This window comes from Stenotrophomonas maltophilia group sp. msm4, from assembly GCF_032025605.1.
In the GTDB taxonomy this organism is placed as follows: domain Bacteria; phylum Pseudomonadota; class Gammaproteobacteria; order Xanthomonadales; family Xanthomonadaceae; genus Stenotrophomonas; species Stenotrophomonas sepilia.
In genome coordinates this window covers 1,305,179-1,360,237 of the sequence record NZ_JAVSKK010000001.1, presented here as the reverse complement: position 1 = coordinate 1,360,237, position 55,059 = coordinate 1,305,179, and the positions used below count along the sequence as shown (strand labels likewise).

Annotated in this window: 51 protein-coding genes and 1 pseudogene (1 of these 52 running past the window's edge); 27 read left to right on the top strand and 25 right to left on the bottom strand. The window is 67.1% G+C overall.

What is annotated here, in order from left to right; genetic code table 11:
* Nucleotides 1–144 precede the first annotated feature (144 nt).
* Both ROV93_RS06485 and ROV93_RS06480 read right to left on the bottom strand, forming a co-directional pair.
* Complete coding sequence (locus ROV93_RS06485; RefSeq protein ID WP_072168820.1) at nt 145–2,562, bottom strand: autotransporter outer membrane beta-barrel domain-containing protein; 2,418 nt, start codon at nt 2,560–2,562, stop codon at nt 145–147.
* Between the two features lie 95 nt (nt 2,563–2,657).
* Nucleotides 2,658–4,322, bottom strand: coding sequence for an autotransporter outer membrane beta-barrel domain-containing protein (locus tag ROV93_RS06480; RefSeq protein ID WP_312538883.1), 1,665 nt, complete (start codon nt 4,320–4,322; stop codon nt 2,658–2,660).
* 3 nt (nt 4,323–4,325) lie between these two features.
* On the opposite strand from ROV93_RS06480, the gene ROV93_RS06475 reads away from it, so the two are divergent.
* Both ROV93_RS06475 and ROV93_RS06470 read left to right on the top strand, forming a co-directional pair.
* Nucleotides 4,326–4,715 (top strand): hypothetical protein, encoded by a 390-nt coding sequence (locus ROV93_RS06475; protein ID WP_146260233.1) that lies wholly within the window; start codon nt 4,326–4,328, stop codon nt 4,713–4,715.
* A gap of 614 nt (nt 4,716–5,329) precedes the next feature.
* Nucleotides 5,330–7,681 (top strand): annotated as a pseudogene (locus ROV93_RS06470) (GH92 family glycosyl hydrolase).
* 139 nt (nt 7,682–7,820) lie between these two features.
* Here the strand turns inward: ROV93_RS06470 and ROV93_RS06465 are convergent.
* Nucleotides 7,821–9,194 carry a sensor histidine kinase gene (locus ROV93_RS06465; protein ID WP_072168816.1) on the bottom strand — a complete coding sequence of 458 codons (1,374 nt, stop codon included), beginning with the start codon at nt 9,192–9,194 and terminating at the stop codon, nt 7,821–7,823.
* Nucleotides 9,187–9,861, bottom strand: a complete 675-nt coding sequence (locus ROV93_RS06460) for a response regulator transcription factor (protein ID WP_072168815.1) — start codon at nt 9,859–9,861, stop codon at nt 9,187–9,189. Before ROV93_RS06460 ends, ROV93_RS06465 begins: the two co-directional genes overlap by 8 nt.
* Nucleotides 9,862–9,923: 62 nt before the next feature.
* Here ROV93_RS06460 and ROV93_RS06455 point away from each other — a divergent pair, with 62 nt between their 5' ends.
* Genes ROV93_RS06455 through ROV93_RS06445 form a run of 3 tightly spaced genes read left to right on the top strand, consistent with a single transcriptional unit; the run spans nt 9,924 to nt 15,414 of the window.
* Nucleotides 9,924–11,171, top strand: coding sequence for a TolC family protein (locus tag ROV93_RS06455; protein ID WP_072168814.1), 1,248 nt, complete (start codon nt 9,924–9,926; stop codon nt 11,169–11,171).
* Nucleotides 11,168–12,340, top strand: coding sequence for an efflux RND transporter periplasmic adaptor subunit (locus ROV93_RS06450; protein WP_072168813.1), 1,173 nt, complete (start codon nt 11,168–11,170; stop codon nt 12,338–12,340). The genes ROV93_RS06455 and ROV93_RS06450 overlap by 4 nt, the downstream gene beginning before the upstream one ends.
* On the top strand, nt 12,337–15,414 hold the full coding sequence (locus ROV93_RS06445; protein WP_072168812.1) for a CusA/CzcA family heavy metal efflux RND transporter: 3,078 nt from the start codon (nt 12,337–12,339) through the stop codon (nt 15,412–15,414). The genes ROV93_RS06450 and ROV93_RS06445 overlap by 4 nt, the downstream gene beginning before the upstream one ends.
* A 117-nt stretch (nt 15,415–15,531) precedes the next feature.
* On the opposite strand, the gene ROV93_RS06440 is transcribed toward ROV93_RS06445, so the two are convergent.
* Nucleotides 15,532–16,275, bottom strand: coding sequence for an SDR family oxidoreductase (locus tag ROV93_RS06440; RefSeq protein WP_072168811.1), 744 nt, complete (start codon nt 16,273–16,275; stop codon nt 15,532–15,534).
* Between the two features lie 105 nt (nt 16,276–16,380).
* Between ROV93_RS06440 and ROV93_RS06435 the strand changes: the two genes are divergently transcribed.
* The gene (locus tag ROV93_RS06435) at nt 16,381–17,334 is read left to right on the top strand and encodes a LysR family transcriptional regulator (protein WP_312538869.1); all 954 of its coding nucleotides are present in this window, start codon (nt 16,381–16,383) and stop codon (nt 17,332–17,334) included.
* 19 nt (nt 17,335–17,353) lie between these two features.
* On the opposite strand, the gene ROV93_RS06430 is transcribed toward ROV93_RS06435, so the two are convergent.
* Genes ROV93_RS06430 through dkgB form a run of 4 tightly spaced genes read right to left on the bottom strand, consistent with a single transcriptional unit; the run spans nt 17,354 to nt 20,394 of the window.
* Nucleotides 17,354–17,677: an adenylate cyclase gene (locus tag ROV93_RS06430; RefSeq protein ID WP_072168809.1), complete on the bottom strand. Its 324-nt coding sequence runs from the start codon at nt 17,675–17,677 to the stop codon at nt 17,354–17,356.
* Nucleotides 17,674–18,612: a cyclase family protein gene (locus ROV93_RS06425; protein ID WP_080376957.1), complete on the bottom strand. Its 939-nt coding sequence runs from the start codon at nt 18,610–18,612 to the stop codon at nt 17,674–17,676. The genes ROV93_RS06430 and ROV93_RS06425 overlap by 4 nt, the downstream gene beginning before the upstream one ends.
* A 19-nt stretch (nt 18,613–18,631) precedes the next feature.
* The gene (locus ROV93_RS06420) at nt 18,632–19,579 is read right to left on the bottom strand and encodes a TIGR03571 family LLM class oxidoreductase (RefSeq protein ID WP_072168808.1); all 948 of its coding nucleotides are present in this window, start codon (nt 19,577–19,579) and stop codon (nt 18,632–18,634) included.
* A gap of 11 nt (nt 19,580–19,590) precedes the next feature.
* Nucleotides 19,591–20,394, bottom strand: a complete 804-nt coding sequence (gene dkgB, locus ROV93_RS06415; RefSeq protein ID WP_072168807.1) for a 2,5-didehydrogluconate reductase DkgB — start codon at nt 20,392–20,394, stop codon at nt 19,591–19,593.
* Nucleotides 20,395–20,512: 118 nt separating this feature from the next.
* On the opposite strand from dkgB, the gene ROV93_RS06410 reads away from it, so the two are divergent.
* Nucleotides 20,513–21,415, top strand: coding sequence for a LysR family transcriptional regulator (locus ROV93_RS06410; RefSeq protein WP_072168806.1), 903 nt, complete (start codon nt 20,513–20,515; stop codon nt 21,413–21,415).
* Between the two features lie 74 nt (nt 21,416–21,489).
* Here the strand turns inward: ROV93_RS06410 and ROV93_RS06405 are convergent, their stop codons facing one another.
* Entirely contained in the window at nt 21,490–21,966 is a 477-nt protein-coding gene (locus ROV93_RS06405) for a MerC domain-containing protein (RefSeq protein WP_072168805.1), read from the bottom strand.
* 31 nt (nt 21,967–21,997) lie between these two features.
* Between ROV93_RS06405 and ROV93_RS06400 the strand changes: the two genes are divergently transcribed.
* The 8 genes from ROV93_RS06400 to ROV93_RS06365 all read left to right on the top strand — a co-directional run bounded on the left by ROV93_RS06400 (nt 21,998) and on the right by ROV93_RS06365 (nt 28,622).
* Entirely contained in the window at nt 21,998–22,531 is a 534-nt protein-coding gene (locus tag ROV93_RS06400; RefSeq protein ID WP_072168804.1) for a DUF2796 domain-containing protein, read from the top strand.
* Nucleotides 22,528–23,223 carry an ATP-binding cassette domain-containing protein gene (locus tag ROV93_RS06395; RefSeq protein ID WP_061479410.1) on the top strand — a complete coding sequence of 232 codons (696 nt, stop codon included), beginning with the start codon at nt 22,528–22,530 and terminating at the stop codon, nt 23,221–23,223. Before ROV93_RS06400 ends, ROV93_RS06395 begins: the two co-directional genes overlap by 4 nt.
* Nucleotides 23,216–24,469: an ABC transporter permease gene (locus ROV93_RS06390; protein ID WP_072168803.1), complete on the top strand. Its 1,254-nt coding sequence runs from the start codon at nt 23,216–23,218 to the stop codon at nt 24,467–24,469. Before ROV93_RS06395 ends, ROV93_RS06390 begins: the two co-directional genes overlap by 8 nt.
* A 2-nt stretch (nt 24,470–24,471) precedes the next feature.
* Nucleotides 24,472–25,023: a DUF3299 domain-containing protein gene (locus tag ROV93_RS06385; protein WP_072168802.1), complete on the top strand. Its 552-nt coding sequence runs from the start codon at nt 24,472–24,474 to the stop codon at nt 25,021–25,023.
* The gene (locus ROV93_RS06380; protein WP_072168801.1) at nt 25,013–25,633 is read left to right on the top strand and encodes a DUF3299 domain-containing protein; all 621 of its coding nucleotides are present in this window, start codon (nt 25,013–25,015) and stop codon (nt 25,631–25,633) included. Before ROV93_RS06385 ends, ROV93_RS06380 begins: the two co-directional genes overlap by 11 nt.
* The gene (locus ROV93_RS06375) at nt 25,633–26,379 is read left to right on the top strand and encodes a hypothetical protein (RefSeq protein WP_312538860.1); all 747 of its coding nucleotides are present in this window, start codon (nt 25,633–25,635) and stop codon (nt 26,377–26,379) included. Before ROV93_RS06380 ends, ROV93_RS06375 begins: the two co-directional genes overlap by 1 nt.
* 148 nt (nt 26,380–26,527) lie before the next feature.
* Nucleotides 26,528–28,060, top strand: coding sequence for an MFS transporter (locus ROV93_RS06370; protein WP_088497545.1), 1,533 nt, complete (start codon nt 26,528–26,530; stop codon nt 28,058–28,060).
* A 4-nt stretch (nt 28,061–28,064) separates the two neighbouring features.
* Nucleotides 28,065–28,622 (top strand): TetR/AcrR family transcriptional regulator, encoded by a 558-nt coding sequence (locus ROV93_RS06365; protein WP_072168799.1) that lies wholly within the window; start codon nt 28,065–28,067, stop codon nt 28,620–28,622.
* Nucleotides 28,623–28,817: 195 nt separating this feature from the next.
* Here the strand turns inward: ROV93_RS06365 and ROV93_RS06360 are convergent, their stop codons facing one another.
* Nucleotides 28,818–29,699, bottom strand: coding sequence for an AraC family transcriptional regulator (locus tag ROV93_RS06360; RefSeq protein WP_072168798.1), 882 nt, complete (start codon nt 29,697–29,699; stop codon nt 28,818–28,820).
* 106 nt (nt 29,700–29,805) lie between these two features.
* On the opposite strand from ROV93_RS06360, the gene ROV93_RS06355 reads away from it, so the two are divergent.
* On the top strand, nt 29,806–30,342 hold the full coding sequence (locus ROV93_RS06355; protein WP_072168797.1) for a peroxidase-related enzyme: 537 nt from the start codon (nt 29,806–29,808) through the stop codon (nt 30,340–30,342).
* A gap of 56 nt (nt 30,343–30,398) precedes the next feature.
* Here ROV93_RS06355 and ROV93_RS06350 read toward each other — a convergent pair whose 3' ends face one another.
* Nucleotides 30,399–31,397: a TraB/GumN family protein gene (locus ROV93_RS06350; protein ID WP_111007771.1), complete on the bottom strand. Its 999-nt coding sequence runs from the start codon at nt 31,395–31,397 to the stop codon at nt 30,399–30,401.
* 205 nt (nt 31,398–31,602) lie between these two features.
* Entirely contained in the window at nt 31,603–32,442 is an 840-nt protein-coding gene (fdhD, locus tag ROV93_RS06345) for a formate dehydrogenase accessory sulfurtransferase FdhD (protein ID WP_072168795.1), read from the bottom strand.
* Nucleotides 32,443–32,686: 244 nt separating this feature from the next.
* Between fdhD and ROV93_RS06340 the strand changes: the two genes are divergently transcribed.
* The 3 genes from ROV93_RS06340 (at nt 32,687) to ROV93_RS06330 (ending at nt 35,993) form a co-directional block, all read left to right on the top strand.
* Complete coding sequence (locus ROV93_RS06340) at nt 32,687–34,972, top strand: FdhF/YdeP family oxidoreductase (RefSeq protein ID WP_312538850.1); 2,286 nt, start codon at nt 32,687–32,689, stop codon at nt 34,970–34,972.
* Between the two features lie 23 nt (nt 34,973–34,995).
* A complete protein-coding gene (locus tag ROV93_RS06335; protein WP_072168849.1) occupies nt 34,996–35,337 on the top strand; it encodes a hypothetical protein in 342 nt (113 codons plus the stop codon).
* Nucleotides 35,338–35,453: 116 nt separating this feature from the next.
* Nucleotides 35,454–35,993, top strand: a complete 540-nt coding sequence (locus ROV93_RS06330; protein ID WP_080376956.1) for a DUF411 domain-containing protein — start codon at nt 35,454–35,456, stop codon at nt 35,991–35,993.
* 116 nt (nt 35,994–36,109) lie between these two features.
* Here ROV93_RS06330 and blaL1 read toward each other — a convergent pair whose 3' ends face one another.
* Nucleotides 36,110–36,979, bottom strand: coding sequence for a L1 family subclass B3 metallo-beta-lactamase (gene blaL1 / locus ROV93_RS06325; RefSeq protein WP_072168793.1), 870 nt, complete (start codon nt 36,977–36,979; stop codon nt 36,110–36,112).
* A gap of 203 nt (nt 36,980–37,182) precedes the next feature.
* On the opposite strand from blaL1, the gene ROV93_RS06320 reads away from it, so the two are divergent.
* Both ROV93_RS06320 and ROV93_RS06315 read left to right on the top strand, forming a co-directional pair.
* Nucleotides 37,183–37,449 (top strand): hypothetical protein, encoded by a 267-nt coding sequence (locus ROV93_RS06320; RefSeq protein WP_072168792.1) that lies wholly within the window; start codon nt 37,183–37,185, stop codon nt 37,447–37,449.
* A 9-nt stretch (nt 37,450–37,458) separates the two neighbouring features.
* Nucleotides 37,459–38,631, top strand: a complete 1,173-nt coding sequence (locus ROV93_RS06315) for a low temperature requirement protein A (RefSeq protein WP_180890310.1) — start codon at nt 37,459–37,461, stop codon at nt 38,629–38,631.
* Nucleotides 38,632–38,700: 69 nt separating this feature from the next.
* Here the strand turns inward: ROV93_RS06315 and ROV93_RS06310 are convergent, their stop codons facing one another.
* The 8 genes from ROV93_RS06310 to pip form a co-directional block, all read right to left on the bottom strand.
* Complete coding sequence (locus ROV93_RS06310) at nt 38,701–39,252, bottom strand: DUF1697 domain-containing protein (protein WP_072168790.1); 552 nt, start codon at nt 39,250–39,252, stop codon at nt 38,701–38,703.
* A complete protein-coding gene (locus ROV93_RS06305; protein ID WP_072168789.1) occupies nt 39,249–39,890 on the bottom strand; it encodes a response regulator transcription factor in 642 nt (213 codons plus the stop codon). Before ROV93_RS06305 ends, ROV93_RS06310 begins: the two co-directional genes overlap by 4 nt.
* On the bottom strand, nt 39,883–40,938 hold the full coding sequence (locus ROV93_RS06300) for an ATP-binding protein (protein WP_072168788.1): 1,056 nt from the start codon (nt 40,936–40,938) through the stop codon (nt 39,883–39,885). The genes ROV93_RS06305 and ROV93_RS06300 overlap by 8 nt, the downstream gene beginning before the upstream one ends.
* A gap of 238 nt (nt 40,939–41,176) precedes the next feature.
* Nucleotides 41,177–41,914: an MgtC/SapB family protein gene (locus ROV93_RS06295; protein WP_049448085.1), complete on the bottom strand. Its 738-nt coding sequence runs from the start codon at nt 41,912–41,914 to the stop codon at nt 41,177–41,179.
* 31 nt (nt 41,915–41,945) lie between these two features.
* Nucleotides 41,946–44,705 carry a magnesium-translocating P-type ATPase gene (gene mgtA, locus ROV93_RS06290; RefSeq protein ID WP_312538833.1) on the bottom strand — a complete coding sequence of 920 codons (2,760 nt, stop codon included), beginning with the start codon at nt 44,703–44,705 and terminating at the stop codon, nt 41,946–41,948.
* A gap of 63 nt (nt 44,706–44,768) precedes the next feature.
* Nucleotides 44,769–45,068: a hypothetical protein gene (locus ROV93_RS06285; protein WP_072167132.1), complete on the bottom strand. Its 300-nt coding sequence runs from the start codon at nt 45,066–45,068 to the stop codon at nt 44,769–44,771.
* Between the two features lie 293 nt (nt 45,069–45,361).
* Nucleotides 45,362–45,661, bottom strand: a complete 300-nt coding sequence (locus ROV93_RS06280) for a hypothetical protein (protein WP_072167131.1) — start codon at nt 45,659–45,661, stop codon at nt 45,362–45,364.
* A gap of 308 nt (nt 45,662–45,969) precedes the next feature.
* A complete protein-coding gene (gene pip / locus ROV93_RS06275) occupies nt 45,970–46,917 on the bottom strand; it encodes a prolyl aminopeptidase (RefSeq protein WP_072167130.1) in 948 nt (315 codons plus the stop codon).
* Between the two features lie 114 nt (nt 46,918–47,031).
* Here pip and ROV93_RS06270 point away from each other — a divergent pair, with 114 nt between their 5' ends.
* Nucleotides 47,032–47,697, top strand: coding sequence for a TraX family protein (locus ROV93_RS06270; protein ID WP_072167129.1), 666 nt, complete (start codon nt 47,032–47,034; stop codon nt 47,695–47,697).
* A 458-nt stretch (nt 47,698–48,155) separates the two neighbouring features.
* Nucleotides 48,156–48,530, top strand: coding sequence for a hypothetical protein (locus tag ROV93_RS06265; RefSeq protein ID WP_180890313.1), 375 nt, complete (start codon nt 48,156–48,158; stop codon nt 48,528–48,530).
* A gap of 185 nt (nt 48,531–48,715) precedes the next feature.
* Here ROV93_RS06265 and ROV93_RS06260 read toward each other — a convergent pair whose 3' ends face one another.
* Nucleotides 48,716–50,911: a TonB-dependent siderophore receptor gene (locus tag ROV93_RS06260; RefSeq protein ID WP_312538827.1), complete on the bottom strand. Its 2,196-nt coding sequence runs from the start codon at nt 50,909–50,911 to the stop codon at nt 48,716–48,718.
* Nucleotides 50,912–51,149: 238 nt separating this feature from the next.
* Between ROV93_RS06260 and ROV93_RS06255 the strand changes: the two genes are divergently transcribed.
* The 4 genes from ROV93_RS06255 (at nt 51,150) to ROV93_RS06240 (ending at nt 53,808) form a co-directional block, all read left to right on the top strand.
* Nucleotides 51,150–51,743: a TetR/AcrR family transcriptional regulator gene (locus tag ROV93_RS06255; RefSeq protein WP_072167127.1), complete on the top strand. Its 594-nt coding sequence runs from the start codon at nt 51,150–51,152 to the stop codon at nt 51,741–51,743.
* Between the two features lie 118 nt (nt 51,744–51,861).
* Nucleotides 51,862–52,488, top strand: coding sequence for a signal peptidase I (gene lepB, locus ROV93_RS06250; protein WP_072167126.1), 627 nt, complete (start codon nt 51,862–51,864; stop codon nt 52,486–52,488).
* A 95-nt stretch (nt 52,489–52,583) separates the two neighbouring features.
* Entirely contained in the window at nt 52,584–53,672 is a 1,089-nt protein-coding gene (locus ROV93_RS06245; RefSeq protein WP_072167150.1) for a crosslink repair DNA glycosylase YcaQ family protein, read from the top strand.
* A gap of 13 nt (nt 53,673–53,685) precedes the next feature.
* A complete protein-coding gene (locus ROV93_RS06240; protein WP_255299119.1) occupies nt 53,686–53,808 on the top strand; it encodes a hypothetical protein in 123 nt (40 codons plus the stop codon).
* Between the two features lie 117 nt (nt 53,809–53,925).
* Here the strand turns inward: ROV93_RS06240 and ROV93_RS06235 are convergent, their stop codons facing one another.
* Together ROV93_RS06235 and ROV93_RS06230 are read right to left on the bottom strand one after the other, a co-directional pair.
* Entirely contained in the window at nt 53,926–54,519 is a 594-nt protein-coding gene (locus tag ROV93_RS06235; RefSeq protein ID WP_069138450.1) for a mechanosensitive ion channel domain-containing protein, read from the bottom strand.
* Between the two features lie 6 nt (nt 54,520–54,525).
* On the bottom strand, nt 54,526–55,059 hold the 3' portion of the coding sequence (locus ROV93_RS06230; protein WP_019659796.1) for a glucose 1-dehydrogenase. It continues 333 nt past the right edge of the window; only the last 534 of its 867 coding nucleotides appear in the window; the start codon falls outside the window, past its right edge; it ends in the stop codon at nt 54,526–54,528.

Sequence of the window (55,059 nt, the reverse complement as noted above, 5' to 3'; positions counted from 1 at the left end):
TTGTAGATCCCGGCAAACAAGTGGCGGACGCGACAATCCCTGTCGCGCCCTTCACGCCGTGGCCGCGAACCCCAGTCCGGCAGCCACACCTCCCGCCTTGAGACAAACCCGCAATCGAATCGACCACGGGCCGAAGGCGACCGATTACCAGCTGTAACTGACACCCACCTGCGCACTGGTCTGGTGATAGCCGCTGGCCCGCTGCAGCGACAGGCCGCCCCAGGCACCGACGCCGTTGGCAAACTTCACCGATGCGCCGCCGCTGAACTCGCCACGACTGCGCGGGATGCGCGCATCGGCCACTTCGTCATCCATCCGGATCTGCGATTCGGCGCGGGTGTGCAGCCAGTTGGCGGCCAGGTACGGCTGCACTTCCGCCGCGCCGTTGCCCGGGCGGGTTACGCCGGACAGGCGCAGGCCCACGCGGCCGAACACGCCATTGGCATTCTCGGTGCTCACCACCGTGCCGTTGGCCTCGGTGTGGCGGTTGCTGTCCCAGCGGCTGTAGCCGACCTGCAGTTGCGGCTCCAGGTAGACGCCGCCGTTGCTGGCACCGCCCACACGGAACGCATACCCGGTTTCCACCGCACCCTGCCAGGCACGGCTGTCGTAGCGTTCCGCGTCCAGGCCGATGCCTTCCACGCGATTGCGGAACTGCGCACGCTGCACCGAGCCATCCACGTAGAAGCCCGCATATGGATCGGCGGTGCTACCGCCGCGCCAGGTGCCGTAGAGGCCCAGCGCCTCGCCCTTCACCTTGCCGCGGGCGTAGTAGCCGGTCAGCTCATTGGTGGAGGTGCTGCTGGCGTTGCCGGTGGACAGCATCACGCCCACGCTGCTGCCCGAATCGTGACGCCACACATCAGCACCGACGGTCAGTGCCTGGCTGTTGCCACGGATGTCGAGCTGGCGACTGATGGCATCGAAGCCATTGCGTGAGCCGTCCACGCGTGCCCAGGCGCGGCCGGCATTCTGGCCTGCATGGCGATCGTGGTAGCCGACGCGGAACATGCTCTGCGCCGCCTGCAGGTTGGCCAGGTAAGCGCCTTGCTCGGGGCGCAGCACCGGTTCCGGATCGACCGGACCCACGGGATCGACTGGATCCACGGGGTCCACGGGGTCCACGGGATCTACTGGATCGACCGGATCGACCGGATCGACTGGCCGGCATTCCGGCAAGTCGGGGTTCGCCACGCATGGGTCAGGCACGGTCGGCAGCTGCGAACGCAGGTACCAGTTGCCATCGGTTCCGGTGCCCTTGTGCAGGAAGTACTCGTACTGCCCCCCCACCGCACGACCGGCCAGATTGAACTGGCCGTTGGATGCGCCACCGATCTGGATCAGTTCGATGCCCGTGTCGGTCTGAGCACCGGCGCCGCCGACATTGTTGACGCGCACGTTGGCAGTGCCGCTGGTGTCACCGCCGATGATCAGCTTGTCGGTGGCGGCACTGTCGCCGGCCAACACGGTGTTGAAGATGATCGTGCCACCGGCGCCGCTGAAGTTGCCGGCCACGTTGAGGCTGTGGAAGGCGGAGCCGTCGCCGAGCGCGATCTCGCCGCCGCTGCCCAGCGACACCGAGCCGGTGCTGCTGCTGCCGGTCAGCTGCCAACGGGCATTGTCCACCGCCATCGACGTGATGTTCTCGGTGGCACCACGCAGCGAGGCGTTATTGGTCAGGCCGACATCGACGATGCTGCCAGCGGTGTTGATGATGTTGCCGGAGAGGTTGGAGTCGTCGACGGTGAAGCCAACGGTGGCAGCGGCCGCAGTGACTTCCAGCAGGTTGCCGTTGCTGCCGATCAGCTGCGCGCCGTTGCGGACGGTGAAGCGGACGTCGGAGTCTGGGATGCGCGCCAATGTGGGTGCGGGGACAATCAGTGCGGCACCTGCGTTGCCTTCCACCCTGGAAGCGTCGATGACCACCCTGGAGGCGATGGGGCTGGTGGAACTTCCTACGGCGTAGATGCCGTTCTGTGCGCCAGTTACCACGCTTCCGTTGCCCACGTGAATGTCTGAGCCCTCGAAAGCGACGATGCCGTTGCCGGCCAGTGCCGGATCTGCAGTGCTGACCAGCTGGCCGATGACTTGCGTACGGTCCAGATTCAGCACAGCGCGCCGCCTGAATGTTTCGCCAACCACGCTGATGCCGGCCCCTTGGCCGGTGATCTGGCTGTTGCTGATGTTGGCTACGGGGTTTGGACGTCCCTGCGAGCTGGCGTAGGTAAGCTCCACGCCGCGTCCACCCGTGTTGTTTACCGTCGACTGGGTGAGCGTGAGTACGCTGTTTGCGACGCGGATTGCGGTGGAGTTTACTGCTGATGCAGACACCTCGGCACCTGAAAGCGTCGCCGTGGACTGGGCATGTGCGTCGATGCCGAGTGTCTTTCCGCCGGGATTGACGATCAGCCGGGCATTGATGAGTAACCACGCCTCTGGCAAGTCTCCCGGTTGCACGGTTGCGGACTGCCCAGGGTTCAGCGATCCGGCATGCAGCGGAGCTGCCATGGCAAGATAGCTGGTCACAGCCAGTGCGAGGAAACGGCGAACAGCGATCTTCATGGAAAGTCTCCTTCGACCCTCCGTCCCAGCGGCCTACGAAAGTTCATGTGGATCGGTTGGGAGGCGCCAGCTTGGCCGCCTCCCATGCGCAAGGCTTACCAGCTGTAACTGACACCCACCTGCGCACTGGTCTGGTGATAGCCGCTGGCCCGCTGCAGCGACAGGCCGCCCCAGGCACCGACGCCGTTGGCAAACTTCACCGATGCGCCGCCGCTGAACTCGCCACGGCTGCGCGGCACGCGTGCATCGGCGATCTCGTCATCCATGCGGATCTGCGATTCGGCGCGGGTGTGCAGCCAGCTGGCGGACAGGTACGGCTGCACTTCCGCCGCGCCATTGCCCCAGCGGGTTACGCCGGAAAGGCGCAGGCCCGCGCGGCCGAACAGGCCATTGGCATTCTCGGTGCTCACCACCGTGCCGTTGGCCTCGGTGTGGCGGTTGCTGTCCCAGCGGCTGTAGCCCACCTGCAGCTGCGGCTCCAGGTAGATGCCGCCGTTGCTGGCACCGCCCACACGGAACGCGTAGCCGGTTTCCACCGCACCCTGCCAGGCACGGCTGTCGTAGCGTTCCGCATCCAGGCCGATGCCTTCCACGCGATTGCGGAACTGCGCACGCTGCACCGAGCCATCCACGTAGAAGCCTGCATACGGGTCGGCACCGTTGCCGCCGCGCCAGGTACCGTAGATGCCCAGCGCCTCGCCCTTCACCTTGCCGCGGGCGTAGTAGCCGGTCAGTTCATTGGTGGAGGTGCTGCTGGCGTTGCCGGTGGACAGCATCACGCCCACGCTGCTGCCCGAATCGTGACGCCACAGATCAGCACCGACGGTCAGTGCCTGGCTGTTGCCACGGATGTCGAGCTGGCGGCTGACGGCATCGAAGCCGTTACGCGAGCCATCCACGCGGGCCCAGGCGCGGCCGGAGTTCTGGCCCGCGTTGCGGTCGTGGTAGCCCAGGCGGAACATCGTCTGCGCGGCCTGCAGGTTGGCCAGATAGGCGCCGGGTTCGGGGCGCAGCACCGGTTCCGGATTGACCGGATCCACGGGATCCACAGGGTCGACCGGCGGGCATTGCGGCAAGCCGGGGTTGGCCTCGCAGGGGTCAGGAACCGTCGGCAGCTGGGAACGCAGGTACCAGTTGCCGTCGACGCCAGTGCCCTTGTGCAGGAAGTACTCGTACTGACCGCCCACTGCGCGGCCGGAGATGTTGAACTGGCCGTTGGAAGCGCCGCCGACGGAGATCAGCTCGATGCCCCTGTCGGTCTGCGCACCTGCGCCGCCGACATTGTTGACGCGCACGTTGGCCGTACCGCTGGTGTCACCGCCGATGATCAGCTTGTCGGTGGCTGCGTCGTCGCCGGCCAGTACGGTGTTGAAGACGATCGTGCCATCGGCGCCGCTGAAGTTGCCAGCCACGTTGAGGGTGTGGAAGGCGGAGCCGTCGCCGAGGGACACGGTGCCGTTGCCGAGGCTTAGCGCACCGACCGTGGAGTTTCCGGTCATGTTCCAGGTGGCAGAGTCCAGTGACACGCGAGTGACGTCGGTCATCGCGCCGGTGATGCTGGCGCCGTTCGAGAGTGCGACGTTCACAGTGCCCCCGGCAGCGTTGACGATGCCACCGGTCGCGCTCGAGGCATCGAGGTTCAGGTCGATCTCTGCGCCTGCATCCTCGACCAGAAGCGCGGTGCCGCTGCCACCGACCAGCTGGCTGCCGTTGCGGAAATTGAACGTCGCCAGGACAGAAGGCCTGCTACCAAAGCGCACAACATGAATGCCTGCGCCGCTGCGGCCTTCAACACGCGAAGCGTCTATCTCAACATTGGCTCTATCACCTGGTGCGGCCATTTGAAAGTTCGCATTGATGCCCGAATCATCACCAATGATGGTGCTTCCATTCCGGGCAAGCAGGTGGGCCGGGTCGGCCAACAGGAATCCAATACCGCGGTCAAAAGCGCCGTTGGAGTTGAACACGCCTTCGAGTCGGCTTGCGTCCAGCGTCAGATCGGCACCCTGCGTAGCACTACCACCGATGCCGGCACCTACCAGTGTGGTGCGTTCGACGACTGCGACGGAGCTGCCGGAAGTGCCACCGGAGGTAATCAGACTCAGGGCACGGCCGGCGGTGTTCCGGACGGTGCTGTCGCTCAACGAGAGTGAGCTGTTGTTCAGATTGATCCGCCCATCAATGGACACGCTGTTCGCCGTGACGCTGGATGTCCCTCGGGCATCGATGTCCAGGAGGCGTGCTCCTGGATTGCCTGTCAGCTGTGCGCCGTCGAGTGACCAGGACTCCGGGGCATCCCCAGCATTCACTGTGGCCGACTGGCCGGGGCCCAGAGTTCCGGCCTGGGCGGTGGATGCGAGGGTGATGCCGGTGGCTATGGCCATGGCAAGGGAACGACGAACTGCGATCTTCATGGCGGTACTCCTATGGGGTATCGAACTTCGGGAAACGGGTCGCATTCACTTCGTTGGCGTGAATGAAACGCTGTGATGGCGTGAGGATGAAGTGATTTCGGCGCACTTTCCGGCCCGGCTGGTGTAAAGTGCAATAGCGGTCGCATTGCGACCGGGAATGCCGCAGGGCACCTTTTTCGCCCCGCTTTTCGGCTTTGGCGACAGTGTGGTGAGCGCCACGGCATCGAACCATGCAATTAGTTGCATAGGAAATCGGACAGCTTTTGTCGTCTTTAGATCCATTCAGTTGCGCCGCAACATGCGGCACCTGAAGCCCGGTGCTAGCATCCGGTCAAAATCTTGAATCGATCCAAATGCCGATGCCCACGCTGGACCGTCGTCTCCTGATCGCTTTTGCCGCGACCGCCATGCTTGCCTCTGGGGCGGCGCTGGCGGCCCCGTCGAAATCCGCCGCCGAACGCGCCTATGCCTCGGTGGACCCGTTCATCGGCACCGGCGGGGAAGGCCATACCTACCCAGGTGCCACGGTGCCGTTCGGCATGGTCCAGCTCAGCCCGGACACGCGCATCCAGCCGCGCGAGAAGGCCTACGGTTGGGCGGCCGGCTACCGCTACGACGACAGCAGCATCGTCGGCTTCTCGCATACGCATTTTTCCGGCACCGGTCATTCGGACCTGGGCGACATCCTGTTGATGCCGTTCACCGGCAATCCCGGGCTGGAGCGCGGTGATCCGGAGAAGCCGCGCAGTGGCTATGCCTCGCGCTTCCGTCATGACGATGAAAAGGCCGAGCCGGGCTATTACGCGGTCACCCTGGACGACTACAAGGTGCGCGCCGAACTGACCACCAGTGCGCGCGTGGGTGTGCATCGCTACGCCTTCCCCAAGGGCACCGACGCCAAGGTGCTGCTGGACATGCGTACCAGCATGTACGACTACCCGGGCAAGGTGCTGTGGTCGCGGGTAAGGGTGCGCGCCGACAGTACGGTGACCGGCTTCCGCGAGACGCGCGGCTGGGCGCCGGGCCGCCAGCTGTATTTCGCGATGCGTTTCTCGCGCCCGCTGGCCGGGCACGAGCTGCACAACACCGAGCAGGACATCGTCTACAAGGGCTTCCCGCCGCCGGGTGAGAAGGATCCCGCGCAGCGCGCCCAGATCGAAGGCCGACAGCTGGTCGGCACGTTCGCATTCGGCAAGCTGGATGCACCGCTGGTGGTGAAGGTGGCGATCTCGCCGGTCAGTGAAGCCGGCGCCATCGCCAACCTCGACGCCGAAGTGGCCGACTTCGATTTCGACCGCGTGCGTGCGCAGGCAAAGCAGGAGTGGACGCAGGCGCTGTCGGTACTCGATATCGACGCCCCCGAGCATGCGCGGCGCAGTGCCTATACCGCGCTGTACCACACCCTGCTGGGGCCGACGCTGTTCATGGATGCCGATGGCCAGTACCGCGGGCCGGACAATGCCGTGCACAAGGCCGAGGGCTACACGAACTATTCCACGTTCTCGCTGTGGGACACCTACCGTGCGCTGCACCCGTTGCTGACGCTGGTGCAGCCGGAGAAGCGCAACAGCGACTTCGTCAATTCCATGCTTGCCCACCATGAGCACAGCCCGTACGGCATGCTACCGGTATGGTCGTTCCATGGCCTGGAAGACTGGTGCATGATCGGCTACCACGCCGTGCCGGTGATCGCCGATGCCTACGTGAAGGGCATTCGTGGCTTCGACGCCGACAAGGCGCTGAAGGCAATGGTCGAGACCGCCAATTACGGTCCCTATGACGGCATCGCGCAGTACCGCGAGCTGGGCTACGTGCCGATCGACGAGGAGGGCGAAGCAGCCAGCAAGACGCTGGAATACGCCTTCGACGACTGGACCATCGCACGCATGGCGCAGGCCATGGGCAAGGCCGATATCGCGGCGACCTTCGACAAGCGCGCAGGCAACTGGCGCAATGCCTTCGACAAGGACACCGGCTTCATGCGCGCACGCAAGCGCGATGGCAGTTTCCGCACGCCCTTCGACCCCAGCGCCAGCGGCTACGGCACCGACTACACCGAAGGCAATGCCTGGCAGTATTCGTGGTACGTGCCGCAGGACGTCGCCGGGTTGGCGGCCGCGCACGGTGGCAGCGACAAGCTGCTCGCGCTCCTGGACGAGGTGTTCAACGCCAAGGTGGATCCGTCGATCTTCGAGCACATGGAAGACATCACCGGCCTGATCGGCTGGTATGCCCACGGCAATGAGCCCAGCCACCACGTGGCCTACCTGTATTCGTATGCCGGCCAGCCGTGGCGCACGCAGGCGCGCCTGAAGCAGATCATGGATACCCAGTACGCCGACCGCCCGGATGGCCTGGCCGGCAACGATGATGTCGGCCAGATGTCGGCGTGGTACGTGTTCACCGCCCTGGGCTTCTACCCGGTTGCACCGGGTTCGGGCGAGTACATTCTTGGCCGTCCGTTCCTGCCGAAGACCGCGATGCGCCTGCCCAACGGCAAGACGTTCACCATCGTGGCCGAGGGGCTGGATGACGCGCACACGTACGTGGGCAGCGTGACGTTGAACGGCACGCCGCTGCAGCGTACCTTCCTGCGCCACGACGAGATCCTGGCCGGTGGCGAACTGCGCTTCAGCATGTAGGCCGAGCCGAACAAGGACTGGCCGGGGCAGGGCGCGCAGGCGCCGTATTCGATGAGCCAGTGACGATTGGTAGGTGCCGACCTTGGTTGGCACGCTTCACGGGTGACCAGGAACCTGTAGAGCCGAGCCCATGCTCGGCTCAGGCATCTTGCCAGGAGCAGCCGAGCATGGGCTCGGCTCTACAAGGGCAATTCAACAACGCTCAGCGGAACCGCAGCCCCACGCGCGCGCCACCGAGCGGCGCCGTTTCGATCTTCAACATCGCACCATGCCGTTGCGCGATCTCGGCCACGATCGCCAGCCCCAGCCCGCAGCCGTCCCCCTCGCTGCTGGCCCGGTAGAAGCGTTCTGTGACGCGCGCGCGTTCGGCTTCGGCGATGCCGGCGCCGTCATCGTCCACCCAGACCTGCACGCCGTCGGTTTCCTGCCGAACGCCCAGGGTGATCACACCGGGCGCGGCGCCATAGCGCAGCGCGTTGTCCAGCAGGTTGCCCAGCGCCTCGCGCAGCAGCTGCGGATCACCTTGCACCTGCACACCGTCGTCGGGTCCGTCGTAACCCAGGTCCACGTCGACCGCCAACGCACGGTCTGCGTAGCGCTCGACCACGCCCCGCGCCAGCGCGGCCAGGTCCAGCGGCTGCAGCGGCAGTACGCTGCCATGGGGATCTTCCGAACGGCTGAGCATCAGCAGTTGGTTGACCAGGTGCTGCAGCCGCGCCAACCCAGCCAGCGTGCCGGACAGCGCGAGGTGCTGGGTCTGCGGATCCTGTTGCCGCAATGAACTCTCCAGCTCCACCTGCATCGCCGCCAGCGGCGTGCGCAGCTGGTGCGCGGCGTTGCTGACGAAGCGCCGTTGCGCGGCTTGCATGGCGTCCAGTCGCTGCAGCAGGGCGTTGTAGGCCTCCACCGCCGGCCACAGTTCGCGCGGCGCCTCCTGCGCCGGCTCCAGTGGCGCCAGCGGGTCGGGGCGTGGGCTGGCCAACCGCCGCGCCACCTGGTTCGCATGGCGTGCGGCAGCGCCGGTCCCGGACCAGGCCAGCCAGGCCGCGAGGGCGAGGATCGCGGCCTGGAACGGAATGCTGGTCAGCAGCAGCTTGCGCTCCAGCCGGTGGCGCTTGCGCAGCGTCTCGGCCACGCGCAGCCGGATATCGTGGCCGGGCCCGGCGCTGACCACGACTTCGACCATGCGCACCGGCTGCCCGCGTAGGCGCGCATCGTAATAAACCGCGTCGTCGCTTGAAGCGGCGGTGGCCGGGCGGGGCAGCGCTTCGGCCAGGTCGCCATACAAGCGTGCACCCGCAGCGTCGACCACTTCGCCATGCACTTCATCGGCGGTGTCCCAGCTGAACATACGTGACACCGCGGGCGTGATCTCGATCGAGGCATGACCGTCCTGCACCGTCACCAGCTCGGACAGCGACATCGCCGAGTCCAGAAGCCAGCGGTCGTAGACCTGGCCGGCGTAGAAACGGGCCAGCGCGAAGGAACCTACCGCGCTGCACAGCAGCAGCACCAGCAGTGGCAGCCACAGGCGGCGCAGCAGCAGGCCCCGCAGGCTGTGCACGCGCTCAGTCACCCACGGCCTCCAAGCGATAACCCAGGCCACGCAGCATGCGGATGCCGACGCCGGCACGCGCCTGTTCCAACTTGCGGCGCAGGCGGCTGACATGCACCTCGATCACCGACAGGTTGGCTTCGTGGTCCCAGCTGTACAGCGCATCGAACAGGCGCTGCTTGGTGACGGTGCGGCCAGGATGCTGCATCAGTGCCTCGACCAGCGACAGCTCGCGCGCGGTCAACTCGATGCGCTGGCCTTCAACCTGCACTTCATTGCGGATGCTGTCGAAGCACAACCGGCCCAATCGCTTCTGAGCCGGTGCATCGCTGCGGCGGCGCGACAGTGCACGCAGGCGGGCTTCCAGCTCACCGAGTGCGAACGGCTTGGCCAGGTAATCGTCGCCACCGCGGTCGAGGCCGAGGATGCGGTCCTCCACACCATCGCGTGCGGTCAGGATCAGCACCGGCAGGGTGGCACCGTCGTTGCGCAGGCGCGAGAGCAGGTCCAGGCCATCGACGTCGGGCAATGAAAGGTCCAGCACCATCACGTCATACGGTGCGCCGGCCAGTGCCGCCGGCGCGTGCAGTCCACGCGAGAGGTGGTCGCACAGATGACCGGCACCCTGCAGGGCGCGGATCAGTCCATCGGCCAGAGCGGCGTCGTCTTCGATCAGCAGGATTCGCATTGCAAGCTTCGTGCAAGGTTGGGGCAAGTTTGGCGCAAGTGCATCACCTTACCGTGACGTGCATGAATTTCTCCTCTCGTCTTGCGGCCGTGCTGGCCACGCTTCTGTGCGCGCCTGCGGCTTCGGCGCTGTCCCTGCAGGAAGCGCAGCGCGCAATGGAAGCACACAACCCGGACCTGCGCGCGGCGGCACTGGAGCTACGCGGGGCGCAGGGCGATGCGCAGACAGCGGCATTGCGCCCGGCCACCGAGCTGTCGATCGGCACCAGCAAGATCAGCCCCAAGCACGGCATCGGCCCCGGACGCTGGCAGGACAAGCGGGTGGACAGCACGCTGGGCCTGGGCTGGACCTGGGAGCGCGGTGGCAAGCGCGCCCTGCGCATTCGCCAGGCCGATGCGCTGTTGGACGTGGCCCGTCTGGAGATGCTCGATACCCGGCGCCGCCAGCAAGTGGCGCTGCATGAAACCTATTTCGGCCTGAAGGGCGCGCAGGAGCGGGCGCAGATCGCCGACGCCAACCGCCAGAGTTCGGCCGAGCAGATGGCGGCGGCGGACAAGCAGGTCGCGACAGGGGCGATGGCACCGGTGGATCGCGCGCGGCTGGCGGTGGACGATCTCGCCGTAGCCGACGCGGCGCGCGAGGCGGCCCTGGATCTGCGCGATGCACGGCATGCGCTGGGGCTGCTGCTCGGCCGTGACGACAGCGGTGACCTGAGCGCTGATGAGCCCTGGCCCGACCCCGCAGCTGTTGCCGCAACGGGCGCGTTCGATCCGCAGCAGCGTGCCGATCTGCGTGCGGCGCGTTCGCGCCTGGCCGCGGCGGATGCCGGTGAGGCACTGGCGCGCAGCGAGCGCTATCGCGACATCCAGTTGGGCGTGGAAGCCGAACGCGAGCCGACCGACATCAGCGGTGTGACCTGGGGCGTGTCGTTGACCATCCCGCTCGGCGGCCCGTCACGTGCACGCGGCACGATGCAGCGTGCCGAGGCCGACCGTGATAGTGCCGCGCTGGAACTGCAGGTGCTGCAGCGCGAAGCGCGCGCCGAACTTGACCTGCTGCAGGCCAGCGTGCAGTCCGCCGCGCAGCGCCGCAGCGACTACGAAGGACTGCAGTCCGACGCCGCGCGCAAGGCGGTGCAGGGCATCGAACTGGCCTACCGGCGCGGCGCCGCCAGCCTGACCGACCTGCTGGATGCGCGCCGTAGCTGGCGCGACTTCGAGGGCGCACTGATCGAAGCACGCGTCAACCATGCCATTGCCCTGGCGCGCTGGGAAGCGGCCACATCCGTTGCTGAAGGAGAGTCTCGATGAAGTTCATCGTCGTTTGTCGCCCGCAGGCGCGACATGCCGTGCTGCCGGCCTTGCTGGCGCTGGCCCTGCTGGGCGGCTGCGGCCGCGAGCCGGCGTCGTATACCGAGGACGCGCCGCAGGTCAGTGCCGGCCAGGTCCAGTTTCCAGCCGGCAGCCGCCAGCTGGACGTGCTGCGCAGCGAGGCGGTGACCGCCGGCGCAAGCGCCAGCCTGCAGCTGCCGGGCCGGGTGGTCTGGGACGAGACACGCTCCAGTGCACTGCGCACGCCGTTGCCGGGTCAGGTGGCGCGCATCGAGGCGCAGCCGGGGCAGAAAGTGAAGGCCGGCCAGGTGATTGCCTGGATCACCTCGCCCGAGTTCGGCCAGGCCCAGGCCCACAGCGTGCGTGGCCGCGCCGAGCTGCAGCGGGCCCGCCGGGAACTGGACCGTACCCGCGAGCTGCATGCCGCGGGTGTGGCGTCGGGCCGTGAACTGGACGAGGCCGAGGCCAACTTCGCGGGCAGCCAGGCCGATCATGCGCGCGCGAATGCATTCGCCCGGGCCTATGGCAATGGCCAGCGCGTGGACCAGCGCCTGCCGCTGCGCGCCCCCATCGATGGCGTGCTGGTGGAGCGGCGGATGAACCCGGGCATGTCGGTCAGTCCCGACAGCGAGCAGCCATTGGCAGTGATCGGCGATCTGGACCGCCTGTGGCTGCTGCTGGATGTTCCTGAAAGCCTGGCAGGGCGGTTGAAGGCCGGCATGCAGGTGAGCGTGCCCGGCGCCGATGGCCAGCCGCTGCAGGCGACCCTGCAGCACGTGGATGACTTCGTCGACAGTGAGCGCCGCGTGGTGCAGGCGCGTGCCGAGCTGGACAACCGCGCACGTGGCTTCAAGGCCGGGCAGTACGTGCGCGCCCAGGTGGCGTTGCCGTCCGAGGGCGGTGTCTCGCTGCCGGATGCCGCGGTGCTGCTGATCGACGGCAAGCAGGTGGTGTTCGTGGAGGAGGGCAAGGGCCGCTTCGTGCGCCGCGCCGTGCATGCCGAGGAACTGGGTGATGGCCGCCTGTGGGTGCGCGAGGGCCTGGCTGCGGGCAGCAGGGTGGTGGTCGAGGGCGGCCTGCTGCTGCAGCAACTGGTGGACAGCGTGCCAGCCGCCGTCAGCACCGGCACGGGGCACGCCGCCCCATGATCGATCGCCTGATTGCCTATTGCCTGCGCCAGCCGCTGATGGTGATGCTGGCGCTGCTGCTGTTCATCGGCGCTGGCATCGCCGCGTTCCGCGTGCTGCCGGTGGAAGCCTTCCCGGATGTGTCCGACACCCAGGTGACGGTGGTGTCGCTGCACCCGGGCCGTGCCGCCGAAGAGGTGGAGCGTGAGGTGACGATGCCGCTGGAAGTGGCGCTGTCCGGCATTCCGCATTCGGTGCGGGTGTTCTCGCATACGCAGTTCGGCCTGTCGATGATCATCCTGACCTTCGACGACAAGGCCGATGACTACTTCGCACGCCAGCAGGTGCTGGAGCGCCTGCAGGGCGTGGAGCTGCCGGAAGGGGTGACCCCGGAGCTGGAGGCGATGAGCTCGGCGGTGGGCGAGATCTACCGCTATGTGCTGAAAGGCCCGCACCTGACCCCGACCCAGCTGCGCACCGTGCAGGAATGGACGATGGAGCGTAGCCTGCGCACCGTTCCTGGAGTGGCCGATGTGATCAGCTTCGGTGGCTTTGCGCGCACCTTCCAGGTCAAGCCGGATTTGGACAAGCTGCGTGACCGCGGCATCAGCCTCGGTGAGTTCGCCGAGGCGCTGGAGAAGGGGAGTTCGAACGTGGGCGGCGGCTATGTGGAACGCGGCCAGCAGCAGTTCCTGATCCGTGGTGTGGGCCTGATGCGTTCGCCGGCCGACATTGGCAACGTGGTGGTGGCGCAGCGCGGTGGCACGCCAATCCTGGTGCGCGACCTTGCCGGTATCGCCGATACCGGCCTGCCCCGGCAGGGCCTGGTCGGCCAGGATGACAATGACGATGCGGTGTTCGGCATGGTGCTGATGCGCAAGGGCGAGAACCCGTCCGACGTGCTCGACGCCCTGCATGCGCGCATCACCGAGATCGAAGCCAACCAGCTGCCGGCCGGCGTCAGCATCGAGCCGTTCTACGACCGCTCATGGCTGGTCTCGACCACGCTGAAAACCGTCTTCCGCAACCTGCTGGAAGGCGCCGTGCTGGTGTTCCTGGTGCTGTGGCTGTTCCTGTACAACGCCCGCGCGGCGCTGATCGTGGCGGCGATGATGCCGCTGGCACTGCTGTCGACCTTCCTCGGCCTGCACCTGTGGGGCGTACCGGCCAACCTGCTTTCGCTGGGAGCGATGGACTTCGGCATCATCATCGATGGCGCGGTGATCGTGACCGAGCACATCGTTTCGCGGCTGTCGAAGCTGCCGCCGAACGCTGACAGGAAAACGCGCTTCTCGACCGTCCTCTCGGCAGCCTCCGAAGTGGGGCGGCCGACGTTCTTCTCGATGCTGATCATCATCGCCGCGCACATCCCGATCTTCACCCTGCAGCGCCAGGAAGGCCGCATGTTCGCGCCGATGGCGTACTCGGTGACCTCGGCATTGATCGGTGCGTTGATCCTGGCGCTGACCGTAGTGCCGCTGTTCTGCTACTGGTGGTTGCGGCGCGACCGCATGCGTGATGGCAATCCACTGATGGACCGCCTGAGCGGCTGGTACAAGCCGATCCTGGAGCGGGCGCTGGCCCGCCCGCGTGCAGTGGTACTGACCGCGGTTGCGCTGCTGGTCGGCACGCTGGCACTGGGCACCCGGCTGGGTTCGGAGTTCCTGCCCGAGCTGGACGAAGGATCGATCTGGCTGACCGCCACGCTCGACCCGAGCACCAGCCTGGCCGAGGCGCAGCAGCAGTCGCGGCGCATCCGTGAGCTGGTCGGCACCTTCCCGCAGGTATCGACGGTAGTGGCCAAGCTGGGGCGCCCGGAAGACGGATCCGATGCCAAGGGCGCCAACCAGATCGAGGCGCTGGTGGCGTTGAAGCCTGAGAAGGAATGGCCGAAGGGCGTGGACAAGCGCCAGCTGGTGAGCGATCTGCAGCGCACGCTGGAGCAGCGCATTCCGGGACCGGAGTTCTCGATCTCGCAGCCGGTGCGCGACAACATCCTGGAGAGCATCTCGCAGATCAAGGGCCAGGTGGTGATCAAGGTGAGTGGCTCGGATCTGGACGTGCTCAACCAGCAGGCGCAGGCGATCCTGGCCCAGGTGCGTGGGGTGGACGGCGTGGAAAGCGCGTTCATCGATCGCGATGGTTCGCTGCCGCAGTTGCAGATCGACATCGACCGCGACCGTGCGGCGCGCTATGGCCTGAACGTGCGCGACATCGACGAGGTGATCGAGACTGCACTGGGCGGGCGCCAGGTCGGCGAGCTGTGGGAGGGCGACCGCAGGTTCCCGATTACGCTTCGCCTGGACGACGCCGACCGTGACCTGCAGCGGCTGCGCACGGTCCCGGTAGGCATCGGCGATGGCCACACGGTGACATTGTCTGACGTAGCCGACTTCCGCATGGCCAGCGGCGCGATCAACATCTCGCGCGAGAACGCGCAGCGGGTGAAGGCAGTGAGCATCTTCATCGCCGGCCGCGACATGGGCAGCGTGGTGGCTGACATGCGCAAGCGCGTGGATGCCAGCGTACAGCTGCCGGACGGCTACCGGCTGGAGTGGTCCGGCGAGTTCGAGAACCAGCAGCGTGCGATGAAGCGGCTGGGCTGGGTGATTCCGCTGTCGGTGCTGATCATCTTCGTGCTGCTGTTCGATGCCTTCAAGGACATCAGCAGCGCTGCGCTGATCCTGGCCAACGTGCCACTGGCGATGATCGGCGGCATCCTCGCCCTGTGGCTCACTGGCATCCCGCTGTCAGTGTCGGCGGCGATCGGTTTCATCGCGTTGTTCGGGCAAGCAGTGCTGAACGGCGTGGTGATGCTCAGTCGCTTCGCCCAGCTGCGCGAGCAGGGCATGGACCTGCTGCAGGCGGTGGTGCAAGGTTCGCTGCAGCGCCTGCGCACGGTGCTGATGACCGCGCTGCTGGCGATGTTCGGCCTGCTGCCGATGGCCACTTCGCATGCGATTGGTGCCGAGACGCAGAAGCCGCTGGCGGTGGTGGTGATCGGTGGCCTGCTGTCGGCGATGCTGCTGACCCTGCTGGTGCTGCCTACGCTGTACTACTGGGTGCACGGGCGTCGCGAGGCCCATGGCGCCTGACCTGCCTGTAGCGCCGAGCCCACGCTCGGCTGCTTCTGGCCTTTGCGCGAAGAGCAGCCGAGCATGGGCTCGGCTCTACAAGGGCGTCGCGCCATGCGTGGATGCCATCTGTGCGATCTACACCATTCCGCCGTTGGCGCGCAGCACCTGGCCGTTGATCCATCCGCCATCGGCACCGGCCAGGAAGGCCACCGCACCGGCGATGTCCTCTGGCGTACCCAGCCGCTCCAGAGGGCTCATCTTCGCCAGCCGCTCGATCAGTTCCGGTGACTTGCCGTCCAGGAACAGGTCGGTAGCGGTCGGGCCCGGCGCCACCGCATTCACGGTGATGTTGCGCCCGCGCAGCTCCTTGCTGAGGATCGCGCTCATGGTTTCCACTGCCGCCTTGCTGGCGGCGTACGCGCTGTAGTTCTCCAGCCGGGTGCCGACCACGCTGGTGGACAGGGTGATGATGCGGCCACTGTCGCGCACCCGGCGCGCGCTTTCGCGCAGCACATTGAAGGCGCCCTTGAGGTTGATGCCGATGACCCGCTCGAACAATGCGTCGTCGGTGTCGGCCAGCGGCGCCAGCTGCAGCACACCGGCGCTGTTGACCACCACGTCGATACCGCCGAAACGGGCTTCGATGGCATCGAACAGCTGACGCATGGCCTGCGGATCGGCGACATCGGCCTGCAATGCGATGGCCTGCGCGCCGGCTGCGCTGAGTTCGGCCGCCAAGGCTTCGGCGTCGTCGCGGCGGCCCGCATAGTTGATCGCGACCGCGTGGCCGTCGGCGGCGAGCCGGCGGGAGATGGCGGCGCCGATGCCACGGGAGCCGCCGGTAACCAGGGCGACAGAGCGGACGGGGGAGGGGGTCATGGTGGTTTCCAGTGGGCACGCCGGAGTGGCGCAGGGCCATCTTCGCGCCATTGCCCGCTCGGATAATCCTGCATAATCCGCCAACATCATCCGGATAGCCGAACAATGGACCGCTTCACGGCCATGCGAGCCTTCGTCCGTATCGTCGAGCGCCGCAGCTTCAGCCGGGCCTCCGAGGACCTCGGCCTGCCGCGGGCCACGGTGACCGACGCGATCAAGGCGCTCGAACAGCGGCTGGGCGTGCGCCTGCTGAACCGGAGCACGCGGCAGGTGGTGCCAACGCTCGAAGGCGAGGCCTTCTATGGCCGTTGCCTGCGCCTGATCGCCGACATGGATGATGCCGAGGCCGTGTTCCGTGACGCGCCGCCATGCGGCCCGTTGCGCATTGAAGTGCACGGCACGCTGGGCCGGCACCTGCTGTTTCCGCATCTGGCGGAATTCCTGCAGCGCTACCCGGAGATCGAACTGGACGTCAGCGAAGGCGACCGCTATGTCGACCTGTTGCGCGAAGGCGTGGATGCGGCGTTGCGGGTGGGGACGCTGGCCGACAGCGATCTGGCGGCGCGCCGGTTGACGATGCTGCGCGAGGTGACGGTTGCCTCGCCTGGCTACGTGCAGGCCAGGGGCGTGCCGGCCAGCATCGATGCCCTGCAGGACGGCCACCAGATGGTCGGCTACCGCTCCAGCGCCAGCGGCCAGCTGATTCCGCTGGAGTTCCAGCAGGGCGGGCGGGTGCGCTACCTGCCGTTGCCGGCGCGGGTGCGTGTGTCCGGCGCGGATGCGTTCCTCGGTGCCGCGCTGGCAGGCCTGGGCATCATCCAGGCACCTCGCTACCGGATGGACCCGTACATCGCGCGCCGGCAGCTGGTGGAGCTGCTGCCGGAGGCGCCGCCGACGCCGAGTCCGTTGAGCCTGGTCTACCCGCGCAATCGCACGCCGTCGCCGCGGTTGCGGGTGTTCATCGACTGGGTGGCCGGAGTGTTCGACTCGTTCGAGGATGCCGGCCAGCGGCCGGCACTACCGGGCCCGGTCAAACAGGGTGGGGGATTGCTTGGGTAGTGCCGGCCACTGGTCCGCATCACAGCGCTGCCAGCGGCCCCTGCATGCGATGGAAGCTGCCATCGGTGGCGGTGAACCAGGCCAGCGAACGCCCGCCCACGAAATCGTCGACATGCACGACCGTAGCGCCATCGGCTTCCTGCCACGAAATGGCATAGACCCCGTCGCTGATCCGCTGCCACTCGCAGGCGGCTTCGCCCTGCGCACCGGCATAGGCGCCGGAGACGATGGCGTACTGCACGTGGCGGCCATCGGCGCTGTAGACATTGTCGGCGGCCAGGCCGTCATAGCGGACGCGGAAGCGGCGGCCGGCGAACACGGGAAGGTCAGCGGCGGTGTTCATCGGATCGCCACCGGGTTGATGTTCACCTGGGTCGAGCCGACGTACAGCGGCTGGCCGAGCACGAACAGGAATTCCCAGGCCTTGTCGCGCACCAGGGCACGGCTGTCGATCAGCTCCAGGTTGTAGATGCCGCGCTTGGCCAGCATGTCCTGGTTGATCGGAAACTCCTCGGCACCGTCCGGGTTCGGGTAGACCTCCGAGGCCCAGGTGTCGCCACCGAAGGCGACGATGCCCTGGTCGGCCAGCCACTTCGCCGCCTCCATGCCGATGCCCGGTTCCACTTCCAGGAACTGTTTGTCGTCCTTGCCGATCAGTTCCAGCCAGCCGGTGTTGAACAGCACCACGTCGCCCTTGCGCAGGCTCAGGCCCTGCTTCTTCAGCACGGCCTGGATGTCGGCCACGGTGAACTCGGTGCCGCCGGGCACGATCGCCTTGCCGTAGTACGCGATCATGTCCAGCACCACGCCGCGGGTGACCATTGGCGGCACCTTCTCGACGCCGAGCTTGCGCACGCCGTCCACGGTGACGAAGTCGGCGGCCCTGTTGCCGTTGTAGTAGACGTTGTCGATGCCGATATGGCCGATGCCGTTGAGCTGGGTGCCAACGCCGGTCCAGGCGTTCACCAGTTCATCGTTGAAGGTGAACCTGTTGGGGCCCAGCGACGTGCCGGCCTGCTGGCCGACCTGCACGTTGTACAGGCGGAAGCTGCGGTGGCGGAACGCGGGCAGGTTCTTGTCCACCGGCACCGCCAGCGGATAGGTCTTGCCGGTCCTGACCAGCGATACCGCGTGCTTGACCACGTCCGCGGTCAGCAGGTTGGCCGCGCCGATCTCGTCGTCGGCGCCGTAGGCGGAGGGATACCAGTCCTCGGCGGTGGCCTGGAAGGACAGCGGCAGGGTGGCCAGCGCAAGCGCGGCCAGGGTCTTCATCTTCATGGCAAAGCTCCGGTAACTGTCAGGCCGTCGCGGCGGCGCCGGCATGGGCCGGGAAGCGCGGCAGCACGTACTCGGCGATTTCGTGGAAGGTTTCGGCCAACGGCCGTTCATTGCGGCGGAATTGCAGGCCGATGTGGTCGACACCGGCGGCCTGCATGGCATGCAGCTCGGCCAGCAGGGCGTTGCGGCCGCCGCGCAGGCCGAAGCGCCAGCGCTGCAGAGGGGCATCGGCATCGGGCACCAGGTCCAGATGGATGAAGCTGGCATACGGTTTGTTGCCGGCCACGGCGCGCCACGCCGCCACGCGTTGCGCATGGTCCTGCGGCGTGCCCGGGTAGGCCAGGCAGCCGTCCATGTGCTGGCCGATCCATGCTGGTTGCTGTTGGGCCAGGCCGGCCACGAACAACGGCAGGGCCGGGCCATCCGCGGGCAGCACGTCCAAGCCCTGCGGCAGGTACGCGGCGGCGCCTTCGCGCAACAGTGCGATCTGCTCGCGGAAGCGGCTGCCACGGCTGTCGAAGTCGCGGCCGAACAGCGGGTACTCCACCGGGCGGTCGCCACTGGCCACGCCCAGCAGCAGGCGGTCGCCGCTGAGCCGCTGCACGCTGCGCGCCGACTTCAGGGTCAGCAATGGCTCGCGGATCGGCAGCACCACCGCACCGGTGCCCAGCAGGATGTGCTCGGTGATGCCGGCCAGGTAGCCGAGGTAACTGAACACCTCGAACACCTGCGCCGCATCGCCGAAGGCCGGGTCGTACACCGGCACGTCGCGTACCCACAGCGCACGGAAGCCGAGGCGGTCGGCCAGCCGTGCCAGCTCCGCATGGCGCTTCAGGTCCGGTTGGCCGGGCAGGCGTCGCGCGGCGCGTCGCGCCTGTTCGCCCAGCGGCGTCCAGTCATTGTCCAGCGGTGCTTCGATGCCGATGCTGAAACCCCCGGCCTGCAGCCGCGCCAACGCACTGCCCATGGCCAGGCTCCTCAGTCCCAGGCCGGGGCCAGGCCCGGCGGATCGACTTCGCGGCCGTTGCGGTCAAGCGCGGCGATCGCGGCGATGTCGTCGGCATCCAGGCGCAGGTCCTGGGCGAGCAGGTTGCTGGCCAGGTTCTCGCGCTTGGTCGAGGACGGGATGACCGCGTAGCCCCGCTGCAGCGCCCACGCCAGCGCGACCTGGGCTACGGTGGCCTGGTGCTTGCCGGCGATGGCGGCCAGCACCGGGTCCTTCAGCACCTTGCCGTAGGCCAGGGTCATGTAGGAGGTGACGGTGATGCCCTGGTCCTGCAGGAAAGCAGTCAGTGCCGGGTTCTGCAGGTAGGGGCTCAGTTCGATCTGGTTGGTGGCGATCTCGCCGGCGCCGACCACCTCGATGGCCTGCCGGGTCAGTTCGATGTTGAAGTTGGACACACCGATCTGGCGGGTCAGGCCCAGCGTCTTGGCTTCAGCCAGTGCGGTCATGTATTCGCGCAGCTCAACGCCATTGCCCGGCGCCGGCCAGTGGATCAGCAGCAGGTCGACGTACTCGGTGCGCAGCTTGGCCAGGCTGTCGCGCAGGCTCGGGATCAGTTTGTCGGCAGCGTAGTTGTCGACCCAGATCTTGGTGGTCAGGAACAGCTGGTCGCGTGGCACGCCGGATTCGGCGATGGCCTGGCCGACCTCGGCTTCGTTGCCGTAGATCTGCGCGGTATCGACCGCACGGTAGCCGACGTCGAGGGCGTTGCGCACCGAGTCGATGACGGTCTGGCCGGTCAGGCGAAAGGTGCCGACGCCAAAGGAAGGAACGCTCATGATGGACTCCAGGGACTTCGTTGAGAGCCGGTGGGCTCGGGACGGGGCGAAGTGTGGGCGCTTTACATTTGTTGATTAAGCCGTGTATACGGGAAATGCTTTTGCGGCGAGGTAAATAATGAAAACCACCCTGGATGAGCTGAAGGCCTTCGTGGCGGTGGTCGATGGTGGCTCCATCACGGCGGCGGCCGAGGCGCTGGAGCTGACCATCTCGGCCACCAGCCGCACCCTGGCGCGGTTGGAGGACAAGCTGCAGACCACGCTGCTGCGGCGGACCACGCGGCGGCTGGAACTGACCGAAGAGGGCGCGGCGTTCCTGGAGTACGCGCGCACGATCCTGGCCACGGTGGACGAGGCAGAGGAACAGATGGCGGCGCGGCGGCTGCAGCCGGTCGGGCGCCTGCGCGTGGACGCCGCCACGCCGTTCATGCTGCACGTGATCGTGCCGCTGCTGGAGGGCTTCCGCGAGCGCTACCCGCAGGTGGAGCTGGAGTTGAATTCCAACGAGGGCATCACCGACCTGATCGAAAAGCGCACCGATGTGGCGTTCCGCATCGGCGTCTTGCGCGATTCGACCCTGCATGCGCGGCCGATCGGCCACAGTCGCATCCGCGTGCTGGCCAGCCCCGAGTACCTGCGACGGCACGGCACGCCTACGCGCGTGGAGCAACTGCGCGAGCACGACCTGCTGGGTTTCACCCAGCCCAGCTCCTTGAACGAATGGCCGCTGCAGGATGCCGATGGCGGGCCTTTCGTGATCGCGCCGGCCATCGCTTCATCCAGTGGCGAGACACTGCGGCAGATGGCGGTGGCCGGGCTGGGCATCGCCTGCCTGTCCGACTTCCTGACCGGCCAGGACCGGCGCGAGGGCCGACTGGTGCAGCTGTTGGCCAGGCAGACGCAGGAGGTGCGGCAGCCGATCAACGCGGTGTACTACCGCAACACCGCGCTGGCCGCGCGCATCACCTGCTTCGTCGACCATGTCACACAGACGCTCGGCCAGCGCCCGTTCGATGAATAGAGATCGGTAGAGCCGGCCGCTGGCCGGCTTTCGCCTTCTGCCGGATCGCCGCCGCTGCCGGCCCGCGGCCGGCACTACCGGGGGGTGTGCAGCGCGCGCCGGTTTCCGATATGCGCGCATGCCAGCAGCACGCCACCGCTGGCTGTCGCCACGCCGTGCCAGAGCAGCGATTCCTTCAACGGCAGGTACAGCGAGGCCGACAACAGCAGGATGGCGCCGACGCACGCCAACCGCAGGGGGCACCAGTACCGATGCCGATACACCCCGGCCAAGGTACTCGCCAAGGCCAGCGAGGAGGCCAGCAGCGCGAACAGCCACTCCCAGCGCGACATCATCAGCAGCCATGTCATGGCGCCATGGCCGGGATGCTGGAACGAGCGCAGCGCCATCATCGCTGCCGGCACGAAGGCCAGCAGTAAGGGGAGGGCGATGCAATGGGCGGCGCAGGCCAGGGACAGCCAGGCACCGGCAAGATCGAAGCGGGGGTGCCAGCGTGCCGAACGTGGCGGCTGGGCCAGGGCCCTTGCGGGCGTCGTGGGGGTGTGGTCCATAATGTTACATAGTAACAACCGGGGGATCCCCATGAAGCGTTCTGCTGCTCTTTTCCTGCTGCTGACGGCCAGCACCGCGCAGGCCCATGACGTCCGCCAGTTGGGTGCGCATGTGCACGGCCAGGCCACCGTCGATGTTGCGCTTGACCAGCAAACACTGGAGTTCGCCCTGCAGGCCCCCGGCATCGGCATCCTTGATTTCGAGCGGCCGCCGGCCAATGCGGTAGAGCAGGCCGCGCTGGCGCGAGCGACTGCGCTGTTGAAGGGGGGCAGCTGGGTCACCCTGCCTACCGCGGCGGGCTGCCGCCTTTCCGGCAACGATGCCAAGGCCGAGGGCTTCGATGCGTCGGCTGCCGCGCCGCCGCCAGGCCAGCACCGGCACGCGGGGTTCAGCGCAACGCTGCAGTACCACTGCGCCAGGCCGGCCGAGCTGCGGGCCATGGTCGTGCGCCTGCCCGTACTGTTCCCGGGCCTGCACGAAGTGATCGTCAACAGCGCCACGGCTCGCGGCCAGAACCGCAGCGTGTTGACTGCGGACAACCTGCGCGTGGTGCTGGCACCGTGAGCCTGCGACCGGTGATCGCGTTGGATGGCGTGCAGTTCGGCTATGGCCGGCGCCTGGTGCTGGATGTGCCGCGGCTGTGGATCGAGCAGGGCAGCAGCGTGCTGCTGCGCGGGATCAGCGGTGGCGGGAAGAGCACGCTGCTGGGCCTGCTGGCGGGCGTGTTGCTGCCCGGCAAGGGCAGCGTGGAGGTCGCCGGCCACGCACTGCAGGCGATGCGTGGCGCCGCACGCGACCGCTTCCGTGCCGACCACCTGGGCGTGATCTTCCAGCAGTTCAACCTGCTGCCGTTTCTGAGCGTGCGCGACAACATCGCACTGGGCCTGCGCTTCTCGCGCGTGCGCAGCGCGCGCATCAGCGGCCCGGTGGATGCCGAGATCACCCGCCTGCTGCAGGCCCTGCAGCTGGACCCGGCGCTGATGCAGCGGCGCGCAGGCACACTCAGCGTTGGCCAGCAGCAGCGCGTGGCGGCGGCACGCGCCCTGATCGGCCGCCCGGCGTTGCTGCTGGCAGATGAGCCAACCTCGGCGCTCGATCGCGACGCGGCCACCGCGTTCCTGCAGCTGATGTCTGCGCAGTGCCAGGCGGCCGGCACCACGGTGCTGGTGGTCAGCCATGACGACAGCCTGGAGCGGTTGTTCGACCGCACGATTGCCCTGTCTCAGATCAACCAGGCAGGTGCCGGCCATGCTTGAGCTTGCCTGGGCCAGCCTGCGCAGCCGTGCCGTGAGCGTGGGCCTGACCGTGCTGGTCATCACCCTCAGCGTGGTGCTGTTGCTGGGCGTCGAGCGCGTGCGCACGCAAGCACACGAAGGCTTCGCCAGCACCGTGTCCGGTACCGACCTGATCGTCGGTGCGCGTTCGGGGCCGGTGAACCTGCTGCTGTACTCGGTGTTCCATATCGGCGACCCGACCAACAACGTGTCCTGGCAGTCCTACCAGGCGCTGTCCGCAATGCCGCAGGTGAAGTGGGCGGTGCCGCTTTCGCTGGGCGATTCCTGGCGCGGCTACCGCGTGGTCGGTACCAGCGATGCCTATTTCGAGCACTACCGCTACGGCGCCGGGCACGTGCTTGCATTTGCGAGCGGACGGCCGTTCGATGACCTGTATGACGTGGTGATCGGTGCCGAGGTGGCACAGGCACAGAAGGTCGTCCTCGGTGATGAGATCGTGCTGGCGCACGGCACCGGCGCAGTCACCCTGGCCAGGCACGCCGACAAGCCATTCCGTGTCACCGGCATCCTGCAGCGCACCGGCACGCAGGTCGACTCGTCGCTGCTGGTCTCGCTGGCGGCCATCGAGGCGATCCATGTCGACTGGCGCTCGGGCGTGCAGCTGCGCAGCCAGAGCGTCAGCGCCGAGCAGGCGCGTCATCTGGACCTGACCCCGACCAGCATCACCGCCTTCATGCTCGGCCTGAACTCGCGCATCGCGACGTTCTCGGTGCAGCGCAGGATCAACGAGTACCCGGACGAGGCGATGCTGGCGATCCTGCCCGGCGTGACGCTGCAGCAGCTATGGCAGTCGCTGGGTACCGCCGAGCGGGCGTTGCAGCTGATCAGTGCGATGGTGGTGCTGCTGGGCATGGTTTCGCTGGTGGCGCTGCTGGTCTCGACCCTGCAGGAGCGGCGGCGTGAGATGGCCATCCTGCGTGCCACCGGGGCACGGCCGGGTTACATCGCCGGCCTGCTGGTGGTGGAAGCGGTGGCGACCAGTGCGGTGGCGTGCGTGCTGGCCCTGTCGCTGCTGGTGGTCGCCAGCATTGCCGGGCGCGGCTGGGTACTGGCCACCTTCGGCCTGTCGATCACCCATGTCTGGCCGGATGGCCGCGAGCTGGCGTGGGTGGCGGGGGTGCTGGCGATCAGTGCGGTGGCTGGGCTGGTGCCGGCATTGCTGGCCTACCGGCGCACCTTGGCCGATGGCCTTTCACCGGGAGGCTGAGCATGCGCTGGATGCTGTCATTGCCGATGGTGCTGGCGCTGGCAGCCTGCGAGCGGCCGGTGGATACGGGCTTACAGGCCTTGCCACCCGCGCCGGTGGTCGACCGCGAGGACCCTGCAGGCGCTGCGGAGCAGGAGCTGGACTGGTTGCAGATGATGCCGAAGGATGAGCTGGCCGCGCTGGAGCGGGGCGAGGGCCCGGAGGTCGAGCACAACGGCAACCGGCGCATGCCGCAGTTCGGCACCTTCCGCACGGTGGACACGGTCCTGCAGCGACCGGTGCGCCTGCCAGGCTACGTGGTACCGCTGGCCAATGCGCAGGACGGGCGGCTGACCGAATTCCTGTTCGTGCCGTACTACGGCGCCTGCATCCACGTGCCGCCGCCGCCGCCGAACCAGATCGTGCACGTGGTGCTGCCGCGCCCGATCGAGATGCCGGACATGTACTCGCCGTTCTTCCTGGCCGGCACCCTGCGTGCCGAACGGCTGGATGACGATCTGGCCGGCTCGGCGTACACCATGCGCGATGCGGAGCTGAGGCCGTATGAACCGTAGCCCCCTTTTGCTCATGCTGGGATGCCTGTGGCTGGCGGGCTGTACGTCGCCGGGCGGCGATGCCGTGGCGGTCGTGCCGCAGGACAAGCCGGCGCCCTCCGCCACGGCCGAAGCCCCGATCGACCGTTGGGACGCGTTGCGGCCCGACGAAGTCACCTATCAGCGCCCGCCCCCGCAGATCGGCCTGTCACGCAATGGGATGGACGGCGTGGGCGGGCTGATCGACGACACCGGCTCGGGCACGCCGCCGGGGCAGGAGATCGACCATTCCAGCCCCGATCGCGCCAAGCAGTTCGGCTCCTCGCGCGTGGTCGATGCTGCCGATGGCCGCGCGGTGGACCTGGATGGCTACGTGGTACCGCTCGGCACCAACGATGCCGGTCTGGTGGATGAACTGCTGTTCGTGCCGTTCTACGGGGCCTGCATCCACGTGCCGCCACCGCCGCCGAACCAGATCATCCACGTGACCCTGGCGACGCCGATCGCGCTGGGCGATCTGTGGGATCCGTACCGGTTGGCCGGCCGCCTGCGGGTGAAGCGCTTCGATGCGGACATTGCCAGCGCGTCCTACGATGCCGCCGCGGCCACGCTGACGGCGATCCACAACTGATGCGGCGGCGCTGGGTCCTGGCTGCCGGGGTGCTACTGGGCGCAGTTGTGCTGCTGGTGTGGTGGCAGCGGCGGGCTGCACCCGCTGCGCCGCCGGAAGTCGCGTTCCCGGCACCGGCGTCCGATGCCCGCCAGCGCATCGAACAGCGCTTGGGCGATGACCACGCGTTTCGCAATGACGTGCTGTTCCTGCTCGCGGCAACAGTGCGCGACCGCTGCCAGCCGACGCAGGCCGGGCTGCTGGCGCGCATGGCCAATCGTGCGTCGTTGCCGCTGCTGGCGGCGGTCAGTGCGGTGACCCAGCAGGATCCAACGCTGGACCGGCCGATCTACCAGTACATCCAGCATCGCGCTGATGCGACGCCGTGCGGCCAGCCGCTGCAGATGCCGCTGGCCGGTGGGCGCAGCCTGGCGGTGGACATCGAGCAGTACGCGCGCACGTTCCCGGACAGCTATTTCGACCCGCAGCGCAGCAGCGAACCACGGGATTTTGGTGGGGTGTCGTTGCAGCAGCGGGCCGGCAATGCCTGCAACAGCGTGGTGTATTCGGTGTTGCCGCTGGGTGGCACCGATTGGCGGTGCAGCAGCCTGCGCGCCAATGCCCGGGCGCGGGTGCGCGGGCTGTGCGAGGACGAACTGCGGCGCCAGCATGGGAATACAGGTGGGGAGCTGGACATGGCCGTAGGGCAGGGCATGCAGGCGGCCGTGGTATCAGCCATCGCCGCGCTGCCGGAACACTGCCGGTGATGATCCCTGACACCGGCCACACTCGGCAGGCGCGGCGCGGCAACATGAACATTGGCCGGACCCCAATCTGAACCGGTGGTACAGTTTCCGTAACTATACCGGACATCCTGTATAGTTACGGTGGTACTTCATCCCATCAGGTTCTCCCATGGCTCTGTCCCAGCCCTTGGCCGGCGCTCCGGCCCTGTCGCGTGCCCGTCGGTGGGCACTGTTGTTCACCGTCGCCGCCGGCCTGCTGCTGGTCACGCTGGATAACTCGGTGCTCTACACCGCACTGCCCACACTGACTGGGGAACTCTCGGCCAGCGCCGGCCAGGCGCTGTGGATCATCAATGCCTATCCACTGGTAATGGCCGGCCTGCTGCTGGGGGCGGGCACGCTGGGCGACCGCATCGGCCACCGCCGCATGTTCCTGATCGGCCTGGTGGTGTTCGGCGTCGCCTCGCTGGCAGCGGCGTTCGCCGACTCCGCAGCACAGCTGATTGCCGCACGTGCGTTGCTGGCGGTCGGCGCGGCCGCGATGATGCCGGCCACGCTGGCGCTGATCGGCCTGAGCTTCCACGAAGAGCGCGAACGCAACATCGCCATCGCCATTTGGGGTTCGGTGGCCATCGTCGGTGCGGCGCTCGGCCCGATCATTGGCGGCTGGCTGCTGCAGCATTTCTGGTGGGGCTCGGTGTTCCTGATCAACGTGCCGGTGGCGGTGGTCGCCTTCGTGGCCACGCTGCTGCTGGCGCCGGAAGGACAGCGCGACACCTCGCGGCCGTGGGATCTGGTTTCGTCGCTGCTGGCATTGACGGCACTGTCCGGCCTGGTGCTGGCGATCAAGTCGCTGATCGCTACGCCGCCGTCGTATGCGCTGGGCGCGGGCGCGCTGCTGTTGGCTGTCACCAGCGGCGCAGCGTTCGCACGCCGCCAGCAGCAGCTGCCGTACCCGCTGCTGGACTTCGCTATCTTCCGTAATCCGGCGTTCCTGGCCGGCACGCTTTCGGCGGTGTTCACCCTGTTCGCGATGGCCGGCCTGCAGCTGGTCACCACGCAGCGCTTCCAGCTGGTGGCAGGTTTCACGCCGCTGCAGGCGGGCCTGCTGGTGTCGGTGGCGGCGCTGGGCAGCCTGCCCAGTGCGCTGCTGGGCGGCAGCATCCTGCACCGGGTGGGCCTGCGCCCATTGATCTGCGGTGGCCTGGCTACGGGCGCGCTGGGCGTCGGCCTGGTGGCGTTCGGCTTCCCGCACGGCCTCGGTTGGGTGATCGCCGGCATGGCGATCACCGGCTTCGGCATGGGTTCGGCCATCTCGGTGGCGTCCACCGCCATCCTCAACAACGTGCCGACGCACCGCGCGGGCATGGCGTCTTCCGTGGAAGAAGTGTCCTACGAGTTAGGTGGCCTGCTGGCGGTGGCGATGCTGGGCAGCCTGAGCGCGGCGATGTACAGCGTGTTCCTGCCGGTCTCGGCCGATATGCCCGCGCTTGCCCGCGAGGGTTTCACCCAGGCGCTGCATGCCGCGCGCGAGAGCGGGCAGGGTGATTGGTTCGCACTGGCTGCGGCGGCATATGACCGTGGCTACCAGAGCGTGCTGCTGGTGATCACGGCGGTACTGGCGCTGGGCGCGACGATCCTGGCGCACCTGCTGCGTGGCCGGGCCGGCAGCCGTGAGGGCGCGGCCGATCGCGTAAAATGACGCCATGAGAACCAGCAAGCGCGACCGCATCCTCGACGCCGCCGTCAACGTGATCAATCGTGACGGCGTGCGTGCGGTGACCTTCGAGTCGGTGGCGGCCGAGGCCAGGCTGACCCGCGGCGGCCTGCTGTACCACTTTCCCTCGCGCGAGGCGCTGCTGCGCGGGATCGACGAGTACCTGGCGCAGGCCTGGGAGGCGTCCATGGAAACGCTGCTGGGCAAGCGTGCGGACGAAGCCTCGGCGCTGGAGCGTTACCAGACCTTCGTGCGCGTGTCGGCCCAGAGCGCCACCCGTGCCGAACTGATGTTCATGCTCGAATCGGCCGACCCGGAGGCGGGTGAGCGTCCGTGGGGCCCGGCGGTTCAGCGCTGGGCACCGTCCGCGCCGGAGGCCGGGAATGTGGATCCGACGACGCTCGACAATTTCGTGGCGCGCCTGGCGGCCGACGGCCTGTGGATCTACGAGGCGATGTACGAAGGGCAGCTGGATGAAGGCGTACGTGCCCAGGTGGCCGAGCGCATCGCCGGGCTGCTGGCAAAGTCTGACGGCACGTCCAGTTGAGCGGCCAGCCGGCGCGCCGACATCGCCCGTGGTAGAGCCGACCGCGGGTCGGCAGCCCTTCGGTCAGGCCACGGAAATGCCGCTTCGATCGCCCGTGGTAGAGCCGACCGCTGGTCGGCTGCCCTTCGGTCAGACAACGAAAATCCCGCGCGTCGCGCGATAGTCGACCAGCGGCCGACTCCACCCCTCACCCATTTACCGAGCCTGCGTGGCGCTCGCGGCCAGCCACGCCCTGGGCGATGCCCCCAGCCGCTTGCGGAACGCCTTCGACAACGACGCGGTATCGGCAAACCCCACCTCGACCGCTACCTGCTTGACCGCCAAGCCGGCCCGCAGCTGCGCGCAGGCCAGGCTCAGCCGCCAGTCCAGCAGATAAGCGGCCGGCGTCGCCTGCATCACCTCCTTGAACACTGCCGCGAATGCGCTGCGCGACATGCCGGCGGTCGCGGCCATCCGGGGCAGCGTCCATTCGTCCTGCGGTGCCTGGTGCATCGCCACCAGCGTGCGTGCCAGCCTCGCGTCGGACAGCCCGCGCATCAGTCCGTGACTGACGCCCGCTGCATCCGGGTGGTCGACCACCCAGCGCAGGATCTGGATCAGCGCCACCTCGAACAGGCGATTGGTCAGCAGCCGTGAACCGCAGCGCTGGCGATCGGCCTCGGCAAACAGCAGCTGCAGGGTGTCATCCAGTTCGCCGATGGCCGCCAGCGGTACTACCATCACCGGTGGCAGCGACTGCACGATCGGATTGCGCGCACCGCCATCGAAATCCAGCGTGGCGCAGGTGAAATCCGGGCCATCCAGCGGCGCGTTGAAGAACACATGGTGCAGCGGCTGCGGGTACAGCAGCAGGCTGGGTGTGTCGATCTTCAGCCGGGGCAGCGCGATATCGCCGTCGGGATGGCGGACTTCCATTTCACCCTGGCGCAGGATGTGCAGGAACGCACGACCGGGCTGCGGCTCGAAGACATGCCGCCCGCACAGCGGGCCACTGTAGAACAGCGCCGCCTGCACCCGGAAGCGTTCCAGCAGGCAGGAGAGTCGATCTGGCGCAGGGGCGGCGGCGGGCATGCTCATGGACGTATGGACAACATGTATGGCGAATTACGACTGATGCGTCCGGCGAGTCTACCTAGGATGAGCGGGTCGTCCAATCCCGGGCGCTTTCCCAAGGAGATCCACCATGTCCCGTGTCCCCCTGATCGATGCCGCCAACACCACCGCCGACCGCCAGGCCCTGCTGGGCCAGGTCCACGCCGCTTTCGGCGCCACCCCGGCCATGTTCCGCGCCGTGGCCAACTCGCCGGCCGCCCTGCAGAGCATGTGGGGTTCGTTCGGCGCGCTGGGCGGCGGTCGCCTGTCGCCGCTGCTGGGCGAGCAGATCGCCGTGGCCATCGCCAACCGCAACGCCTGCGAGTACTGCCTGGCCGCGCACACCGCGCTGGGCCGCAAGGCTGGTGCCAGCAGCGAGCAGATGGCGGCCGCGCAGATCGGCCAGTCCAGCGACCCGGCCACTGCGGCGGCGCTCGACTTCGCGTTGAAGGTGGTCGAGCAGCGTGCGCAGATCGCCGACGGCGACGTGCAGGCGCTGCGCGCGGCTGGCTTCGATGATGAGCAGATCGTGGAGATCCTCGCGCATGTGGCGCTCAACCTGTTCACCAACTACGTCAACGTGGCGTTCGACGTGCCGGTGGACTTCCCGAAGGTCGCGCTGCGCTGAGTGCAATTGCTCCGGGCAGCAGAGTGCTGCCCGGACTCAGGCCCGCAGCTCAGTGGCTACGCCGGCTGGAAGCTGAAACCGCGTTCGCGCAGCGCTCTGATGTAGCCATTCCCGTCGAACGCATCTGCAATATCGAGCATCGCAAGCGTGGTTGATCTTCCCGCAGTTACGGTTTCCACTGCGCTGAGCCAGGCCTCGCGTCGAAGCGTGTCCAGCTCGTTGCTGCCAGTCGCTGTCACGTGCATATCCATAGGCACGTCATGCCCACACATGCCAAGGGCATTGCCCTGCGCCCAGGCCTTGGACTGAACACGGGCGGTATCGTGAAGGCGACGGAGTCGTTCGACCTGCACCGCAAACCGTGTCGTGTCATCCAGTGCAGGATGCGGTTTACCGCAGTCGTCAGCTGCCGCGATGTCGATAGCCAGTTCAGTGCGCGGCACGAAGTAGCGCGCTCCACCCGCGCGTCCTATCCTGCGCAGCTCCTTGCAGAATGCCTTCGGCGACTCCAGCCGATGCCTGGCCATGACGGCCTTGCGCAGCGCTCTGGCCGCGAAGTGGGGACGCAGGCGTTCCAGCTCGATTGGATCGATTCCGCACTCATTCAATGCCGCTTGCCATTCTGCATGGACGTCCGCCGGCAGAACATCCTTCAGGGTCAGGTTGTCGGGATTGTGGTGGATGGTTTCGGCTTCAGACACCGCGCGGGCCAGTGTGAACAACGCGCTCAGTCCCGAGCCCTCCCATCTGCCGGTGATGTCCACCTTCGGCCGGCCCAGAATGGTGTGCGCAACCGCGGCAATGCGTCCTGCTTCGCCCGTCACGCATCGCATCGATCCGGGTAGCGCGGTGGGGACGGGCAGGATCCACAGGTGGGCCTCTTCACGCCTTGCCTGCCAGAGCGCCGGACCTTCTGCACGGATCGTGGGGGGAGGCAGGGCATCCGTTACCTTGGTTCCGCGGCTTCCGGAAGCCGGCGCACCTGCCAACGTACGGTGCACGGAAACATCAAGGGAAACCGACAGCAGTGAACGTGGTTGCCGGGCAGCCGACATGGGGAACTCCAGAAAGGACCATGATGAGTGTCCTCGATGGTGCGTGGCGCGCCGATTGTCGGCTATCGGACTACGACGATTTCGCCTTGGCTGGGCGAGGGGCCCGGAAGCCGTTGCGGTAGAGGCGACAGTTAATCGACTGCTCGTCCTTCAGGTGCCCGGAAACCTCGCGCCACGAGTGATAGTCGACCCTACGCAGCGGAGATTACCGGTCGTCCGCCTGCAACCGGTCCGGATGGGTATACACATTGAACCCGCTCTCCCGCGCGAACCCGACCAGGCACAGGCCGGCACTGCGGGCCAGGTCGATCGCCAGCGCGGTCGGCGCCGACACTGCCGCCAGCACGCTGGCGCCGGCGCGCACCGCCTTGCTGACCATTTCGTAGCTGGCCCGGCTCGAAATCACCAGCAGGCCGCCTTCGATGGCGTGTTCGTTGTGGTGCAGCGCACCGATCAGCTTGTCCAGTGCATTGTGGCGGCCGACGTCCTCGCGTACCCAGCCGATGCGCCCACTGGCGTCGGCCCAGGCCGCGGCGTGGATCGAGCCGCTTGCCGCATTCATCGGCTGGTGCTGCGCCAAGGTGGCCAACGCCCGCTGCAGGGCGGTGGCGGAATAGCTGCGGCGCTCGCGGATCTGCGGCAGTGGGCGCAGCACTTCTTCCAGCTGGCGCGTGCCGCACAGGCCACAGCCACCACGGCCGGGCAGCAGGCGCCCCTTGTCGGGGTCGAGGTTTGCGCCGGGCGCAGCCTCGTCCACGGTCATCTGCAGCTCGATGCCTTCCAGCTGTGGGTGGATATCGATCGACAGCAGCTGCGAGGGCGCGCTGATCAGGCCTTCGCTGAGCGAAAATCCGAGTGCGAAGTCCTCCAGATCACAGGGTGTGGCCATCATCACGGCAAAGGCGGCATCGTTGTAGCGCAGCGCCACCGGCACTTCCTCGGCCACCACGTCGACCCGCTGCTGTTGCGTGCCGCCGCGCCAGCGCTGCAACGGGCGTTGGGCGGTGCCGGCAGGCGGGGTGTGCGGCGGGATCGAATCAGGCATGCAGCGCGTCCGGACAAGGGAGAAACGCGGGCGGGCCACCGCCTGCGGTTTCGAGGATAGCGCAGTGGTCGCGCGCAGACGCGGCTGTAACCGTTGCCATGGCAGGTTGTGCTGAAATCAGCCTGTGCCCTCTGGCGAAGCGCCGTGGGCCGTGCTTGACTGTGCGGCTGGCCGTGCCACTGAATGCACCGCCGGACCGCGTTGTGCCGTTCGTTGCTGCGTTCCTTCCGCCAGGTTCCCGAACATGTCCGAGCAGAAACCGCCGCGTTACAAGCCCTACAACCAGCCCGCCGGAGGCTGGGGTGCCGCCGGCGCCACGGCCAAGGTGCTGCTGCAGCAGAGTGTGATCGGCAAGGGGTCGAAGGCATTGCTGGCGATGAACCAGCCCGGTGGCTTCAAGTGCCCCAGCTGTGCGTTCCCCGATGCCGACGAACGCAGGAAGCTGGAGTTCTGCGAGAACGGCGCGAAGGCACTGGCCTGGGAAGCTACGGAGTTCCGGTCCGGCCGCGAGTTGTTCGCCCGGCATACCGTGACCGAACTGATGGCGCAGACCGACTACTGGCTGGAGATGCAGGGCCGGCTGACCGAGCCGATGCGCTACGACGCAGCCACCGACCACTATGTGCCGTGCAGCTGGGAAGATGCCTTCGCACTGATCGGTCGCCACCTGCAGGCGCTGGACAGTCCTCACCAGGCCGAGTTCTACACCTCCGGGCGCACGCCCAACGAAGCGGCGTTCCTGTATTCGATCTTCGTGCGCGAGTTCGGCACCAATAATTTCCCGGACTGCTCGAACATGTGCCACGAGCCGACCAGCCGCGGGCTGCCGCCGGCCATCGGGGTGGGCAAGGGCACAATCGTGCTGCAGGATTTCGAGCACGCCGAGGCCATCTTCGTGATTGGCCAGAACACCGGCACCAATTCGCCGCGGATGATGAGCAACCTGGTCGAAGCACGCAAACGCGGCATCCCGATCGTGGCGGTCAATCCCATGCCCGAGCGCGCGCTGATCCGCTTTGCCGAGCCGCAGGACGTGGTGCAGATGGCCACGTTCGGCTCGACCGCGATCACCAGCGAGTTCGTGCACATCCGCATCGGCGGCGACCTGGCCCTGATCAAGGGCATGATGAAGGTGATGTTCGAGCGTGAGGCACAGGGCGAGCGCGTGCTCGACCATGATTTCCTGTCGGAACACACGGTGGGCCTGGAGGCGCTGCGCGAAGACGTGATGGCGCAGGACTGGGACCAGATCGTGCAGGTGTCCGGCATCTCGGAGGCGCAGATCCGCCGATGCGCAGAGATCTACATCCGCTCCAACGCCACCGTGATCTGCTACGGCATGGGGCTGACCCAGCACCAGTATGGCTCGCGCCTGCTGCAGCAGGTGGCCAACCTGCTGATGTTGCGCGGCAACTTCGGCAAGCCCGGTGCCGGCATCGGTCCGATCCGCGGACATTCCAATGTGCAGGGCGACCGCACCGTCGGCATCGACGAGAAGCCCAAGCCGGCCTACCTGGACCGCGTGCAGCAGGTGTTCGGCTTCGATCCGCCGCGTGAGCATGGTCACCACGTGGTCGAGTCGATCGAGGCGATGCTGGCGGGCAGCGCCAGGGTTTTCATCGGCCTGGGGGGCAACTTCATTCGTGCGGTGCCCGATACGCCGCGTGCGTACGAGGCGATGCGTGGGCTGGACCTGACCGTGGGCATCGCCACCAAGCTCAATCGAGGTCATCTGGTTCATGGCCGCGATGCGCTGATCCTGCCGGTGGTGGCGCGCTCGGAGCGCATCGTCATGCCGGCCGGCGAGCAGTTCGTCACCATCGAAGACGCGATGTCGAACGTGACCGCCTCACGCGGCGTGCTCGAGCCGGTCAGTGCCGATGTGTTGCCCGAGGTCGAGATCGTCTGCCGCATGGCGATGGCCACACTGCCGCACAGCAAGGTCGACTGGATGCGCTGCATGCACGACTATGCCTCCATCCGCGCGCTGATCGCTGCCGTGTACCCGGAGATCTACACCGGCTTCAACGAGCGCATCCAGCAGCCGCACGGTTTCCATCTGGACATTCCGCCGCGCCGCCGCGTGTGGCCCACGCCCAATGGCAAGGCCAACATCCTGGTGATGCCCGGTCTGGACGTGGACGATCCGGTGCACGATCCGGACATGTTGCGGTTGGCCACCGTGCGCTCGCATGATCAGTACAACACCACCATCTACAGCTACAACGATCGCTATCGCGGCGTGTACAACGATCGCATGGTGCTGTTCATGAACATCGAGGACCGGCTGGCGCGCGGTCTGGAGAAGGAGGCGCTGGTCAGCCTGGAGACGATCAGCCGCGATGGCGTGCGGCGGCGCATCGAGGGCCTGACCGTACTGGACTACCCGATGCCGCGCGGCGCGCTGGCCGGTTACTACCCGGAACTGAATCCGTTGCTGCCGCTGGACTACTACGACCGGATCAGCGGCACACCCGCAGCGAAGTCGATCCCGGTGCGGATGCGGGCGATGGCGGCGGCGATTGCGTGACGCGCATCGGCTATCATCGGCGGGTGAACCTGCCTGACCTGCTGCTGCGATGGATGCTGCTCGTTGCCCTGGTGCTGAATGCACCGGCGCTGGCGCTTGCCTCGTCTTCGTACGGCGGGTCGGGCAACCAGGATCACTGCGCTGCACCACACGCGGCTGCGCTGGCGGCAGCCGGCTGCTGCGATGATGCGGCCCGGGCGGCCTGCCAGAGCGGTGAGTGCGAATGCCCGCCGGCCTGCCTTGGCATGCTGGCCACGTTGAGCGGAACGCCCGCCTCGCCGTGGCGCGAGGCACCTGTAGCCGCGCGCTCCCAGCAACGCGCATCGCAGCCGATGCCGGACCCGTTGCGTCCCCCCATCGTGTGATGTCCTGCAGGCGCTCAAGCGCCTGCCATGACTGTTCGACTTTTTCTCGCCTCTGCCTGCGCCTTCGATGCGCGGGCGGCGGGCCGCGTTGTCCGCCTCTGCAAAGGAATTACTCAATGAACCGTACTCTCTCCCTCGGCCTGCTGCTGGGCACCGTGCTGACCACGACTGCCTGTGCACGTGCCGCCGAAGAATCTGCCGCCGCACCGATCGCCAGCGCAGCACCGGTGGCACCGATCCAGGCCGGCCCGGCCAAGGTCGATCCGGTCTTGCCGGTGGCCATCGTGCACAAGACCGCCAGCTGTAGCTGCTGTGGCATCTGGGTCGACCACCTGAAGGCCGCCGGCTTCCAGGTCGAGGTGCGCGACACCGATGACATGAATCCGATCAAGGTCCGCCTGGGCGTGCCGGTCGGCAAGGCCTCCTGCCATACCGCCGAGATCGGCGGGTATGTGGTCGAGGGCCACATCCCGGCCGAGGACATCAAGCGCCTGCTGGCCGAACGCCCGGCCGCGCGCGGGCTGGTACTGCCCGGCATGCCGGCCGGTTCGCCGGGCATGGAAATGCCGGATGGCTACGTGCAGCCGTACACCGTCGAGCTGGTGCGCAACGACGGCAGCACCGAGCCGTTTGCCCAGCACGGGCAGGGTGGCTGATGGACGGCGGGTGCCGGTTGTCCTGACCGGCACTCTTCGACGCGTCCTGTGGATAGCCGAGCCTACGCTCGGCTGTTGTCGGCCGGCAAGCCGAGCATGGGCTCGGCTCTACAGGATCAGCGTGCCGTGGCCGTTTCCTTGGCCAGCTGCGCGTCGAACTTCTTCTCTGCCGCATCCGCGTAGGCTTTGCAGCTCAGTACCTTCTCGCTGGCCTTGCTGCCAGCAGCATAGTTCCAGTTGCTGGCGCCCGGATGCGGGGTCAGCAACAGGTCGCAGGGCAGGCCGCGCACCGTAGCGAAGCTGCGTCGGTAGTCCTCGACCAGGCGGGGATAGCGGACATTGCCCTGCAGCTGGTAGCCCGGCGCGCTCAGGCTGTCGGCATAGGCGATGCGCACCGGCTTGCCATCGCGCGTATCGGTCCAGGTCCAGGCGGTGCTGCCCGGGGTGTGCCCGGGCATGAAGTGGGCGGTGAACGCGATGCCACCCACCGTGACCACTTCGCCATCCATGATGATGCGGTCGGTGCTGGCCGGCGGAAAGGTGATGCTGTCGCCAAAGTGCAGGTCGTTGCTGCCGCCGCGCGCCAGCAGCACCGCTGATTCGGCGTTGGCTACCACCATCGCACCGGTACGGCGCTTCAGTTCTGCCACCGGGCCCGCATGGTCGGCATGCGCATGGCTGAGCAGGATCAAGCGCAGGTCCTGCGGCGCCACGTCGCGCACCTTCATGTTGCTGATGAGGTGGCTGGCCATCTGCGGCATGCCGCCGTCGAGCAGCACCGCGCCGTCGGCGGTCTGCACCAGTAGTGCGGTCAGGTCCTCAGTGCCGATCTGCCAGGTGTGGTCGGCGATCTGCAGCGGCGCCATCGGCTGCAGCCAGGATGGGTCTACGGTGTAGGCCTGCAGCTGTGGCAGCGGTGTGTCGGCGGCAGTGACATCAAAGGCAAGTGTGGCAGTCAGGGCAAGGGTCGTCAGGCAACGGCGCATGGCGGAGAGGGGTCTGGATAGGGTCGGATGAAGCTAGCACGTACCCTGGACGGCCCGTTTCGCGAATAACTCATGGCTGCCATAAGGTTCGCCGCAGCCGATGCCGGGATTGTTCGCTTGCTCTGGAGTGTGAATCCATCTCCACGGGCTGTTGCGCACAATCGGCCGGGGCTAGCCTGTTCCCAGGCTCAAGGAGGTGGACCATGCATGTGCTCATGGCGATGCTCGGCGGCGTGCTCCTGCTGGGCGTGTTCCTGCTGTTTGGCCGTCTCTGGAGCGTGGGCACCTCGCAGCTGCCCACGGCGCTGATCGCCTTCATCGCTACCTGGCTGCTGGTGGCCGTGGCCAACATGTGGGTGGGGGTCAGCAAGGCCGGTTACGCGGTACGCGAGGAGTTGCCGATCCTGTTGCTGGTGTTTGCCGCGCCGGCGTTGCTGGCCGGTTTCCTGTACTGGCGCCTGGCGCGCTGAAGGAGTTCCATGCGTACCCGACTGCGCTTGCCCGCGCTGCGCCACCGCGACGGCCACCATGCCCGCGTGACCTACGAAGAACTGTTCTTCGATCTGGTCTACGTATTCGCGGTCACCCAGCTCAGCCACCATCTGCTGCACCACCTGGACCTGGCCGGTGTACTGCAGACGCTGGTGCTGTGGTTCGCGGTCTGGCTCGGCTGGCAGTACGCGTGCTGGGTCAGCAACTGGTTCGACCCGGAGGCGCCGCGCATCCGCGGCCTGCTGTTCACCACCATGCTGTTGGCGTTGTTGATGTCCTCGTCCATCCCCGAGGCGTTTGCCGATCGTGCGTGGATCTTCGCCGGGGCGTACGCCACGATGCAGGTCGGACGCACAGCGTTCGTGCTGTTTGAGGTCGGCCGCAACCATCCGTTGGCGCCGAACTTCCGTCGCATGCTGGCCTGGGTCAGCGTGTCGGCCTGCTTCTGGCTGGCCGGCGCGGCGGCCGAGGGCAATCTGCGGCTGGCACTGTGGGCGGTGGCAGTTGCCTGCGAATACATCTCGCCGATGTTCGGCTTCGCCTTCCCGGGCATGGGTCGTTCGCACACCCGCGACTGGACCATCGAGGGGGGGCACCTGGCCGAACGCTGCCAGTTGTTCGTCATCGTCGCACTGGGCGAGACGTTGCTGGCCACCGGTGGCGTGCTCAGCGACGTCGAGCATTGGAGCCTGGAAGTGGTTTCAGCGGTGTTGGCCACCTTCGCCGGCACGATTGCCATGTGGTGGCTGTACTTCGGCATCTCCAGCCGCGATGCCACAGAGGCCATCACCCACGCCGAAGACCCCGGACGGATGGGCGCCAACTTCCACTACGTGCATGCATTGCTGATCGCCGGCATCATCGCCACGGCGGTGGGCAATGATCTGGTCATGGACCATCCGGGGGTGGCCGTCACCACGGTTTACGCCAGCGTGATGGTGGCAGGCCCGCTGATCTATCTGCTGGGCAGTGCCCTGTACAAACGCGTGGTCTATGGGCACGCGCCCCGCTCGCATCTGCTGGGCGCGGTGGCGCTGCTGGTGCTGGGGCTGATGCTACCGCACGTGCACCTGCTGGCCGGCGGATGGCTGACCAGCCTGGTGCTGCTGGGCGTGGGGCTGCTGGATACGCGATTGAAGCGCCGCTTGCAGCGGGCGTGACCCGTTGGGTCCGCCCACTGCTTCAGCCTTCACGGAGCGCGAGCGCGGCGCAGTGCCTGAAGGTCGACGCTACCGCCTCCGGCCAGCACGCGGATTGCTGGCAGGCGAGGTAAGCGCTGCGGCCATCACTGCAAGCTTGCCGATTGTGTTCATATTGCGGGCGGTGCCGTGCTGGGCATAGGGCACCCGCAAGCGCGAGTCGGCCATGCCGGCACCGTAGTGGATGAAGATCTCGCGCGTGCCGAGTGCAAGCTGTTCGTCGCGCAGGCCGGTCACGCCGTCCAGCGGATCGGCAGGCAGGCTGCCGTCGAGGAACAGGGCGACCACACGGTTGCCGGCCGCCTGTGCAAACGGGTTGCGTGCCACCACACCGGCAATCTCGTCGGCCGAGCGCACCAGCACGCCCACCGGCTTGCCGGCATAGGCCTGGAGCCGCTGGCCGAGGGCCTGGCGCACGCCTGTTTCGTCGAGCGAGCTGCGCAACACCACGTTGCCGCTGGCGATGTACGTGCGGACATCGGCGAAGCCTGCGTCCTCGCACATTGCCACCAGTTCGCGCATCGGCAGCTTGCCGGTGCCGCCGACATTGACCGCGCGCAGCAAGGCGACGTGGACGTTCATGGCGCACGCGCCTGCAGGCGGTCGTACATGCGTACCAGGTCGACCAGGGTGCGTGCGCCCATCTTGCGCATCACCTGCGCACGGCGCACCTTCACCGTGATCTCGCTGACGCCCAGGTCGCCGGCGATCTGCTTGTTGAGGCGGCCGCGTACCACGCCATCGACCACCTCGCGCTCGCCGGCGTTCAATGAACTCCAGCGCAGCCGCAGCGCGCCGAGTGCCTCGCCCTCGCGCCGGCGCTGGCGGTCGATCTCGATGCCCTTGTGGATGGCATCGAGCAGCTCCTGGTCACGGAAAGGCTTGGTCAGGAATTCGATGGCGCCACCCTTGATCGCGTTGACGCCCATCGCGATGTCGCCGTGGCCGGTGATGAATACCACCGGAAGCTGCAGGCCGTGGTTGCCCATCGTGCGATGGAATTCAAGACCGCTCTGGCCGGGCATTCGCACGTCCAGCACGAGACATGCCGGTGCGTCTTCCAGCGCGTGTTCGAGGAAGGCCTGGGTGGAGGCGAAGGCCCGCACCTGCAGGCCCATCGAGGCCAGCAGGTCTTCCAGTGCCGCGCGCACCGACGGATCGTCGTCGACCACATAGACGATGGGTGCCGGATCGGGGTTGGCGGCAGTCTGCTTACGCATGGTGGGCGTCCGTGGCAATGGGCAGATCGAACACAAAGCAGGCACCGCCGCCTGCCGGTCGTTCGGCACGGATCTGGCCGTCGTTGGCTTCGATCATCGAGCGGCTCAGGCTGAGACCCAGCCCCAGACCGTGCGACTTGGTGGTCCAGAAGGCATCGAAGACGCGTTCGGGATGGTCGGCGGGCAGGCCGACGCCGCGGTCACGCACACTGAGGCTGATCCGCTGGCCGTTGCGCCGGGTCAGCAGGGACAAGCGTCGGTCGGCGGTGGGCACGGTCTCCATCGCGTCCACCGCATTGAGGATCAGGTTGCCGATCACCTGCTGCACCTGCACGCGATCGGCCTGCACCGGTGGCAGCTCGGTGTCCAGCAGCAGCGCCACGGCCACGCCATGCCGGTCCAGCTCGCTGCGCGACAGCGCCAGCATTTCCTCCACCGCTTCGTTCAGATCGAAGGCGCGTCGCTGCGGTGCCGCGCCCTGGGTCAGGCCGCGGATGCGGGCGATCACGTCACCGGCACGATGTGCATCGGCCAGGATGCGGGCCACGGTCTGCCGCGCCTTGTCCACGTTGGGTGGATCCTGCGCGAGCCAACGCTGGCAGGCTTCGGCGCTGCTGGCGATGGCCGCCAGCGGCTGGTTTACTTCATGCGCGATGGAGGTGGTCAGCTCGCCCACGGTGGAGGCGCGCGCTACCCGCAGCAGGCGGCCCTGTGCTTCCTGCACGGCGGCCTTGGCCGCTTCCATGTTCAGGGCAAGGTAGGTGGTGATACCGATCACCAGCATGCCAATGACCGAATTGACCAGGCCGATGCGGTAGGTGCCGAAGCGGGTCAGGAAGAAGCTCAGCCCGGTCAGCGCGATGCAGGCCAGGGCAAGCGTGATCAACCCGCGTGCGCCCAGCACGCGCGATGCGGCCAGGATGACCGCCGCGTAGAAGCAGGCGGCGGCAACCGCGTAATCGGTGACGGTGTCGATCAGGAAGATCGCCGCCATCACGACGAACAGGGCCAGCAGCACCAGTGGGCGGCGGGGCGACAGCGATGGCATCGGGGAAGCTCCCTGGCGTGGGGTGAAAGGATAGCAAAGCCGCCATCGGTGGATGCCGGCCTTGGTCGGCACCGGTCAAAGCGATGCCTGGTAGTGCCGGCCGCTGGCCGGCATCTGCAGCGTGCTTCCGGAGATCATGAGGTTGCCGGCCAGCGGCCGGCACTACCGCAGTGGTGGGCATGCCGAGGCGATGCACGGGGCGTCCGGAGATCATCAGGTCGTCGGCCAGCGGCCGACACTACTCCTCCAGGCTGGCGTTCCAGAACCCCTGCAGGACGCCGGGCGTGGTCGCCAGCGTGGCCAATACCGCATCGAGTTCGCCCGCATCGACGGTGGTGGCATACAGCACCGCTTCGATCTCCACGTCGCGCTCGCCAAACGGGCGCTGGTCGACTGCGCGCACCGGGTACTGTGCCTGTTCAAGCAGCAGCAACAGCTGGTCCAGCACCTCGGCCTGTTGCTCGCGCTGGCAGACCACGTTGATCGCATAGGTCGCTTCGCTGAACGCTTCCGGCAGCGGCTGCCGCTGGATGCGGTTCACCACCGGCCGCAGCAGGGTGTTGGCGGCCAGCACGAACACCGCCGCCAGCACCGCTTCCGGCAGCAGCTTGATACCCGCGCATGCACCCACCGCCGCCGAGCCCCACAGGGTGGCGGCGGTGTTCAGGCCGGACACCTGCGCACCATCCTTCATGATCGCGCCGGCTCCCAGGAAGCCGACGCCGGAGATCACATAGGCCACCACATGCAGCGGCGACGGCGGGCCGCCGTACAGGTCATGGAAGCGCACCGCCAGATCGACGAACACCGCCGCTCCCACCGCCACCAGGGTGTTGGTGCGCAGGCCCGCGGTGCGTTGGCGCAGCTGCCGTTCCAGGCCGATGGCCGTGCCAAGCACGAACGCCACCGACAGGCTGATCAGCGAACTCAGGGTTGCGCCGGCGTTGAACGCCGGCAGGTTCGGATTGATGTCCATTGTGATTCTCCCTGGACAAGGCGGCGGGCGCTTACTGCCAGCCGTAGCGACGGATGTAGAAGCGCTTCAGCGCGGTGGTCAGCACCGCATAGCCGAACAGGATCGCCACCAGGAACGGCCAGTAGCCGGCCGGCAGGGCCTGCAGCTTGAAGTAGCCGGCCAGCGGGCTCATCGGCAGGGCCACGCCGATGACCATGATCAGGCCGGTCATCAGCAGCAGTGGCGGCGCGGCGATGCTCTGCAGGAACGGCAGCTTCGGCGTGCGGATCATGTGCACGATCAGGGTCTGGGTCAGCAGGCCGACCACGAACCAGCCGGACTGGAACAGGCCCTGGTCGGCCGGCGTGCGTGCATCGAACACGTACCACATCAGCGCGAAGCAGCTCAGGTCGAAGATCGAGCTGATCGGCCCGAAGAACACCATGAAGCGGCCGATGTCCGCCGGGTTCCACTTCAGCGGCCTGCGCACCAGCTCTTCGTCCACGTTGTCGAACGGGATGGCGATCTGCGAGATGTCGTACAGCAGGTTCTGCACCAGCAGCTGCAGCGGCAGCATCGGCAGGAACGGCAGGAAGGCCGAGGCCACCAGCACCGAGAACACATTGCCGAAGTTGGAGCTGGCGGTCATGCGGATGTACTTCAGCATGTTGTTGAACGTGCGCCGGCCCTGGATGACGCCTTCCTCCAGCACCATCAGATTCTTTTCCAGCAGGATGATGTCGGCGGCCTCCTTGGCGATGTCCACCGCACTGTCCACGCTGATGCCGATATCGGCTGCGCGCAGCGCCGGTGCATCGTTGATGCCGTCGCCGAGGAAGCCGACCACCTTGCCCTGTGCGCGCAGTTCGCGCACCAGGCGCTCCTTGTGCAGCGGCGTCAGCCGGGCGAACACGCGATGGTGGTGCAGCGCCCGCGACAACGCGCCGTCATCCATGCGCTCGATCTGCGGCCCGGTCAGGATGGTGTCGGCATCCAGTCCCACCTGTGCGCACACACGCGCGGACACCAGTTCGTTGTCGCCAGTGAAGACCTTGACCTCGACGCCGTGTGCGGCCAGCGCCTGCAGCGCCTGCGCGGCCGATTCCTTCGGCGGGTCCAGGAACGCCACGTAGCCGACCAGGGTCAACCCGCACTCGTCCGCCTGCGAGTAGGTGGTCTGGCTGGCTGCGGTCTCCTTCATCGCCACCGCCACCACGCGCAGGCCCTGTTCGTTCAGTTCCTCGGTGGTCTGCCGCACCCGCGCCAGGCGGCGCTCGTCCAGCGGCATGTCCTGGCCGTTCTCGCGCACGGTGCTGCACACCGCCAGCATCTCTTCCACGGCTCCCTTGCAGATCAGCTCATGGTGGTCCTCACGCTCGGAGACCACCACCGACATGCGGCGGCGCTCGAAGTCGAACGGGATCTCATCCACCTTGTGGTAGTCCTGCGACAGCCGCAACGAACTCTGCAGCTCCACGTGCTCCAGCACCGCGCGGTCCAGCAGGTTGATCAGGCCGGTCTGGAAGTGACTGTTGAGGTAAGCGAACTTCAGTACGTCTTCCGAATCGTGGCCGAACACATCGGTGTGGCGCTCCAGCGCGATCCTGTCCTGGGTGAGGGTGCCGGTCTTGTCGGTGCACAGCACTTCCATCGCGCCGAAGTTCTGGATGGCGTCCAGGCGCTTGACGATCACCTTGCGCCGCGACAGCAGCACCGCGCCCTTGGCCAGGGTGGAAGTGACGATCATCGGCAGCATTTCCGGCGTCAGGCCCACCGCCACCGACAGCGCGAACAGGAACGCCTCGGTCCAGTCGCCCTTGGTCCAGCCGTTGATCAGCAGCACGAACGGCACCATCACCAGCGCGAAGCGGATCAGCAGCCAGCTGACACTGTTGACGCCGGCCTGGAATGCGGTGGGCGCACGGTCGGTGGCGGTGCTGCGCTGGGCCAGCGTGCCGAAGTAGGTGCGGTTACCGGTGGCCAGCACGATGGCGGTGGCCGTACCGGACACCACGTTGGTACCCATGAACAGCAGGTTGTGCTGTTCCAGCAGGCCGGCCAGGCCATCGCCCGGGTGCGCGAACTTCTCCACCGGCAGCGACTCGCCGGTCATCGCCGCCTGCGCCACGAACAGGTCCTTGGCGGTCAGCACGCGGCAGTCGGCCGGAATCATGTCGCCGGCCGACAGCACAATGTGGTCGCCGGGTACCAGTTCACGGATAGGCAGGTCCAGCAGGCGCGCCGGGCGACGGCTGTGCAGATGCGCGCCGAAGTACTGGTCGGCCACATCCGCAGCCTCGGTGCCGGGATTGCGGCGCAGCACGCGCGCAGTGTTGCCGACCAGTGCCTTCAGCCGCTCGGCAGCACGGTTCGAGCGACCCTCCTGCACGAAGCGGATCAGCGTGGACAGCAGCACCATCGCACCGATGACGATCGTCGCCTTGATGTCCTCGGTCAGCCAGGATACCGCCGCCAGCACGGTCAGCAGCAGGTTGAACGGATTGCGGTAGCACTGCCACAGGTGGCGGCACCACGGCAGCGGCTTCTCGTGATCCACCTCGTTGGGGCCGAGCGTGGCCAGTCGCTCCTCGGCCTCATGCGGGCTGAGGCCATCGGCATGTGATTCCAGCGTGGTCAGCAGCTCGGCTTCGTCCTGCTGGGCGAGGGTGACCAGGCCGGTGGTGAGCGCGAACGGCGCGGCCTCGGCGCTGCCAGGGCCGAAGCCGGCTTCGGGCATCGCACGGCGGCGGAACAGGTTGCCTGCGCGACGGCTGCGCAGGAAGGCATTGAACCAGGCGTTGAGCAGGCTCATGGGACTCTCCTCGAATGTCAGAGCCGGCCGCGGCCGGAACACGAACGGAACGGTTGGAACAGGTCAGGCGTGGCGCATCGCCAGCACCGCCGGCGACCACGGCTGCATGCGCAGGCGCTGGCTGCCACCGATGCACAGTGGCTTCATCGCGTCGCGCAGGGGATAGGGCAGGTGGCGCAGCACATTGATGCGCTCGCTGATCGGGAGCAGCGACAGCGCGTCGGCCACAACGCGTGGCGAACCGAGCGACAGCGAACGGGCAAACATGATCGGGCCGTACTGCAGCAGCTGGCTGCGCAGGGCGGCAACATCGCGCTCGCCGATCAGGCGACGCAGGGTGATGTACAGGATCTTGTAGGACATGGGGGCGATCTCCAGGCAGGCGGCGCCTGGCGGTCCCCCGTCACTCAGGCAGGCAGGGACCGGCGGGCAGGCGCCAGGAACAGGCAGCAATCAGGCATACGGGTCGCGGTGCGCCCGGAAGGGTCGGGGTCCATCTGCGTCTCCATGAGGGGAGGGGCCCGGCCAGGGTTGCCCTGGCCAGTGGTGCTATTGTCCGCGCCTGAACGGGGCAGGCCTAGAGGCCGGTGGGTTAGCCCGGCTATACCTTGGTATAGCCGGGCATGCACAGCGCCAATCGAGGGTTCAGTGATGGATCAATGCGAAGCGCTGGTCTGCTTGCACACGTCGTACTCGCCATGGCTCAGCGTCTTGTCACGGTCGGTATCGCAGGCATGCAGGCGCTCGGCCCAGTCCGGTGCCACCGCATCGACTTCCGCCAGGGTGACGATGCCGTCCTTGTCCTTGTCCAACGATTCATACGGCGGTATCAGCTTCACTTCGGTGACGTCCTCGGCGGCGGTGGTCCTGCTCGCCTCCTGAGTCCTGGAACAGGCGCCCAGCAGCAGGGCGGCAGAAAACGAGAGTGCAATCGGAAGGTAGCGACAAGCGATCATGGCGTGCTCCTGAAGAGAAGGCGGACGACCGGTGCGGTGGTCACGGCAGGATCTTCTGCGCGGGACTGTAAGTGGGCCGCGAAGAATGGGGGCCGTGGACCGTTGCCGGTGGGTCGCCATTCACCGGGCCGCACAGCAGCAATTGCGCGAGGACGCCTTGGGGGCGGTGGCTCGACGGAGACGCCTCGGTAGAGTCGACTGCTAGTGCAGCGCGGGGCCTTCAGCTTCCTGCCAAGAGCAGTCGACTAACAGTCCACTCTACCCTCGAACGGCAGGAAGCCGGCCAGCGGCCGGCACTCCCGTCTGCTTCAGGAGCGGTCTGCAAAGGCGTCCGTGGCTCGCACCAGCGCATCCACCGTGGCTGGCTCGTTGGCGCTGTGGCCGGAGGTCACCATCTCCAGCCGGGCTTCCGGCCACGCCTTGGCCAGGTCCCATGCGCTGCGCGGCGGACAGATGATGTCGTAGCGCCCCTGCACGATCACGCAGGGCAGATGGCGGATGCGATCGATGTTGCGCAGCAGCTGGTCGGGTTCCAGGAAGATGCCGTTGCGGAAGTAGTGCGCCTCGATGCGGGCCTTGGCCAAGGTATCCAGCGGATCATCGGTGGATTGAGCGTCGACGTCGTGCTGCAGGGTTGCCGCGTTGTCTTCCCAGCCCAGCCAGGCCTGCGCGGCTTCGATGCGGGTCGCCTCATCCGGGCCATCCATGCGGGTCCAATAGGCCGCAATCATGTCGCCACGCTCAGCCTCCGGAATGTAAGCCTCATAACGGTCCCAGCGCTCCGGAAAGATCCAGCGCGCACCGCCATCGGCCTCGGCGAACCAGCGATTCTCCATTTCGCGGCCGAGGAACACGCCGCGCACGATCAGGCCGGTGGCGCGCTCGGGATGCGCTTGTGCGTAGGCCAGAGACAGGGTCGATCCCCAGGAGCCGCCATAGACCAGCCAACGCTCGATGCCCAGGTGCTCGCGCACCTTCTCGATGTCGGCCACCAGGTCCTGCGTGGTGTTGTCGCGCAGCTCGCCGAACGGTGTGGAGCGGCCGCTGCCACGCTGGTCGATCAACACGATGCGGTAGCGTGCCGGATCGAAGAAGCGGCGATGGGTGGGTGAAATGCCCGCGCCTGGGCCGCCGTGCAGGTACACCACCGGAATGCCGTCCGGTGTGCCGCACTCTTCGACATGCAGCGTGTGCAGATCGCTCACCGGTAGGGTGAACTCGCGGTAGGGTTCGATGGCGGGGTACAGGGTGCGCATGGCGGGTGTCTCACAAGCAGGGGCGGCCAGCATAGCGCCGCCACCTGCGGGCTGCAGCGACGGGCTCCTGCGCGGCGCTGGAAATGGGCTGGCCGATGCGCATAAGCTTCCGCGATGCAAGCGACCACGACCGGGACGTCAACCTTCAACTTCACCCTTGGCAGCGGTGCGCGCGAGCTGTTGAAGTGGATCGCACTGCTGGCCATGACCGGTGATCACGTGGCCAAGGTGGCCTTCGGCGGCTACGTGCCGGTGGTCAGCGAACTGGGGCGTATTGCCTTCCCGCTGTTCGCGCTGGTGATGGCCTGCAACCTGGCCCAGCCCGGGGCCGACCTGCGCAAATCGATACGCCGGCTCGTGCTTTGGGGGTTGATCGCCCAGCCAGTGCACGCATTCGCGTTTGGTTCCTGGCTGCCGCTCAACATCCTGCTTACTTTCACTCTGGCGGCCGTGGCCGTTCATGCGCTGGCGAACCATCGGCCCGTTCTGCTGTTGCTGGCTGCCGGCGTGCTGCCGATGTTCGTGGATTACCAGTGGGCGGGTGTCGGCTGCGTGCTGCTGGGATGGATCGCGTTCCGGCATCGCGCGTGGTGGCTGTTGCTGGTCGGGCTCGCAGCGGTGTGCTGGGCGAACCACAACGGCTGGGCGCTGCTGGCCGTTCCGGTGGTGCTGCTGGCCGCGCGGGTGAATTGGCCACTGCCGCGCTGGCGGTGGGTGTTCTACGGGTACTACGTGGGACATCTGGCGGTGCTGGCGTTGATTGCCTATCTGCTTGCGTAATGTCGCAACTGGCGCGTCGCCTGTCTTGAATGCCGGATGCGGTCAAGGAATGCGCGGTGCCGATGCGGGTGAAGCATGCCGCCATCGGCATGGTGCAAGTTGTTGAATCTTCGGCTCGATTGTCGATATGCGACAATGCTGCCACTGCGTGAACGTTGCTGTCTTTGCACGTGGGTTGTTGGCGCCTGCCACCCCGCCGTGCACATGATGGATTGCCGCCGGAAAAGGGTGGCCGGGTGTGGAAACCCGTTTAGCTATGCGTTGTTTACGCTTGCCAGCCGGCGTCGCCTTGCGCGGCGCCGGCTGGCATTCCGTTCGCGTTCCATGGCGGGCGGTACGTGGGGTGCGCGCAAGCGAACCCACCGGGTAATGACGCTTAGCTACCGGTTTCCACACACGTACCGTCCGCCGCCTTTGTTAAGGGCGGTGGTCCCGCATGCCTTGCACGGAAACCTGCCATGGACCGTTCGGACATTCCCCCTCTGCGCACCCAGTACGCCCCGGCCAACGCCGATGAGGGCGAAGAAGTGCGCGCGAAGCCCGACCCCAACAACCTCATCGCGCTGCTGCACCAGATCGGTCTGGGCGTGGCCGCCGACGGCCAGCCCTGGCCCGAGCGCCACCAGCTGCCAGTCCGCTGCCTGGCCCTGGCCGACAGCGACGGCGCGTTGGCGGGGCTGCGCATCGTCAACGAGATCCTGCTGGCCGCCGAGCGCGCCCGCCAGAATGGCGGCCCGGAACACTACGTGGGCGACCGCGTGATGGAAGGGCTGATGTTGGCCGCGCTGGCGCTGACCAATCACACACGCCATCTTCCGCCTGCATCCGAGTAGAGCCACGCCATGCGTGGATGCTGTTGGCGTGGAGCCGAGCGTGGGCTCGGCTCTACAGAATATTCGCATCCTGCCTGGATGCCGTTGGCGGATGGCCCCGCGTTCTGTAGCGCCGAGCCTACGCTCGGCTCACCAGACAGAACCGGGCCGAGCATGGATCGGATCTACAGGGGTTCCGCGCCGCCTCAGAAATCCATCGTCGCCGAGAACAACATCGTTCTCGGCGCTCCCAGCGCCAGACTGGATAGCAACGGCATGCTCCAGAACGCCTTGTTGGTCACGTTGTTCACCGTGGCGCGTAGTGCCAACGGTCGACCCGCCACGGTGGTGCTGTAGCGCGCGCCCACGTCAAACAACGTCCGCCCCGGCACCGACAGGCGGTTGTCGGCACTGATGTACTGCTTCGACATCGCCGTGGCATTACCGGTCAGGGTCAGGCCTTCCAGCGCGGGCACATCCCACTCCACGCCCAGCTTGGCCTGCCGCTGCGCAATTGCCGTGGCCATGCGGCCTTCATTCACGCCGCCCGCCGTGCGGGTCAGCTTCGGCTGCACAAAGGCCATGCCGCCCAGCAGGCGCACGCCGTCCAGTGGCGCACCGAAGAAGCCCCATTCCACGCCGCGGTTCCGCTGTTCGCCGCCGAACGAGAAGATATTCGTGACCGGGTCGGTGTAGCTGCTGGGCCGCTTGATCTCGTACACGCTGAAGGTGTGCGCGAAGCGGCCCAGGTCCAGCTTCAGGCCCAGCTCCTTCTGCCTGGTGCGGAACGGCGCGAACACATCGCCGGCATTGGCGGCGGTCATCGGCGCGGTGGCGCCCTGGCTGAGGCCCTCGATGTAGTTGGTGTAGAGGGAGACCGTGTCGGTGGCTTTCACCAGCAGCGCCGCTGCCGGCGTGGTGGCGCTCTCGTCGTAGCGTGAGGTGCGCGCACCCGTGGCGACGTTGAAGGTCTCACTGACCACCTGCTGGCGGCGCACGCCCAGGGTCAACTGCACGCGTTCATCGGCGAAGGACAGGGTATCAGCGAAGCCGAGGCTGTCCAGCCGCAGTTCGGTATGCGAGATGTGCGGCGCTACGAACGGCGCGGCCGGGCCCCACACCGGGTTGTAGAGGTTGGTGGTCCAGTCCCAGCCCGGCACGCTGCGGCGGCCGTAGTCGTTCTGGGTGTGCTGGTAGTGGGTCACGTTGGCAGCCCACTGGTGGCCGACGCTGCCGGTCCGGAACGAACCGCGCAGGCCGGCATCGCCGGACTGCTTCCTGATATCGAAGGCGAGCTGGCCGATTACCGTGGTGAAGTCACCGGCCGGATTGAGGATCTGTGCGCTGATCGAACCGTTGTAGCGGTAGTCGGTCCTGCTGGTGCCGTAGGCCAGGTAGGCCATCAGGGTATCGTTGATGTCCAGTTCGCCGCGCAGCATCGCGCCCTTGTCCTGGCTGTCCACGTAGGCCCAGTCCGGGTTGATCAGCGTATCGCCACGCGGCGGCCGCGGAATGGCGACGCCGGATGCCAGGCCGACGCCACGTGCGGGGCCGTCAACACGGTCATCGGCGCCGTACAGATCGGCCGACAGCCGCGCACGTTCGCCGCGCCAGTCCAGTGCCAGCGAACCGAGCTGGACCTTCTTGCGCTGCTTGTCCACTGCGCCATCGCCATCACGGTACGCGCCGTTGAAGCGGACGCCGAACTGCTTGCCCGCGCCGAGCCGACGGCCCATGTCCACATGGGTGCCGAACTGCGCGTCGGAGGCGAAGTTGGCGCTGACCCGCAACAGCGGCTGCTCGCCAGCGCGCTTGGGCACCAGGTTCACCGCGCCGCCCACCGAGCCGCCCGGCGGCATGCCATTGAGCAGCGCGGAGGGGCCTTTCAGCACCTCGATGCGTTCGAACATCTCCGGCGAGGTACGGTAGTACGGCGCCATGCCGCTGAGGCCGTTGAAGGTGGTGTCGCTGGTGTTGGAGGCGAAGCCGCGGATTGCGTAGTTCTCGCTCCAGGAACCGGTGACGCCGTTGCTGAACACCGTGGGGTCGGTGGCGGCGATGACGTCGGTCAGGTCCTTGGCCTGGCGGTCGCGGATAAACGACTCGGTGTAGCTGACCGTACTGAACGGCGTATCCATGAAATCCTTGTCGCCGAGCAGGCCGATGCGGCCGCCGGCGGCGACCTGGCCGCCGGCGTAGTCGCCGGTCACGCGGCGCTGCTCCTGCACCTGCACCGAGGGCAGGGTGGACGGCGCGGTTTCGGCCAGCGCGGCACACGATGCCATCAGGCCAAGCGCGAGCGCCGATGCGCGGTAGCGCCGGGCCAGCCCGTGTGGAAGTGACTGGCTGCAGGACACGGCGGCAGCTTGGTTCTGTGAAGAGGAGAAGGGGGATACGGTCATGCCAGGGTCCTGTGAATCGCGAGGGCGAGCGCGCCTGGCGCGCGGCCATCGGCAAGCACGGGGGAGGGCGCAGCGCGGGGTTGTCGGCTGGGTGGGGACCTGGCGGGAAGTGAGCCACGGGCTCGATCCGGACGGCGCCATGATTGCGAACCAGACGCATTCCGAATTAGTTGAGTAAATTAAACTAAAGAGACCAAAGCGGACAAGAGGGTCGCTTTGCTGGCACCCTCGGCAGGGTATGAACACGCAACGCGAAACCACGGTGCCGCCTCGCGGCCGTCCACCGACCATCACCCCCGAGCGCCTGGCCGACATCGGCATCCGCCTGGGTCTGCCCAACCTGACCATGGCCAATGTGGCCGCCGAGCTCGCGGTCACCCAAGCGGCGCTGTACAAGCGCGTTGCGAACCTGGAGGCGTTGAAGCGGCTGGTGGCCGAAGCCGTGTTCCAGCGCTGGCAGATTCCGCGCGCGTCGGCCGATGCGGCGGGCGGCCTGCAGGGCTATCTGATGGTGTTCGTGGAATCGTTGTGCGAGGTGGTGAAGGCGCATCCCGGGTTGCCGCCATACCTGCTGCGGCGCACGGTGGCGAGCGCGCCGATGCTGGAAAAGATTGCCTCGCACCAGGCGCACGTGGCCGAAGTGTTCGGCCTGCCGATGGACAAGGCGCGCTGGCTGCTGGCCACGATCGCGTTCTACTGCATCGCCGGCGCCGACACCATCTACGCGATTGCGGATGACGAAGAGGGCCAGGTGATCACCGAGTTCAAGCAGGGCATGCAGGCGCTCGTGATCGGGTCGTTGCAGTTGTTGGATGCGGACGGCGATCTGTAGCGTTGGTCGTGCCTATTGGCCCTACGGGCGGGCACATCTGGGACCTGTCCTATGTGTGGCCAGGTGTGCCCGGTCTAGCCTAGGGCTCCGAGTCCTTCCATCACCTTCCGGAGCCCTTATGGATGCCACCCTCCGCGCGTCGTGGTCCCAGCGAATGCTGGCGTGGCTGAAGAAGGAGGCCGCGCCGCTGCTGATGCTGCTGGGCCTGTTCTTCGTTGCACGCGACACCCTGGCCAACCATTACGTCGTGCCGAGTGGTTCAATGCAGCCCGCCTTGCAGCCGGGTGACCGCGTCGTTGTCGATATGCGCGCGTACGGCCTGCGCCTGCCTTTCAGCGGGCTGAAGCTGATGGGCGCCACCGTGCCGCAACGCGGCGAGGTGGTGGTGTTCGCTTCGCCGGCCGATGGCGTGCGCATGATCAAGCGCGTGGTGGCCGTGGCCGGCGACCGCGTGCGTCTGCAGGATGGGCGCCTGAGCGTCAATGGACGCCCCCTCCAGATGACCTGTGCGAGCGGCGTGGAACGGTTTGGCAAGCGGCACGCCTGGCTCGACCTGACGCATGGCGGAGGCCCGGACATTGCCGATGTGCAGGTACCCTCCGGCAAGGTACTGGTGCTGGGTGATCACCGTGGCAACAGCCTGGACGGCCGCTTCTTCGGATGGGTCGATGCGGACCGGATTTATGGCCGCGCGATGGCGGTGTACTACCGCCGGGGTGAGGGCGTGGTCTGGCAGCGCCTGTAGTTGGATCCGGTGAAGGGTCCGGGTGCGATGAGCGCTAGCCCTCGGGGGAATTGCCGTGATCCCATCCACGCGTGGCGTGGATCTACAATGCAGCCATGCCTGCCACGCCTACCCTTGAAGATCTGCGCCGCTACGCGGTGGCGCGCACCCTGTTCAAGCCGACCACGCTGTTGACCGCAATCCGGCGGCTGGGCTTCGTGCAGGCCGACCCGATCCGGGCACCGGCACGCGCGCAGGACCTGACCCTGCGGCACCGGGTGAAGGACTACCGCGCGGGTGATCTTGAACGTCGTTATGCGCGCTTGCCGGTGGAAGAGGACTGCCTGGTGAACTACGGCTTCCTGCCGCGCGAGCATCTGGCGCTGATGCACCCGCGCGTGTCCAAGCGCGAGTGGGACGCCGAGACCCATCGCCGCGCGGCCGACGTGCTGGCGTTCGTGCGCGAGCGCGGCAGCGTGCACCCCCGCGAGGTCGACCAGGCGTTTGCGCATGGGCGGGTGACCAACTACTGGGGCGGCACCAGCAATGCCAGCACCCACCTGCTCGATGGCATGCACTACCGCGGAATGCTGCGCGTGGCGCGGCGTGACAACGGCACCCGTATCTACGCCGTGGCCGAGCATGCCGAGGCGGATGCCAGCGAGCAGTCGCAGGTCGAACGCGCGGCCGCCCTGATTGATCTGGTGGTGCGCAAGTACGCGCCGCTGCCATCGGCCAGCCTGACCTACCTGGTGCGCCTGCTGGGCTATGGTGCACCGCATCTGGCCGAGCAGACCCGCAAGGCATTGGCGCTGGCCAAGCAGCAGCTGGCCAGCTGCTCGCTGGAGGGCACCACCTGGTACTGGCCGGCAGACGAGAATCCACGCTCGCGCAGGCACGCGCCAGACGATCAGGTGCGCCTGCTGGCGCCGTTCGACCCGGTGGTGTGGGACCGCCGCCGTTTCGAGTTGCTGTGGGATTGGGTCTATAAGTTCGAGGCCTACACACCTGCGCCAAAGCGCCAGTATGGGTACTACGCACTGCCGGTGCTGTGGCATGACCAGGTGGTGGGCTGGGCCAACCTGAGCGTGTGCGGCGGTGAGTTGGTGCCGAACGTGGGTTATGCCGGAAAGTCGCTGGCCCGCGACAAGGCATTTCGCAGCGCATTGGACGACGAGCTGCAGCGCATGGCGGAGTTCCTGTAGCGCCAAGCGGCGCATGGGTACCTATCTGGTGCTGGCCGCGTTGGTGTGTTCGTCTGTGATCGGGCTGGGCTTCGGCTGCTTCCTGGCACGCAGTGCTGCACAGCTGGACCCTATACAGGCACTGGCGGCGGAATAGGGCCGCCCGCTATGGCACCTGTAGAGCCGAGCCCGCGCTCGGCTGCACTCCGTTCAGGTCGCGCTGCACCGAGCGCTGCGCGCAGCAAGCCGAGCATGGGCTCGACTCTACAGCTACTCAGCGCACCTTGCCTTTGATTGGTACGCTTCCCGGCAGCTGGGAATAGCCGCTGTCACCCCAGTGGCGGGTGATGCGCTGGAAGAACAAGGAGTTGGGCACGCGCAGCAGGCAACCGCGCGCGCCTTCGCCACGATCACTCAGCGTGGTGTAGATCAGGTTGATGTCCACCACCTGACCGCACAAGCCCGGCTTGTCCACGCTTTCCAGCACCTCGATGGTGTCATTGATGCGGAACGGGCGCGTGGCGACGATCAGGAACGAACAGAACAGGTTGGACAACACGCTCCATGCAGCAAAGAACGCCACCGCACCGACCGCCATGAACCCGGTCAGCGCGGTCCACAGCACCGAGCGCGACACGCCCAGTCGCTCCAGTATCAGCAGCGCAGCCGCCAGATACAGCAGCAGGGCACCGCCGCGGCGCAGGCCCACATGAAGCTCTGGTGCCAGCCTGCCGCGCTGCCGCGCCTGCACCAGCAGCCACGCGAGGGCACGCACCATCACCCATGCGACGCCGAGGATGGCGAGCACCTCGGCCACCGGCACAACTACGGTCAGCCAGTCCTCAATCCAGGCGGGCAATCCGGCCATGAGGGGTCACAGTGTTGCCGCGCCGCCGGAGATGGTCAGCAGCGCACCGGAGGTGTAGCTGGCGCTGTCCGAAGCCAGCATCACATAGGCCGAGGCCAGCTCGGCCGGCTGTCCGGGGCGGCCGAATGGCGTCTGCGCGCCGAACTGTTCGACCTCTTCGGCGGCCATGCCTGCGGGAATGAACGGCGTCCAGATCGGGCCGGGCAGCACGGCATTGACGCGGATCTGATGCTCGGCCAGCAGGCCGGCCAGCCCCAGCGTCAGGTTGGCGACGGCACCTTTGGTTGCAGAATAGGGAAGGATGTTCGGCGTCGGCCGCTTGGAGTTGACCGATGCGGTGTTGATGATCGCACCGCCACCGCGCAGGTGCGGGACGCACAGTCGGGTCAGATTGAACACGGCATGCACGTTGGTATCGAACGTCCGCTTCCAGTCATCCAGGGTGATGTCGTCGAAGTGCTCGTAGTAGCGCTGGTAGGCCGCGTTGTTGACCAGGATATCGAGACCGTCCAGTTCGCTGGCCACGCGGTCTACGAGCGA

Coding starts and splice junctions, on each gene's coding strand:
- ROV93_RS06485 (WP_072168820.1), bottom strand. CDS start 2,562: ATGAAGATCGCTGTTCGCCGTTTCCTCGCACTGGCTGTGACCAGCTAT.
- ROV93_RS06475 (WP_146260233.1), top strand. CDS start 4,326: ATGAATGCCTGCGCCGCTGCGGCCTTCAACACGCGAAGCGTCTATCTC.
- ROV93_RS06460 (WP_072168815.1), bottom strand. CDS start 9,861: ATGCGAATCCTGCTGATCGAAGACGACGCCGCTCTGGCCGATGGACTG.
- ROV93_RS06455 (WP_072168814.1), top strand. CDS start 9,924: ATGAATTTCTCCTCTCGTCTTGCGGCCGTGCTGGCCACGCTTCTGTGC.
- ROV93_RS06450 (WP_072168813.1), top strand. CDS start 11,168: ATGAAGTTCATCGTCGTTTGTCGCCCGCAGGCGCGACATGCCGTGCTG.
- ROV93_RS06445 (WP_072168812.1), top strand. CDS start 12,337: ATGATCGATCGCCTGATTGCCTATTGCCTGCGCCAGCCGCTGATGGTG.
- ROV93_RS06440 (WP_072168811.1), bottom strand. CDS start 16,275: ATGACCCCCTCCCCCGTCCGCTCTGTCGCCCTGGTTACCGGCGGCTCC.
- ROV93_RS06435 (WP_312538869.1), top strand. CDS start 16,381: ATGGACCGCTTCACGGCCATGCGAGCCTTCGTCCGTATCGTCGAGCGC.
- ROV93_RS06430 (WP_072168809.1), bottom strand. CDS start 17,677: ATGAACACCGCCGCTGACCTTCCCGTGTTCGCCGGCCGCCGCTTCCGC.
- ROV93_RS06425 (WP_080376957.1), bottom strand. CDS start 18,612: ATGAAGATGAAGACCCTGGCCGCGCTTGCGCTGGCCACCCTGCCGCTG.
- ROV93_RS06420 (WP_072168808.1), bottom strand. CDS start 19,579: ATGGGCAGTGCGTTGGCGCGGCTGCAGGCCGGGGGTTTCAGCATCGGC.
- dkgB (WP_072168807.1), bottom strand. CDS start 20,394: ATGAGCGTTCCTTCCTTTGGCGTCGGCACCTTTCGCCTGACCGGCCAG.
- ROV93_RS06410 (WP_072168806.1), top strand. CDS start 20,513: ATGAAAACCACCCTGGATGAGCTGAAGGCCTTCGTGGCGGTGGTCGAT.
- ROV93_RS06405 (WP_072168805.1), bottom strand. CDS start 21,966: ATGGACCACACCCCCACGACGCCCGCAAGGGCCCTGGCCCAGCCGCCA.
- ROV93_RS06400 (WP_072168804.1), top strand. CDS start 21,998: ATGAAGCGTTCTGCTGCTCTTTTCCTGCTGCTGACGGCCAGCACCGCG.
- ROV93_RS06390 (WP_072168803.1), top strand. CDS start 23,216: ATGCTTGAGCTTGCCTGGGCCAGCCTGCGCAGCCGTGCCGTGAGCGTG.
- ROV93_RS06385 (WP_072168802.1), top strand. CDS start 24,472: ATGCGCTGGATGCTGTCATTGCCGATGGTGCTGGCGCTGGCAGCCTGC.
- ROV93_RS06380 (WP_072168801.1), top strand. CDS start 25,013: ATGAACCGTAGCCCCCTTTTGCTCATGCTGGGATGCCTGTGGCTGGCG.
- ROV93_RS06375 (WP_312538860.1), top strand. CDS start 25,633: ATGCGGCGGCGCTGGGTCCTGGCTGCCGGGGTGCTACTGGGCGCAGTT.
- ROV93_RS06370 (WP_088497545.1), top strand. CDS start 26,528: ATGGCTCTGTCCCAGCCCTTGGCCGGCGCTCCGGCCCTGTCGCGTGCC.
- ROV93_RS06365 (WP_072168799.1), top strand. CDS start 28,065: ATGAGAACCAGCAAGCGCGACCGCATCCTCGACGCCGCCGTCAACGTG.
- ROV93_RS06360 (WP_072168798.1), bottom strand. CDS start 29,699: ATGAGCATGCCCGCCGCCGCCCCTGCGCCAGATCGACTCTCCTGCCTG.
- ROV93_RS06355 (WP_072168797.1), top strand. CDS start 29,806: ATGTCCCGTGTCCCCCTGATCGATGCCGCCAACACCACCGCCGACCGC.
- ROV93_RS06350 (WP_111007771.1), bottom strand. CDS start 31,397: ATGTCGGCTGCCCGGCAACCACGTTCACTGCTGTCGGTTTCCCTTGAT.
- fdhD (WP_072168795.1), bottom strand. CDS start 32,442: ATGCCTGATTCGATCCCGCCGCACACCCCGCCTGCCGGCACCGCCCAA.
- ROV93_RS06340 (WP_312538850.1), top strand. CDS start 32,687: ATGTCCGAGCAGAAACCGCCGCGTTACAAGCCCTACAACCAGCCCGCC.
- ROV93_RS06330 (WP_080376956.1), top strand. CDS start 35,454: ATGAACCGTACTCTCTCCCTCGGCCTGCTGCTGGGCACCGTGCTGACC.
- blaL1 (WP_072168793.1), bottom strand. CDS start 36,979: ATGCGCCGTTGCCTGACGACCCTTGCCCTGACTGCCACACTTGCCTTT.
- ROV93_RS06320 (WP_072168792.1), top strand. CDS start 37,183: ATGCATGTGCTCATGGCGATGCTCGGCGGCGTGCTCCTGCTGGGCGTG.
- ROV93_RS06315 (WP_180890310.1), top strand. CDS start 37,459: ATGCGTACCCGACTGCGCTTGCCCGCGCTGCGCCACCGCGACGGCCAC.
- ROV93_RS06310 (WP_072168790.1), bottom strand. CDS start 39,252: ATGAACGTCCACGTCGCCTTGCTGCGCGCGGTCAATGTCGGCGGCACC.
- ROV93_RS06305 (WP_072168789.1), bottom strand. CDS start 39,890: ATGCGTAAGCAGACTGCCGCCAACCCCGATCCGGCACCCATCGTCTAT.
- ROV93_RS06300 (WP_072168788.1), bottom strand. CDS start 40,938: ATGCCATCGCTGTCGCCCCGCCGCCCACTGGTGCTGCTGGCCCTGTTC.
- ROV93_RS06295 (WP_049448085.1), bottom strand. CDS start 41,914: ATGGACATCAATCCGAACCTGCCGGCGTTCAACGCCGGCGCAACCCTG.
- mgtA (WP_312538833.1), bottom strand. CDS start 44,705: ATGAGCCTGCTCAACGCCTGGTTCAATGCCTTCCTGCGCAGCCGTCGC.
- ROV93_RS06285 (WP_072167132.1), bottom strand. CDS start 45,068: ATGTCCTACAAGATCCTGTACATCACCCTGCGTCGCCTGATCGGCGAG.
- ROV93_RS06280 (WP_072167131.1), bottom strand. CDS start 45,661: ATGATCGCTTGTCGCTACCTTCCGATTGCACTCTCGTTTTCTGCCGCC.
- pip (WP_072167130.1), bottom strand. CDS start 46,917: ATGCGCACCCTGTACCCCGCCATCGAACCCTACCGCGAGTTCACCCTA.
- ROV93_RS06270 (WP_072167129.1), top strand. CDS start 47,032: ATGCAAGCGACCACGACCGGGACGTCAACCTTCAACTTCACCCTTGGC.
- ROV93_RS06265 (WP_180890313.1), top strand. CDS start 48,156: ATGGACCGTTCGGACATTCCCCCTCTGCGCACCCAGTACGCCCCGGCC.
- ROV93_RS06260 (WP_312538827.1), bottom strand. CDS start 50,911: ATGACCGTATCCCCCTTCTCCTCTTCACAGAACCAAGCTGCCGCCGTG.
- ROV93_RS06255 (WP_072167127.1), top strand. CDS start 51,150: ATGAACACGCAACGCGAAACCACGGTGCCGCCTCGCGGCCGTCCACCG.
- lepB (WP_072167126.1), top strand. CDS start 51,862: ATGGATGCCACCCTCCGCGCGTCGTGGTCCCAGCGAATGCTGGCGTGG.
- ROV93_RS06245 (WP_072167150.1), top strand. CDS start 52,584: ATGCCTGCCACGCCTACCCTTGAAGATCTGCGCCGCTACGCGGTGGCG.
- ROV93_RS06240 (WP_255299119.1), top strand. CDS start 53,686: ATGGGTACCTATCTGGTGCTGGCCGCGTTGGTGTGTTCGTCTGTGATC.
- ROV93_RS06235 (WP_069138450.1), bottom strand. CDS start 54,519: ATGGCCGGATTGCCCGCCTGGATTGAGGACTGGCTGACCGTAGTTGTG.